At 70.2% G+C, this 56412-nt stretch carries 52 protein-coding genes (2 of these 52 running past the window's edge); 16 read left to right on the forward strand and 36 right to left on the reverse strand.

Going from position 1 to position 56412, the window contains the following annotated elements; genetic code table 11:
* On the forward strand, positions 1 to 574 hold the 3' portion of the coding sequence (locus tag DEU37_RS11645) for a response regulator transcription factor (RefSeq protein ID WP_121190833.1). 74 nt of this gene lie to the left of the window's left edge; only the last 574 of its 648 coding nucleotides appear in the window; the start codon falls outside the window, past its left edge; the stop codon is at positions 572 to 574.
* Positions 575 to 629: 55 nt separating this feature from the next.
* Here the strand turns inward: DEU37_RS11645 and DEU37_RS11650 are convergent, their stop codons facing one another.
* Genes DEU37_RS11650 through DEU37_RS11675 form a run of 6 tightly spaced genes read right to left on the reverse strand, consistent with a single transcriptional unit; the run spans position 630 to position 6685 of the window.
* Positions 630 to 1070: a M23 family metallopeptidase gene (locus tag DEU37_RS11650; protein ID WP_121190834.1), complete on the reverse strand. Its 441-nt coding sequence runs from the start codon at positions 1068 to 1070 to the stop codon at positions 630 to 632.
* Positions 1067 to 2557, reverse strand: coding sequence for a sucrose phosphorylase (gene gtfA / locus DEU37_RS11655; RefSeq protein WP_121190835.1), 1491 nt, complete (start codon positions 2555 to 2557; stop codon positions 1067 to 1069). Before gtfA ends, DEU37_RS11650 begins: the two co-directional genes overlap by 4 nt.
* 35 nt (positions 2558 to 2592) lie before the next feature.
* Positions 2593 to 3552, reverse strand: a complete 960-nt coding sequence (locus DEU37_RS11660; RefSeq protein ID WP_121190836.1) for an alpha/beta hydrolase — start codon at positions 3550 to 3552, stop codon at positions 2593 to 2595.
* Complete coding sequence (locus DEU37_RS11665) at positions 3549 to 4373, reverse strand: carbohydrate ABC transporter permease (RefSeq protein WP_036318796.1); 825 nt, start codon at positions 4371 to 4373, stop codon at positions 3549 to 3551. Before DEU37_RS11665 ends, DEU37_RS11660 begins: the two co-directional genes overlap by 4 nt.
* Positions 4373 to 5332 (reverse strand): carbohydrate ABC transporter permease, encoded by a 960-nt coding sequence (locus DEU37_RS11670; protein ID WP_036318793.1) that lies wholly within the window; start codon positions 5330 to 5332, stop codon positions 4373 to 4375. Before DEU37_RS11670 ends, DEU37_RS11665 begins: the two co-directional genes overlap by 1 nt.
* Positions 5333 to 5335: 3 nt before the next feature.
* Positions 5336 to 6685 carry an ABC transporter substrate-binding protein gene (locus tag DEU37_RS11675; protein ID WP_036318790.1) on the reverse strand — a complete coding sequence of 450 codons (1350 nt, stop codon included), beginning with the start codon at positions 6683 to 6685 and terminating at the stop codon, positions 5336 to 5338.
* Positions 6686 to 6832: 147 nt separating this feature from the next.
* On the opposite strand from DEU37_RS11675, the gene DEU37_RS11680 reads away from it, so the two are divergent.
* The gene (locus tag DEU37_RS11680; RefSeq protein ID WP_121190837.1) at positions 6833 to 7891 is read left to right on the forward strand and encodes a LacI family DNA-binding transcriptional regulator; all 1059 of its coding nucleotides are present in this window, start codon (positions 6833 to 6835) and stop codon (positions 7889 to 7891) included.
* Positions 7892 to 8052: 161 nt separating this feature from the next.
* Here DEU37_RS11680 and soxR read toward each other — a convergent pair whose 3' ends face one another.
* Positions 8053 to 8517, reverse strand: coding sequence for a redox-sensitive transcriptional activator SoxR (soxR, locus tag DEU37_RS11685; protein WP_036318787.1), 465 nt, complete (start codon positions 8515 to 8517; stop codon positions 8053 to 8055).
* A gap of 37 nt (positions 8518 to 8554) precedes the next feature.
* Here soxR and DEU37_RS11690 point away from each other — a divergent pair, with 37 nt between their 5' ends.
* Positions 8555 to 9997: an MFS transporter gene (locus DEU37_RS11690; protein ID WP_259457267.1), complete on the forward strand. Its 1443-nt coding sequence runs from the start codon at positions 8555 to 8557 to the stop codon at positions 9995 to 9997.
* A gap of 235 nt (positions 9998 to 10232) precedes the next feature.
* Here the strand turns inward: DEU37_RS11690 and DEU37_RS11700 are convergent, their stop codons facing one another.
* Positions 10233 to 10751, reverse strand: a complete 519-nt coding sequence (locus DEU37_RS11700) for an adenine phosphoribosyltransferase (protein WP_036318781.1) — start codon at positions 10749 to 10751, stop codon at positions 10233 to 10235.
* Positions 10752 to 10835: 84 nt separating this feature from the next.
* On the opposite strand from DEU37_RS11700, the gene DEU37_RS11705 reads away from it, so the two are divergent.
* Both DEU37_RS11705 and DEU37_RS11710 read left to right on the forward strand, forming a co-directional pair.
* The gene (locus DEU37_RS11705) at positions 10836 to 12518 is read left to right on the forward strand and encodes an alpha-amylase family glycosyl hydrolase (protein ID WP_121190924.1); all 1683 of its coding nucleotides are present in this window, start codon (positions 10836 to 10838) and stop codon (positions 12516 to 12518) included.
* Position 12519: 1 nt separating this feature from the next.
* Positions 12520 to 13533 (forward strand): LacI family DNA-binding transcriptional regulator, encoded by a 1014-nt coding sequence (locus DEU37_RS11710; RefSeq protein ID WP_121190838.1) that lies wholly within the window; start codon positions 12520 to 12522, stop codon positions 13531 to 13533.
* Positions 13534 to 13553: 20 nt separating this feature from the next.
* On the opposite strand, the gene DEU37_RS11715 is transcribed toward DEU37_RS11710, so the two are convergent.
* The gene (locus tag DEU37_RS11715) at positions 13554 to 13934 is read right to left on the reverse strand and encodes a helix-turn-helix transcriptional regulator (RefSeq protein ID WP_220699843.1); all 381 of its coding nucleotides are present in this window, start codon (positions 13932 to 13934) and stop codon (positions 13554 to 13556) included.
* Between the two features lie 226 nt (positions 13935 to 14160).
* Between DEU37_RS11715 and DEU37_RS11720 the strand changes: the two genes are divergently transcribed.
* The 4 genes from DEU37_RS11720 to DEU37_RS14895 all read left to right on the forward strand — a co-directional run bounded on the left by DEU37_RS11720 (position 14161) and on the right by DEU37_RS14895 (position 19491).
* On the forward strand, positions 14161 to 15909 hold the full coding sequence (locus DEU37_RS11720) for an ABC transporter permease subunit (protein ID WP_121190840.1): 1749 nt from the start codon (positions 14161 to 14163) through the stop codon (positions 15907 to 15909).
* Positions 15910 to 15974: 65 nt separating this feature from the next.
* Positions 15975 to 17357, forward strand: a complete 1383-nt coding sequence (locus tag DEU37_RS11725) for a nitrate/sulfonate/bicarbonate ABC transporter ATP-binding protein (protein ID WP_121190841.1) — start codon at positions 15975 to 15977, stop codon at positions 17355 to 17357.
* Between the two features lie 20 nt (positions 17358 to 17377).
* Positions 17378 to 18601 carry an amidohydrolase gene (locus tag DEU37_RS11730; protein WP_121190842.1) on the forward strand — a complete coding sequence of 408 codons (1224 nt, stop codon included), beginning with the start codon at positions 17378 to 17380 and terminating at the stop codon, positions 18599 to 18601.
* Complete coding sequence (locus DEU37_RS14895) at positions 18598 to 19491, forward strand: hypothetical protein (protein ID WP_183043677.1); 894 nt, start codon at positions 18598 to 18600, stop codon at positions 19489 to 19491. Before DEU37_RS11730 ends, DEU37_RS14895 begins: the two co-directional genes overlap by 4 nt.
* 86 nt (positions 19492 to 19577) lie before the next feature.
* Here the strand turns inward: DEU37_RS14895 and DEU37_RS11740 are convergent, their stop codons facing one another.
* Positions 19578 to 20678, reverse strand: a complete 1101-nt coding sequence (locus DEU37_RS11740) for a VanZ family protein (RefSeq protein ID WP_121190843.1) — start codon at positions 20676 to 20678, stop codon at positions 19578 to 19580.
* A gap of 72 nt (positions 20679 to 20750) precedes the next feature.
* Here DEU37_RS11740 and DEU37_RS11745 point away from each other — a divergent pair, with 72 nt between their 5' ends.
* The 3 genes from DEU37_RS11745 to sufU all read left to right on the forward strand — a co-directional run bounded on the left by DEU37_RS11745 (position 20751) and on the right by sufU (position 24621).
* A complete protein-coding gene (locus tag DEU37_RS11745; RefSeq protein ID WP_121190844.1) occupies positions 20751 to 22805 on the forward strand; it encodes an APC family permease in 2055 nt (684 codons plus the stop codon).
* Positions 22806 to 22868: 63 nt separating this feature from the next.
* Entirely contained in the window at positions 22869 to 24158 is a 1290-nt protein-coding gene (locus tag DEU37_RS11750) for a SufS family cysteine desulfurase (protein WP_183043678.1), read from the forward strand.
* Between the two features lies 1 nt (position 24159).
* A complete protein-coding gene (gene sufU, locus DEU37_RS11755) occupies positions 24160 to 24621 on the forward strand; it encodes a Fe-S cluster assembly sulfur transfer protein SufU (RefSeq protein ID WP_121190846.1) in 462 nt (153 codons plus the stop codon).
* 50 nt (positions 24622 to 24671) lie between these two features.
* Here the strand turns inward: sufU and DEU37_RS11760 are convergent, their stop codons facing one another.
* From DEU37_RS11760 to DEU37_RS11770, 3 genes are read right to left on the reverse strand one after another with little or no spacing between them, the layout of a single operon-like run.
* Positions 24672 to 25469, reverse strand: coding sequence for an alpha/beta fold hydrolase (locus DEU37_RS11760; RefSeq protein WP_121190847.1), 798 nt, complete (start codon positions 25467 to 25469; stop codon positions 24672 to 24674).
* 47 nt (positions 25470 to 25516) lie between these two features.
* Positions 25517 to 25819 (reverse strand): DUF427 domain-containing protein, encoded by a 303-nt coding sequence (locus DEU37_RS11765; RefSeq protein ID WP_121190848.1) that lies wholly within the window; start codon positions 25817 to 25819, stop codon positions 25517 to 25519.
* A complete protein-coding gene (locus tag DEU37_RS11770) occupies positions 25816 to 27333 on the reverse strand; it encodes an MATE family efflux transporter (protein ID WP_121190849.1) in 1518 nt (505 codons plus the stop codon). The genes DEU37_RS11765 and DEU37_RS11770 overlap by 4 nt, the downstream gene beginning before the upstream one ends.
* Positions 27334 to 27475: 142 nt before the next feature.
* On the opposite strand from DEU37_RS11770, the gene DEU37_RS11775 reads away from it, so the two are divergent.
* Positions 27476 to 28396, forward strand: a complete 921-nt coding sequence (locus tag DEU37_RS11775; RefSeq protein WP_121190850.1) for a DUF808 domain-containing protein — start codon at positions 27476 to 27478, stop codon at positions 28394 to 28396.
* A gap of 107 nt (positions 28397 to 28503) precedes the next feature.
* On the opposite strand, the gene DEU37_RS11780 is transcribed toward DEU37_RS11775, so the two are convergent.
* The 22 genes from DEU37_RS11780 to DEU37_RS11885 form a co-directional block, all read right to left on the reverse strand.
* Positions 28504 to 29406 (reverse strand): SDR family oxidoreductase, encoded by a 903-nt coding sequence (locus tag DEU37_RS11780; RefSeq protein WP_121190851.1) that lies wholly within the window; start codon positions 29404 to 29406, stop codon positions 28504 to 28506.
* 126 nt (positions 29407 to 29532) lie between these two features.
* Positions 29533 to 30957, reverse strand: a complete 1425-nt coding sequence (locus DEU37_RS11785; protein WP_121190852.1) for an MFS transporter — start codon at positions 30955 to 30957, stop codon at positions 29533 to 29535.
* A gap of 107 nt (positions 30958 to 31064) precedes the next feature.
* Positions 31065 to 32354 carry an MFS transporter gene (locus DEU37_RS11790; RefSeq protein WP_121190853.1) on the reverse strand — a complete coding sequence of 430 codons (1290 nt, stop codon included), beginning with the start codon at positions 32352 to 32354 and terminating at the stop codon, positions 31065 to 31067.
* A 44-nt stretch (positions 32355 to 32398) separates the two neighbouring features.
* Positions 32399 to 33832, reverse strand: coding sequence for an aldehyde dehydrogenase family protein (locus DEU37_RS11795; RefSeq protein WP_121190854.1), 1434 nt, complete (start codon positions 33830 to 33832; stop codon positions 32399 to 32401).
* A gap of 11 nt (positions 33833 to 33843) precedes the next feature.
* A complete protein-coding gene (locus DEU37_RS11800) occupies positions 33844 to 35082 on the reverse strand; it encodes an NAD(P)/FAD-dependent oxidoreductase (RefSeq protein WP_121190855.1) in 1239 nt (412 codons plus the stop codon).
* Entirely contained in the window at positions 35079 to 35291 is a 213-nt protein-coding gene (locus DEU37_RS11805; protein WP_036318725.1) for a ferredoxin, read from the reverse strand. The genes DEU37_RS11800 and DEU37_RS11805 overlap by 4 nt, the downstream gene beginning before the upstream one ends.
* Complete coding sequence (locus tag DEU37_RS11810) at positions 35288 to 36553, reverse strand: cytochrome P450 (RefSeq protein ID WP_121190856.1); 1266 nt, start codon at positions 36551 to 36553, stop codon at positions 35288 to 35290. Before DEU37_RS11810 ends, DEU37_RS11805 begins: the two co-directional genes overlap by 4 nt.
* A 14-nt stretch (positions 36554 to 36567) precedes the next feature.
* Positions 36568 to 37362, reverse strand: coding sequence for a coniferyl-alcohol dehydrogenase (locus tag DEU37_RS11815; protein ID WP_121190857.1), 795 nt, complete (start codon positions 37360 to 37362; stop codon positions 36568 to 36570).
* Between the two features lie 145 nt (positions 37363 to 37507).
* Positions 37508 to 37966 carry an HtaA domain-containing protein gene (locus tag DEU37_RS11820; protein WP_121190858.1) on the reverse strand — a complete coding sequence of 153 codons (459 nt, stop codon included), beginning with the start codon at positions 37964 to 37966 and terminating at the stop codon, positions 37508 to 37510.
* Positions 37963 to 39048: an MBL fold metallo-hydrolase gene (locus DEU37_RS11825; RefSeq protein ID WP_121190859.1), complete on the reverse strand. Its 1086-nt coding sequence runs from the start codon at positions 39046 to 39048 to the stop codon at positions 37963 to 37965. Before DEU37_RS11825 ends, DEU37_RS11820 begins: the two co-directional genes overlap by 4 nt.
* Positions 39017 to 39691 carry a GntR family transcriptional regulator gene (locus DEU37_RS11830; RefSeq protein ID WP_121190860.1) on the reverse strand — a complete coding sequence of 225 codons (675 nt, stop codon included), beginning with the start codon at positions 39689 to 39691 and terminating at the stop codon, positions 39017 to 39019. Before DEU37_RS11830 ends, DEU37_RS11825 begins: the two co-directional genes overlap by 32 nt.
* Complete coding sequence (locus DEU37_RS11835) at positions 39645 to 40319, reverse strand: TetR/AcrR family transcriptional regulator (RefSeq protein WP_083867933.1); 675 nt, start codon at positions 40317 to 40319, stop codon at positions 39645 to 39647. Before DEU37_RS11835 ends, DEU37_RS11830 begins: the two co-directional genes overlap by 47 nt.
* Before the next feature lie 21 nt (positions 40320 to 40340).
* Complete coding sequence (locus tag DEU37_RS11840) at positions 40341 to 41504, reverse strand: thiolase C-terminal domain-containing protein (protein WP_121190861.1); 1164 nt, start codon at positions 41502 to 41504, stop codon at positions 40341 to 40343.
* The gene (locus DEU37_RS11845) at positions 41501 to 41941 is read right to left on the reverse strand and encodes a Zn-ribbon domain-containing OB-fold protein (protein WP_051039469.1); all 441 of its coding nucleotides are present in this window, start codon (positions 41939 to 41941) and stop codon (positions 41501 to 41503) included. The genes DEU37_RS11840 and DEU37_RS11845 overlap by 4 nt, the downstream gene beginning before the upstream one ends.
* Positions 41938 to 42783, reverse strand: coding sequence for a MaoC family dehydratase (locus tag DEU37_RS11850; protein WP_036316788.1), 846 nt, complete (start codon positions 42781 to 42783; stop codon positions 41938 to 41940). The genes DEU37_RS11845 and DEU37_RS11850 overlap by 4 nt, the downstream gene beginning before the upstream one ends.
* Positions 42780 to 43829, reverse strand: a complete 1050-nt coding sequence (locus tag DEU37_RS11855) for an enoyl-CoA hydratase/isomerase family protein (protein WP_183043679.1) — start codon at positions 43827 to 43829, stop codon at positions 42780 to 42782. The genes DEU37_RS11850 and DEU37_RS11855 overlap by 4 nt, the downstream gene beginning before the upstream one ends.
* Complete coding sequence (locus tag DEU37_RS11860) at positions 43826 to 44740, reverse strand: SDR family NAD(P)-dependent oxidoreductase (RefSeq protein WP_036316785.1); 915 nt, start codon at positions 44738 to 44740, stop codon at positions 43826 to 43828. The genes DEU37_RS11855 and DEU37_RS11860 overlap by 4 nt, the downstream gene beginning before the upstream one ends.
* Before the next feature lie 20 nt (positions 44741 to 44760).
* Complete coding sequence (locus tag DEU37_RS11865) at positions 44761 to 46368, reverse strand: AMP-binding protein (RefSeq protein ID WP_121190863.1); 1608 nt, start codon at positions 46366 to 46368, stop codon at positions 44761 to 44763.
* 174 nt (positions 46369 to 46542) lie between these two features.
* Positions 46543 to 48639, reverse strand: coding sequence for an HAD-IA family hydrolase (locus DEU37_RS11870; protein WP_121190864.1), 2097 nt, complete (start codon positions 48637 to 48639; stop codon positions 46543 to 46545).
* 243 nt (positions 48640 to 48882) lie between these two features.
* Complete coding sequence (locus DEU37_RS11875) at positions 48883 to 51768, reverse strand: aminotransferase class III-fold pyridoxal phosphate-dependent enzyme (RefSeq protein ID WP_121190865.1); 2886 nt, start codon at positions 51766 to 51768, stop codon at positions 48883 to 48885.
* 168 nt (positions 51769 to 51936) lie between these two features.
* Positions 51937 to 52353 (reverse strand): hypothetical protein, encoded by a 417-nt coding sequence (locus DEU37_RS11880; RefSeq protein ID WP_121190866.1) that lies wholly within the window; start codon positions 52351 to 52353, stop codon positions 51937 to 51939.
* 56 nt (positions 52354 to 52409) lie between these two features.
* Positions 52410 to 53288 (reverse strand): LysR family transcriptional regulator, encoded by an 879-nt coding sequence (locus tag DEU37_RS11885; RefSeq protein ID WP_121190867.1) that lies wholly within the window; start codon positions 53286 to 53288, stop codon positions 52410 to 52412.
* Between the two features lie 83 nt (positions 53289 to 53371).
* On the opposite strand from DEU37_RS11885, the gene DEU37_RS11890 reads away from it, so the two are divergent.
* The 3 genes from DEU37_RS11890 to DEU37_RS11900 all read left to right on the forward strand — a co-directional run bounded on the left by DEU37_RS11890 (position 53372) and on the right by DEU37_RS11900 (position 56117).
* Positions 53372 to 54604: an MFS transporter gene (locus DEU37_RS11890; RefSeq protein WP_259457271.1), complete on the forward strand. Its 1233-nt coding sequence runs from the start codon at positions 53372 to 53374 to the stop codon at positions 54602 to 54604.
* A gap of 22 nt (positions 54605 to 54626) precedes the next feature.
* Complete coding sequence (locus tag DEU37_RS11895; protein WP_121190869.1) at positions 54627 to 54923, forward strand: DUF4190 domain-containing protein; 297 nt, start codon at positions 54627 to 54629, stop codon at positions 54921 to 54923.
* Between the two features lie 144 nt (positions 54924 to 55067).
* Positions 55068 to 56117, forward strand: coding sequence for a zinc-binding dehydrogenase (locus tag DEU37_RS11900; protein ID WP_220699844.1), 1050 nt, complete (start codon positions 55068 to 55070; stop codon positions 56115 to 56117).
* Positions 56118 to 56142: 25 nt separating this feature from the next.
* Here DEU37_RS11900 and DEU37_RS11905 read toward each other — a convergent pair whose 3' ends face one another.
* A protein-coding gene (locus DEU37_RS11905) for a Type 1 glutamine amidotransferase-like domain-containing protein (protein ID WP_121190871.1) crosses the window boundary here: on the reverse strand, positions 56143 to 56412 show its 3' end. 405 nt of this gene lie beyond the right edge of the window; the window shows 270 of its 675 coding nt (coding positions 406-675); its start codon lies beyond the right edge, outside the window — the gene reads right to left on this strand; it ends in the stop codon at positions 56143 to 56145.

Here is a 56412-nt window from a genome sequence, read left to right on the forward strand (position 1 = left end):
AAATCAAGACTTGCAGGTTGTTGCGGAAGCGACGAATGGCGTCCAAGCCGTCGAAGAAGCTCGTCGCACCCAGCCCGACGTGGTGCTCATGGACGTACGAATGCCGTACCTCGACGGTATCACCGCCACAAAGATGATCACGGAGGATCTCTCGGAGACCCGGGTGCTGATACTCACCACGTTCGACCTCGATGAGTACGCTTTCGGGGGTCTGCGAGCGGGTGCCAGCGGCTTCATGCTCAAGGACTCAAGATCAGAACAGATAGTCGACGCCATCCGTGCGATAGCTGCAGGAGATGCCTCAATGTCCCCGCGAGTTACGAAACGTATGCTCGAGATGTTCGGGGCACGCCTCCCTGATGGGGCCCCCGACGCGACCGCAGCCCTTAGCCCTCGCGAGCGCCAGATCCTCGTGGCTATCGGCGAAGGCAAAAGCAACCCCGAGATCGCCAAGGCGTTTTTCCTCAGTGAGGCCACGGTCAAAACCCATGTAGGTCGAGTGCTCAGCAAGCTCGGTCTACGCGATCGCATCCAGGCGGTCATCTTCGCATATGAGCACCAGCTAGTCGGTTAACTCCAGCTTGTGCTACGTGGCCGATACGAAACTACTCATCATCGATGAGGCACGGTTAGAAACAGACCTCGTCACAATCAGTTCTGTTGAGGGGGCAGGGAGCGTCATGTAGTGCCATGAAGGGCTCGGGGTTGATCAAAGTTCCGTCCTTCTCGACCTGGAAGTGCAGATGAGAGCCCAGCGCGTGGCCGGTGTCTCTCATCTTCCCGAGCTGCGTCCTGGGGCTCACAATGTCGCCGGCCTTCACGAGCAAGCCGGCCCCCATGTGGAAGCACCCAGTGACGAGGCCCCCGCCATGGTCGATCCACACGACGTCTCCGCGGAAGGGCTGCACACTGGCAAAGGTGACTTTGCCGGTGCCCACCGAGGATTGATGCCTGGTCGATGGGGCACCCCGAAAGATGGGCGTAGTAGCGTCAATCGACTTTACGGGTCTTGGCGCTGACCGTTTCGGGATTCTTGCCTGTGCTGCGCGCCGCCGGGGGCGGCGCCTCACCCGGCGGCGAGCAGATCCTCGACCGTGCGGCGCAGCTCGCCGTCCTCGGCATCCACCCCGGTCGCCGTCAGCGTGAAGGCGCGCGACGCGACGTCGAAGGCGACCTCCACCCGATGGGCCGCATGCACCCAGCGCAGCACCCCGGTGGTGTCGCCGAGCTCGGCGGTGAACTCGCCGTCGAATGCCGGATGAGCGGCGCGCAGCCGCAGCAGCTCGCCCAGCGCGCGCACGACGGGGCGCTCAAGCTCGGCGTCGATCTCGTCGGGCGTGTAGTGGTGGCGGTTGACGTCGCGGCCCACGCCGGTGGCCTGCAGCAGCTCGACATCGTTGCGGCCGGCGAACAGGCCGACGTAGTACACCTGCGGGATGCCGGGCACCATCAGCTGGATCAGCCGCGCGAGCAGGTAGGCACGATCGTCGGCGCCGACCGCGTCGTAGTAGGTGCAGTTCACCTGGTAGAGGTCGAGGTTCGAGGCGGCCGCGCCGGTGGCGAGCCGGCTCGTCCCGCCGCTCGCGTCGTGGATCGCCTCGACGAGCGCGTCGATCTGCGCGGGGGCGAGGAGCCCCGGAACGCCGGGCTTCAGATCGCTCTCGCCAACGTCGACGATGCCGATGCCGTCGTGGGTGTCGAGCACCGTGATGGTGTTGGCGGGCCGCACGGTCAGCCACTGTGCGAGCGGGCGGAGGTCCTGCGCGTGGAGGGCGTGCAGCACGAGCGGGGGCAGCGCGAAGTCGTAGACGTAGTCGACGCTGCGGGCGATGTCGATCTGCTGCGTGAAGTGGCCGTGCACCTCCAGCAGCACCTGCATGCCGCGCTCGTGCGCGAGTGTGAGGATGCGCCGGGTGTACCGGTCGGTGGATGCCGTCATGAAGCAGTCGGTGCCGGCTTCCTTGCCTGTGTAGCCGACGGCATCCAGGCGCAGCATCGTCACACCGGCGGCGGCGAGGGCGTCGATGACCGAGACGAGGTAGTCCCACGCGACCTCCGTGCGCAGGTCGATGTCGACCTGATCGGCGGTGAAGGTGGTCCACACCAGCCGCTTGCGCCCGCCCAGCTCCATCACCGTGAAGGGCAGCCCGGGCCTCGGGCGGTAGATCCGGGCGAGGTCGTCCTCGCGCGCGCCGTCGGGGAAGACCGCGTCGAGGGTGAGGAACATCGGCGCGAAGGGTGAAGCGTCGCCGCGGCGGCGGACGTCCTGGAAGGCGTCCGACTCGGCCGAGACGTGGTTGACGATCACGTCGCTCATGACGACGGCCCCGCCGCTGAGGGCGCGGACGTCGTCCCACGTGCCCAGTCGCGGATCGATGCGGGTGTGGTCGCTCGGATCGAAGCCGGCGTCGGCGCCGTCGAACGGGGTGAAGTACGGCAGGAGGTGGATGCCGCCGAACATCCCGGACAGGCGCGTCTCGAGCATGTCGCGCACACCGGTGACGGTGCCGGCGAGGCGGTCGACATAGGTGATCAGCTGCGGGGGCGTGCTGTTCATGAGAGGTCCTTCCAGGAGATCAGGATGCCGCGCGGTCACGCCCGGCGGAGGATGCGGCGCAGCCACGCCCGGCGGGTGCGGCGGGCGTCGCGGGAGATCGGCAGCCACGGGGCCATCAGATCGAAGGCGTGGGTTCCGCCGGGCCACACGTGCAGCTCCGCATCTCCACCGGCGCGCCAGATGGCGTCGGCGAAGGCGACGCACTCGTCGCGGAACGTTTCCGCCGAGCCGACGTCGATGAATACGGGAGGCAGACCGCTCAGATCTGCCGCGAGTGCGGCGGAGGCGTACGGCGAGACGGGGCCGTCGCGATCGTCGTCGCCGAGGTAGGCGGCCCACGCCACCTCGTTCGCGGCGCGGTCCCATGATCCATGACCGGCCATCTGCCGCGCCGAGGGGGAGCTGGAACGGTGGTCGAGCATCGGCGCCTGCAGCAGCAGGCCGATGGGGCGCGGCCCGCCGTGATCGCGGGAGTAGAGCGCAAGGGCGGCCGCCAGTCCGGCCCCGGCGCTGACCCCGGTCACCACGATGCGCCCGCGATCGAGGGCGGCGGGGGCCTCCGGTCCGCTCGCCCAGAGCAGCGCCTGCATCGCGTCCTCGAGCGCCGCGGGGTACGGGTGCTCGGGGGCCAGGCGGTACTCCACCGACACGACGGCGCAGCCCACGCGCTCGGCCAGCGCGATGAGGGCGGGCATCTCGGAGTCGGCGTCGCCGGAGACGAGCCCGCCGCCGTGCAAGTGCAGCAGCACCGGCACGGGCCGGCACGCCTCGACCGGCACGCTGACGACGACCGGCACGGCCGAGGAGCCGACGCCCACCGTGTGCAGCGTGCGGACGAAGGCGCCGTGGGCGGTCAGCTCGGCCTCGGTCGCCGGCGCGGCGTTGCGTCGCAGACGGGGGACGTCGTCGGCGGTGATGGACACGACGATGTCGTCGAGTTCGTCGAACGCGCGCGCGACCCCCGGGTCGAGTGGCGGCCGGGCGGTGGAGCTCATCCCTTCACCGCGCCCTGGAGCAGCGCCGCGACGAACTGCCGCTGGAACACCAGGAACACGATCAGCGTGGGCAGCAGGATGAGGATCGAGCCCGCACACAGCAGCGGGATGTCGGTTCCCCACTGCCCCTGGAACGCGCCGAGAGCACCGGCCATCGTGCGCTTCGTGGGGTCGTCGACGAGAACGATCGCGAGCAGGAACTGGTTCCAGGTCCACAGGAACAGCAGGATCGCGAGCGACGAGATCGCCGGGCCCGACAGGGGCACGTGGATGCGCCAGAACAGCTGCCAGGTGGTGGCGCCGTCGGTCCGCGCGGCCTCGGTGAGCTCGTGCGGCATGTTGACGAAGTGCGCGCGCATCCACATGACGGCGAACGGCATGAACAGACCGATCAGCGGGAGGACGATCGCCCACTGGGTGTTGAGCAGGCCGTAGCTGCGGATCTGGTAGTAGATCGGCACGATGATGCCCTCGATGGGCAGCGTCAGACCGAGCACGAAGACGACGAAGAGGGTACGCGAGAAGGGCACCTTCAAGTGACCGAGGGCGAAGCCCGCGAGGGTCGCCACTAGAAGGCTCACGGGAACGACGCCGAGCTCGATGAGCATGCTCGAGCCGAGCATCTTGAGCATGTCGGCGGACTGGAACGCGAGTGCGAAGTTGTCCCAGTGCGGCTCGTCGGGCCACGACAGACCGGCGGGATAGGTGCCCGGGGCGTGCAGCGCTGTGACGAACAGCGAGATGAACGGGATGATCGTCAGCGCCATGACGACGATGAGCAGGAGGCGGCCGGACCACACCTCGACGGCGGAGGTCTTCATCAGCTCTCGTCCTTTCCGCGGGTGAGCTTGTTCAGCGGCAGCACGACGGCGAGCACGAGCACGGTCAGCACGACCGCGAGTGCGGAGGCCTGTCCGACCTGGCGCTCGAAGAAGGCGAGGTAGTAGATCTCGAGCCCGGGCACCATGGTGCTGCGGCCGGGCCCGCCCTGCGTCGAGATGTAGATGATGTCGAAGCTGCGCAGGGCCCCGATCACGGTGATCAGTACCGCGACGCCGAGTTCCTGACGGATGGCGGGCAGCGTGACCGTGAAGAACTCACGGATGGGCCCCGCACCGTCGATACGAGCGGCCTCGTACAGGGCGGGATCGATCTTGGTCATGCCGGCGAGCAGCAGCAGCATGCAGAGGCCCAGCGACACCCACGCACCGATGACGCCGACGGCCGGCAGCGCCGTGTCGAAGTCGCCGAGCCACGCGCGGGTGATGCCGCCGAGGCCGATCGCCGTGAGGAACTGGTTGATCGCGCCGTCGGCGGCCAGCAGCCAGGTCCACATGATGCCCGCCGCGACCAGCGGGATGACCTGCGGGAGGAACAGGACGGTGCGCGACACCGATGCGAGGCGGCTGCCTCCGAGCTTGCGGATGAGGGCCGCGGCGATGAGGCCGACCGTCACCGGGATGATCGAGAAGTAGAGGATGAGGGTCAGCGCGTTGACGATGGGACCGAGCAGCTGCGCGTCGGTGAAGATACGCACGTAGTTGTCGATGCCGGCCCAGGTCGCGGTGGTGACGCCGTTCCAGTTGTAGAAGGAGTACTGCACGGTCGAGCCGAGCGGCACGAGGACGAACAGCGCGTAGAAGGCCAGCGCGGGGGCGACGAGCGCGAGACCGACGACAGCCTCCCGCGACCATCGCGCGCGGCGCGGGCGATGGTCGCGGGTCGCTGTCGCACGGTCCCGCGCGGCCCGGGTCTCCCCGGGCCGCGTGGACGTGCTCATGGATCAGCCCTTCTTGCTGCTCAGGTAGTCGGTCTGCACCTGGGTGAGCAGGCCGGCGGGGGTCTGCTTGCCGGCGAACAGCTCCTGCAGGTTGGGCGTGAGGCTCTTCGCGTAGATCGAGCCGGTGGCGTTGGCGATGAAGTCCATCGACCCGTTGTTCTGCGACAGCTGCGCGCCGGCGGCGAGCGTCTCCGCCGTCACCGTGCCGTCCTTGACGGCGGGCATGAAGGCGTCGGCCGGTCCCATGGGGTGCGAGCCGCCCTTCTCGACGGCGATCGTGCGGGCCGTCTCGTTGGTGGCGACCCAGTTGAAGAAGAACGCCGCGCAGTCGGGGTGAGCGGCCTTCGCCGACACACCGTACGTCAGCGGGGCCGACATGGCACCGTTCTGACCGCCGGCCTCCAGCGGCGGAGCGAGGAAGAAGCCCACGTCGCCCGGCATCTGGGTGTCGAAGTTGCCCGACTCCCAGTCGCCGTCGAAGATGAACAGGCTCTGTCCGCTGGTGAACCGGCTGATCATCTGCGAGTAGTCCATCGAGTTCGCGTCGTCGGCGAAGTACCCCGCCTTGATCCAGGAGTCGAGGTGCTCGGCGGCCTTGACGTTCTCCGGGGTGTCGATCGTGGCGCCGTCCTTGAGGAAGATCCAGTCGTTGATCGTGCTCGGCTTGCCGTAGCTGGCCATCAGCGCCTGCAGCGGGAAGGCGAGGCCACCGGTCGCGCCGCCGTTGAACTGCGCGATCGGGGTGATGCCGGCATCCTTCGCCTTCTGCAGGTCGGCGTCGAGCTCGGCCAGCGTCGTGGGCGCGGAGGTCATGCCGATCTGTGCGGCGAGCTTCTTGTTGTAGAAGACACCGGTGACGGAGTAGTTGACCCCCATCGCGTACAGCGAACCGTCGCCGCGCTGACCCTGGTCGTTGACCCGCAGCTGCTCGAGCTGCGACGACGGCCACTTGTCCCAGCCGTAGCCGGTCGCGTAGGCGTCGAGGTTGTACAGCAGCTTGTCGTTCACCAGGTCGACGATGGTGGGCAGGCGCATGATGTCCGGCGGAGAGTCGACGAGCACGCGGGGCGCGTTCTGCGTGATGACCGCGAACTGGTCTTCGCGGGTGTTGAAGGTCACGTTCGGGAACTGCTTCGTGAACTCCGCGGTGAGGTCGTTGAACAGCGGGAAGCCGGTCTCGACGTAGGCGCTGAGGGTGACCGGGTCGGTACCGCAGCTGAGGGTCACGGCGCCGGTCGGCGCCTGGGTGCCGGAGGTGTCGGCTCCGGGAGGGGCACAGGCGGTGAGGGCAAGGCCCGCGGTCACGGTCGTGGCGAGAACCGCCCAGCCGCGCATGCGCTTCGTGTTCGACATCGTTGTCTGCCTTTCCATGCAGTTTTCTCGGTGCGAGGAGGATACTTGCTGCTATACCGATTCAGCTCGCGTGCTAAAACGTACTAGCAGATATCGGTCGGCGCAACCCCTCATCGCGGAGGAACGTCCGACCGGAAGGGGGATCCGATGGCACGCACGCGCGTGACTCTGTCGCAGGTGGCCAAGGAGGCCGGAGTGGCGGCATCCACGGCATCGCTCGTGCTCGCGGGGCGAGCCGACGAGCTGCGGATCTCGGCGACGGCGCAGGAACGCGTGCGCGACGCGGCACGCCGTCTCGGCTACCGCCCCAACGCGCTGTCGACGGGGCTGCGCACCGGGACGACGCGCACGCTGGGGTTCGTCTCCGACTCGGTGGCCTCGTCGCAACTGGCCGGAGAGATGATCCGCGGCGCGATCGAGGCGGCACGTGCCCGCGGCTATATGGTCTTCGTCGGCGAGACGGCCGGTGACGCGCATCTGGAGCGCGACCTGCTCGACGCGATGTTCGACCGGCAGGTCGACGGGGTGGTGCTGGCCACGATGATGACCCACGCGCGCGCTATCCCGGTGGAGGCGACCCGCATGCCGACCGTGCTGCTGAACATCGAGCCGACCGACGACGCCGCCTACGTGCGCGTGCTGCCGGACGAGGTCGCGGCCGGTGCCGACGCCGCGCGCCTGCTCGTGGACAGCGGGCACCGGCGCATCCATCTGATCGGCGTCGGTGACGACCCGGCAACCGCGCACCCCTTCGGCCTCGCCGCCGCCCAACGCCTGCGCGGCGCCCTCGCCGTGTTCGCCGAGACGGGGCAGCAGATCGTGTCGGCTCGTCCGACGGTGCAGTGGCTGCCGCCGGAGGGCTTCCGTCTCGTGTCGGAGGTGCTCGACAGTGGCGCCGAGGTCGATGCGCTCCTGTGCTTCAACGACCGCCTGGCGATGGGCGCCTACCAGGCGCTCCAGGAGCGCGGGGTGCGTGTGCCCGACGACGTCTCGGTGCTCTCGTTCGACGACACGTCGTTCGCCCGCTGGCTGCGGCCGGGACTGACGACCTTCGCCTTCCCGCAGCGCGCGCTCGGCCGCGCCGCCGCGGACGAACTCATCGACCTGATCGAGCGCGATGCCGCGACGGACGGATCATCCGCTCCCCCGGCGCACCTGGTTCCGCTGCCGTTGCGGATGCGCGCCTCGGTCGCCCGCCGAGCCTAGAGTGTGAGGCTCCTCGACAGGACCACGGAGGCTGGCATCGTCCCGCATCGCGTTCGCCGCCGCCGGCAGGGAAGAGGGTGAGAGCGGGGGTGGGACCGTCACGGCGAAAGAGCGGGGCGGGCAGAAATCCAGCGGCACACCGACAGCGCGCGCAGAGGGTTCTAGCTTCGGTCGCGCTGGGCGTCCCGCCAGCGGCGGGGGCCTGCACCGTCGTTTCCGAGCACGTCGTCTGGATTTCTTAGGACGCAGGTTTTGAGGCTGAGGCAGCCGCAGCCCATGCAACCGGTGAGGTCGTCGCGCAGGTGTTGCAACGAGCGGATGCGGGCATCGAGCTCCTCGCGCCACAGCTGGGACAGGCGCGCCCAGTCCTTCTTGGTCGGGGTGCGACCTTCCGGTAGGGACTCAAGCGCGGTGCGGATGTCTGCGAGGGGTACTCCGACGCGCTGGGATACCCGGATGAAGGCGATGCGGCGAAGAACGTCCCGGCGATATCGACGCTGGTTGCCAGCGCTGCGCTCACTCGAGAGCAGGCCTTGACGTTCGTAGAAGTGTAGGGCTGAGACCGCCACGCCGCTTCGTTTGGCAACGTCACCGACACTCAGGAGCGGGGCGGGCGGGGCGGTCATTTGACCTCAACTATAGTCGAGGTTTTACGGTGACGATGTGACCTCCCCCCACCGCGAAAACGCCCTGCCCGACGCCGTCCCGACAGCCGCGAGCGAGCGGCTACCTGGGGGATCAGTGCGGGAAGCGGGGGTGCTCAGCTCGCGGTATCGATGGGTGAGCGTCGGCCTGTTCCTCTTGGTGATGCTCGACGCATTCGTGGCCCTTGGGGTGACCACGATCATGCCAACGGTCAGTCGGGAACTGGACGGCGCCGGGCTATACGCCTTCGCGTTCGCCGGCCCCGTGGCGGTGAGTGTGGTGGGGATGGTGGCGGCAGGCATCTGGTGCGACCGGTGGAACCCACGTAGCGCTCTGGTCATTTCGGTGGCCATCTTCACGGCAGGGCTCACCGTAATAGCACTGGCTCCGAACATGGTGGCTTTTGTCGGCGGTCGGTTAATCCACGGGCTCTCTGGCGGAGCGGTGACGGTCGCTCTGTACGTTGTCGTCGCCCGGATCTACCCGCACACGCTACACGCGAAGGTTTTCGCCGCTTTCGCTACCGCCTGGGTCATCCCCTCCCTGATCGGTCCGGTTGCGGCTGGTGTGCTTGCCGAGACGATCGGGTGGCGCTGGATTTTCCTAGGAGTGGTGACGCTTGTGATTCTCGCGATGCTGATCGTCGTCCCGGCAATGCGCGCCGTTCGCGGAACCGCGAATCATTCCCCGATCGGACGCGCAGAAGTCGTGCGCATCGGTCTGGCCGTGGTCGTTGCGGCGGCCGCTCTCGTCATTGCCGTTGCGGCTGAGATGCGCGGGCCCATCCAATCGATCGGGCCGATCGTCGCAGCAGCCATCGTGCTTATCGCGCTTCGCCCGCTCATGCCCGCCGGAACATTACGCGCCCGCCGCGGTCTCCCCAGCGTCGTCCTTCTCCGCGCCCTCTTGACTGCCACCTTCTTGGCAGCGGAGGTCTATGTGCCGCTGCTCCTCATCACTCATTACGGCGCATCTGCCGCTCTTGCAGGCCTCGCCCTCACGGCTGGGGGACTCAGCTGGTCAGCAGCCTCGTGGATGCAGGGCCGATTCCCACAGATCGGTCATGTCCTGGCGGCGCGAATCGGAGCAACAGGGCTCACCGTTGGCGTTGGGTCCCTAGTGATTGCATCGCTCATGAGCGCGACGCCGGTCGTCGTCGTCATCGGATGGACTTTCGCCGGTGCTGGAATCGGACTCATCTATCCGCGGCTAGGCGCGCTCGCGCTCGGGTACTCGACCGCAGACAACCAAGGCTTCAACAGCTCCGCACTCACGATCGGCGAAGCGACCGCGTCTGCACTCGCGCTCGCCTCGATGGCAGTCGTGTTCTCTGCGTTCGGTGGCACAGATACCTCAACCTCATTCGCGGCTGTCTTCGCCCTCGCGGGGGCGCTCTGCGCGCTTGGGTGGCTCTGCAGCCCTCGCATCGCCGCACGTCCAGAACTAACGCCCCCCCTCTAGCCCCCCAACAGTGCATCCAAAACCGATCGTCCTCGGCCCTCTCCGTTCCACGCCTGCCTGGTTGGCCTTCTGCCAGCGCCCTGGCTAGGGGCTGCCGTCAGCTCCCCGCCTGCGGGCGCGACAGATAGGGCGGTACCCGCTTCACCTGTCACCACACCGGCTTCAGCGGTGTCGGCGGCTTCGGCATGTCCAAGCTCCTCGCCGGCGTCCGCAAGATGCTCACCGATGCCGCGACCTAGACCCGAAAGACGGAATGGACCGGGCCGCACACCGCGCGCCCCTGAAGCTCGACGAGCTCCATCAGCACCGCCGTCCCCGCCAACTGCAGGCCGAGCTCGTCGAGCAGGTGCTGGCCCGCGCGCAGGGTGCCGCCCGTGGCGAGGATGTCGTCGACCAGCAGCACGCGCGTTCCGGCTGCGAGGTCGTCGCTCATCTCGATCTCGGCCGTGCCGTACTCGAGGGCATACGACACGGATGCCGCGGGCCGCGGCAGCTTGCCCGCCTTGCGGATCGGGGCCATGCCCACACCCGCCGCGATCGCGACGGCGCCGGCCAGCATGAACCCACGCGCCTCGACGCCTGCGACGACATCGAACTGCCCGACGAACGGTTCGATCACGGCATCCACGACGGTGCGCAGCGCCCGCGCGTCGGCGAGCAGCGGGGAGATGTCGCGGAACAGCACGCCCGGCTGCGGGAAGTCGGGGATGCCGGCGATGAGCGATTCGGCGTGGGCAAGGGCCTCGGAAGTCACCGGTCAAGGCTAGTCGCCGCCGGACGCGACCCGATCCGGATGCTCGCCCGCCATGTGCGCAAGCGCTTGCGCTACGCTGATGCCATGACGTCGCAGTTGACCTTCTCCCTCCCCGACATCGGCGAGAGCCGCCCCGGCGCCGAATGGTGGCGCACCGCGGTGATCTACCAGATCTACCCGCGCTCCTTCGCCGACGCCTCCGGCGATGGCATCGGTGACCTCCCCGGCGTGACGGCGCATCTCGACGACCTGCGCGCCCTGGGCGTTGACGCCGTGTGGCTGAGCCCCTTCTACCGCTCTCCGCAGAAGGATGCCGGGTATGACGTCGCCGACTACTGCGACGTCGACCCCCTGTTCGGCACGCTCGCCGACTTCGACGAGATGCTCGCCGGCGCGCACGATCGCGGCATCCGCGTGATCGTCGACCTCGTGCCCAATCACAGCTCCGACCGCCACGTCTGGTTCCAGGAGGCGCTGGCCGCAGCCCCCGGCAGTGCCGCGCGCGCCCGCTACCTCTTCCGCGATGGCAAGGGCGAGAACGGCGAACTGCCGCCGAACAACTGGGAGTCGGTCTTCGGCGGTCCGGCGTGGACCCGCGTCACCGAGGCCGACGGCACGCCGGGGCAGTGGTACCTGCACCTGTTCGACACGAGCCAGCCCGACTTCGACTGGTCGAACCCCGAGGTGCAGGAGGAGTTCCGCGGCATCCTGCGGTTCTGGCTCGACCGCGGCGTCGACGGCTTCCGCGTCGATGTCGCGCACGGCCTCGTCAAGACCGACGGTCTGCCCGACCACCTTCCCGCGGTGGATGCCGACAGCATGGGCGGCTCCGACGACGACGTGCCGTACTGGGGTCAGGAGGGCGTGCACGAGATCTACCGCGACTGGCACCGCGTGCTCGCCGCATACGACGGCGACCGTGCGCTCTGCGCCGAAGCGTGGCTTCCCACCGTCGACCGCACCGCCGAGTGGGTGCGCTCCGACGAGATGCACCAGGCGTTCAACTTCCCGTACCTCATGACGGAGTGGGATGCCGCGGCCATCCGCGAGGTCATCTCCGAGTCCCTGCGGGCGTTTCCCGCCGTCGGCGCCCCGGCCACCTGGGTGCTGTCGAACCACGACGTCGTGCGCCACGCATCGCGGCTCGCGCTGACCGCCGAGAACCCGCAGGGCCACGGCATCGGTCCCGACTCCCCCGGCCAGCCGATTCCCGAGGTGGGGCTGCGTCGCGCCCGCGCCGCGACGACCGTGATGCTCGCCCTTCCCGGCTCCGCATACCTCTACCAGGGCGAGGAGCTCGGCCTTCCCGAGGTCATCACGCTGCCGCCCGCGTCTCGGCAGGATCCGACCTGGTTCCGTACCGACGGCGAGCGCTACGGCCGCGACGGGTGCCGGGTGCCGATCCCGTGGACCGCGGATGCCGCCGCCTACGGCTTCAGCCCGACGGGCCAGTCGTGGCTGCCGCAGCCGGCCGAATGGGCCACGCTCGCCCGCGACGCGCAGGAGTCCGACCCCGACTCCACGCTGTGGCTGTACCGCACGCTGCTGGCGACCCGCCGCGCCGAGGGGCTCGGAGCGGCGACGCTGGAGTGGCTCGACGGCTACGGCGACGACGCGATCGCGTTCCGGTCCGGTCGCGTCACCGTGCTCGCCAACGCGGGCTCGACGCCGGTGACGCTGCCCTCGGGCACCGTGCTGGTGGCGAGCGCACCGTTCGACGGCACGGAACTGCCCATCGACGTCGCGGTATGGATGGTCGCGGACTGACGTGACCGGCATCGAGGAGGTCGCGCGCGCCGCCGGCGTCTCGACGGCGACGGTGTCGCGCGCCCTCAGCGGACGGGGGCGCCTGTCGGAGGCGACGCGCGAGCGTGTGCGCGCGGCGGCCGCCGAGCTCGGCTACGTCGTCTCGGCCGCGGCATCCACCCTCGCCTCCGGGCGCGCCGAGAACATCGGGGTGATCGTTCCGCTTCTGGATCGGTGGTTCTTCGCGACGGTGCTCGACGGCATCGCCGCGCAGCTCGCGCCGCGCGGCTACGACATGACGCTGTACAACTTGACCGACGACCCGGAGCAGCGCCGGAACCTGTTCGAGACCTCGCTGCGCCGACGGCGCGTCGACGGCCTCATCGTGCTGTCGGTCGAGCTCAGCGCCGACGAGCGACGTCAGCTCGGGGCGCTGCCCGTTCCCGTCGTCGGGCTCGGCGTCCCGCACGCCGACGTCGCCGGGCTGCGCGTCGACGACACGGCCGTGGGGCGCCTCGCGACCGCGCACCTGCTCGGACTCGGCCACCGCGACATCGTGCACCTCGGGTGGAGCCTCGCCGACGACGCGGGCGAGACCCTCGACATCCCCACCCGGCGGCGCCGCGGATTCGCCCAGGCGATGCGGGATGCCGGTGTCGCCGAGCCCCGTTTCGTCGCGGCCGACTTCACCGTCGAGGGCGCGCGCCGCGTGTCCCGCGAGCTGCTGTCCGGCCCCGACGCGCCCACCGCGATCTTCGCCGCATCCGACGAGATGGCGTTCGGCGTGCTGGCGGCGGCGCGCGAACTCGGCGTCGAGGTGCCCGGCCGGCTGTCGGTCATCGGCGTCGACGGGCACGAGCTGGCGGAACTGTTCGCGCTGACGACGATCGAGCAGTTCCCGCACGCGCAGGGCGAGCGCGCCGGACAGGCGGTGCTCGCGGCCTTGGGCGTCGAGGATGCGCCAGCCGGCCCGGCATCCCTGCCCTTCGAGCTCGTGGTCCGCGGCTCGACGGCGCCGCCGCGCGTGACCCGGTAGCGGCGAGGCCGTTCCCGCGGTCAGGCGGGAACGAAGCGCGGACGCCGCGGCGGCCGGCGCGGGTCGGGGGCTTGGGCGAGCGTGCCGTCGGGGGCGATATGGGCGAGCATCTGATCCACGATCGCGATGATGTGCACGTCATCGACGCGATAGAGCTGACGCCGGCCCTCGCGACGGGCCGACACGACACCAGCCGCACGGAGTTTCGCGAGCTGCTGACTGGTCGCCGCAATCTGCGCGCCCGTCCGCGCAGCGAGGGTGGTGACGTCGGTCTCGTCACGGGACAGCAACCACACCAGGTGCAGCCGCCCGGGCACCGACAGCAGGTCGAAGGTGGCGGATGCCGCCGCCAGCTGGTCTTCGCTGGGTCCGTTCTCGGGCGTCGATGACGACGGGAGCATCGGAAACCTTTCGTTCATTTGCGCAAGTGATTGAATGAGACATATGCTACCCGAGGCCTTCCGGCAGGGGGCCGCCGTCCCGAGTCGAGGAGGTGAGACGGCCATGAGTTCTGATTCCGACCATCGCCATCGTCGTCACCCCGCGCTCGCGGCATCCGCGTGATCTCCGACTGACCCGTTCCGGTCCTCGACAGGCACCGCCGCGCGCCCGACCCGGAGAACCCCCATGTCGATCCTGCGTCCCTTCGCCGGTGCGGCCTCCGCCGTCACCGCCCCTGCCCGCACCCGCCTCGCCGCCGACGCGGTGGTGCTCGTCGCCTTCGCCGCCCTGCTGTGGGCCGTCGTCGACCTGTCACACGGCGTCCTGGTGCCGTTCGACCCAAACCGCGACGTCGCCGGTGTGTCGACCGACCTCACGAACCTTCCCTACGACGCGGCACGCTCGCTGCTGCGCATGTTCGTGGGCCTGGCGCTGTCGCTCGTCTTCACCTTCGTCTACGCGACGGCCGCGGCACGTTCGCGTCGGGCCGAGAAGGTGCTCATCCCGATCCTCGACATCCTGCAGTCCGTGCCGGTGCTCGCGTTCCTCTCGGTCACGCTCTCGGTGTGGCTCGTGCTGTTCCCGAACTCCGAACTGGGCGTCGAGTGCGCGTCGGTGTTCGCGATCTTCACGAGCCAGGCCTGGAACATGACCTTCGCGTTCTACGGCGCGCTCACGAGCCAGCCGCGTGAGCTCGACGAAGCCGCCCGCCTCCTGCGGCTGAGCCGCTGGCAACGGTTCTGGAAGCTCGACGTGCCGAGCGGCATGATCCCGCTCGTCTGGAACGGCATGATGAGCTTCGGCGGAGCGTGGTTCTTCCTCGTGGCGAGCGAAGTCATCTCGGTCAACAACCACACCTACGCGCTGCCGGGCATCGGATCCTTCGTGGCGTCGGCGACCGCGGACGAGAACATCCCGGCGCTGCTCGCGGCGATCGTCACGATGGTCATCATGGTCATGGGCGTGAACACGCTGTTCTGGAGCCCGCTGACCGCGTGGGCCGAGCGTTTCCGCATGGGCGACACGGCCCCGGCATCCGCCCCGCGCTCGGTCGTGCTCGATGTCCTGCGTCACTCGGGGCTTCCCGGACTGCTCGGTCGCGCCCTGCGGCCGCTAGGCGAGGGGATCGACCGCGCGATGCGCGTGTTCGGCGTCGCCGACGTGCCGTTGAGCGTCGACCGGGGGCGGCGCCGGATCGGCGACGTGGTCTTCGGCGTCGCGGTCACGGTGCTCGTCGTCTGGGGCGGCGTGGTGATGCTGCGCTCGATCTCGTCCTCGATCGGGCTCGACGAGTTCGCCGTCGCCGCGGGCCTCGGACTCATCACGTTCGCACGCGTGCTCGTGCTCGTCATCGTCGGAACCCTCGTCTGGGTGCCCGTCGGCGTCTGGATCGGGATGAACCCCCGCGTCACGCGGTTCGCGCAGCCCATCGTGCAGGTGCTCGCGAGCTTCCCGGCAAACTTCCTGTTCCCGTTCGTCACGCTCCTGCTGATCCAGACGGGCATCTCGCTGGACGTCGGCGGCATCTTCCTCATGGCGCTGGGCGCGCAGTGGTACATCCTGTTCAACGTCATCGCCGGCGCCTCAGCGATTCCGGGCGATCTGCGTGAGGCCTCCACCCACCTCGGGCTCAGCCGGTGGCTGCGCTGGCGCACCGTGCTCCTCCCGGCGGTGTTCTCCGCGTGGGTCACCGGCGGGATCGCGGCGGCCGGCGGGGCCTGGAACGCCTCGATCGTCGCCGAAGTCGTGACCTACGGCAGCACGACGCTGACGGCGACGGGCCTCGGCTCGTACATCGCCCAGGCGACCGCCACCGGCGACACGGCCCGTACCTACGTCGGCGTCATCGTCATGAGCGTCTTCGTCGTCGCCCTCAACCGCGCGCTGTGGCGTCCGCTGTACCGCCTCGCCCAGACCCGCTTCCAGCTCGCCTGACCCGCGGCATCCGCCGCCGCACCCACACCCGAACGAAACCACGATCCTTTCAAGGAGGTGCCGCCATGGCACGCACGCTCACCCGGACCACCGCCGCACAGACCGGCACCGGTCCGATCATCGAACTGGACCGCGTCACCAAGACCTACCCCGTCGGACGCGGCGCCGCCGACTTCACCGTGCTCGACGAGATCACCCTCACCCTCCACGAGGGCGAGGTCGTCGCACTCCTCGGCAAGTCGGGCTCGGGCAAGTCGACCCTGCTGCGCATGATCGCCGGGCTCATCGCGCCCACCGCCGGCGAGGTCCGCTGCCGCGGCGAGCGCCTGCGCGGTGCGAACCCCGCCGTCGGCATGGTGTTCCAGTCGTTCGCGCTCATGCCGTGGCTGACCGTGCTCGACAACGTCGAGCTGGGCCTGCAGGCCCGCGGCGTCGGCCGCGACGAGCGCCGCGCCCGCGCGCTCGAGGCGATCGACGTGATCGGTCTCGACGGCTTCGAGTCGGCGTATCCGCGAGAGCTCTCCGGCGGCATGCGCCAGCGCGTCGGCTTCGCACGGGCGCTCGTGCTGCGCCCGGACGTGCTGCTGATGGACGAGCCATTCTCGGCGCTGGACGTGCTGACGGCGGAGAACCTGCGCAGCGAGGTCATCTCGCTCTGGTCGCAGCCCGACTTCCCGACGCGGACGGTGTGCATCGTCACCCACAACATCGAGGAGGCCGTGCTCATGGCCGACCGCGTCATCGTGCTCGGCTCGAACCCCGGTCACCTCGTCGGCGAGGTCGCCGTGTCGATGCCGCGTCCTCGCGATCGACGCAGCCCCGCATTCGACGAGACGGTCGCACGCCTGTACGCCCTGCTCACCGGCGACGGCGGCGGGGATGCCGCGGCGACGAACGCGGTGGCGGCGCGCACGCCCGCGACCTGGCCGCTGCCGGCCGCGTCGGTCGGCGGGCTCGCGGGTCTGATCGAGATCGTCCACGCCCACAACGGGCAGACCGACCTGCCCGACCTCGCCGACGAGCTGTCGTTCGAGGTCGACGATCTGCTGCCGCTCGTGGATGCCGCGAGCATGCTGCGGCTGCTCGATGTGGAGGGCGCTCAGGCGTTTCTGACCGATGAGGGCCGTGCGTGGGTCACCGCCGACATCGACGCCTCCAAGGAACTGTTCGCGCGCCTGTGCCTGCAGCACGCCCCGCTCGTGCACACCGTGGTCGCGGCACTGGAGAACAGCGACGACGGGGCGCTGCGCGACGACTTCTTCCTCGATCTGCTGCGACGGGGTTTCACGGATGCCGAGGCCCGCCGTCAGCTGGACATCGCCATCCAGTGGGGGCGCTACGGCGAACTGTTCGACTACGACGCGGACTCGGGCGAGCTCGTGCTGGGAGAGCTGGCGCGCGCGGCATCCGCCCACCTTCGCGGCGCCTCCCCGCAACCGCCGGCGTAGTCCCGCGTACTCTCGATGGCATGAGCATCGACCTCGAAGCCCTCTACATCGACCTGCACCGCCACCCGGAACTGTCGTTCCAGGAGACCCGCACCGCGGGTGTCATCACCCGCGAACTCGCCGCTCTCGGGCTCGACTACATCGAGGGGCTCGGCACCACCGGCGTCGCCACGAGCGTCACCGGCACCGCCGCCGGCGACGGCCCGGTGGTGTGGCTGCGGGCCGACATGGACGGGCTCCCGGTCGGCGAGCAGACCGGCCTCGCCTACGCCAGCACCGCCCGCGGCATCGACCCGGCCGGCACCGACGTCCCCGTCATGCACGCGTGCGGCCACGACATGCACGTGACCGCCCTGCTCGGCGCGCTGGAGCGGCTCGTCGCCACCCGTGACGAGTGGGCGGGCACGGTCGTCGCCGTCTTCCAGCCCGCGGAGGAGTACGGCGCGGGCGCGCAGGCGATGATCGCCGACGGCGTGCTCGACCGGTTCCCGAAGCCCGACATCGTGCTCGGCCAGCACCTGACGCCGCTTCCTGCCGGCACGATCGGCGTGCGCCCCGGAACGCAGATGGCGGCCTCGGACGGACTCACCGTGCGCCTGCTCGGCCGCGGCGGCCACGGTTCGCGCCCGCACGCCACGATCGACCCCGTCGTCATGGCCGCGGCCACAGTCATGCGCCTGCAGACCGTCGTGTCCCGCGAGATCGACCCTCGGGAGATGGCCGTCGTCACGGTCGGCTCGATCCACGCGGGACTGAAGAACAACATCATCCCCGCCGAGGCGAAGCTCGAGCTGAGCCTGCGCTACCCCGACGACGAGGCGCGGGCCGACGTCCTGGCCCGCGTGGAGCGCATCGTGCGAGCGGAGGCCGCGGCATCCGGAGCGGAGCAGGAGCCGGTCATCACGACCGACCACTCCCTGCCGCCGACGATCAACGACCACGACGCCACCGCGCGCCTCAGCGCCGCATGGGACCGCGCCTTCGGCGAGGGGACGGTCGTCGACCCCGGCATGTTCACCGGCAGCGAGGACGTCTCGTGGTTCGCGCGCGAAGCCGGCGTACCGCTCGTCTACTGGTTCTGGGGCGGCCTCGACCCGCAGCAGTTCGCGGATGCCGTTGCGCGAGGCACCGTCAACGAGGACATCCCCACCAACCACTCGCCGTTCTTCGCTCCGATCCTGCACCCCACGATCGAGCGGGGTGTGGACGCGCTCGTCGTCGCGGCGCGGGAGTTCCTGGGATGAGCCTCGAGGATCTGTTCGGCCCGCAGCCCGACGAGCCGGAACGCCCGGCGGGGCGCGAGGCGCGCGAGCCGCGGCCTCCGCGCGAGCAGAAGCCGCCGCGCGAGCCCCGGCCTCCGCGCGAACCCCGGCCTCCGCGCGAGCCGCGCACCCCGGGAGGCGGTGGCGGTTCACGCACGACGCTGGTTCTCGGCATCGTCGCCGGTGTGCTGGCGGTGGCCGTCATCGCCGTGGTCGGCTTCGCTCTGACGCGGCCGTCCGATTCGGCGCAGCCGGCCACATCGGCGCCGGCGGTGTCGACGGACGATGCGTCGGTCCCGGCATCCACCCCGGCCCCGACACCGAGCCCGACGTCGACCGCCGCAGCCACGGGTGTGGCGTTCTCCGCCACCGGCTTCACACTCACGGCCGGTACCGGTCAGCCCTTCACCTACCGGTGGGCCGACGAGCCGACCGCCGCCGTCGCGGCGCTCACCGCGGCCTTCGGGGCGCCGCCGACGCAGCGCACGCAGGCCGGCAACGGCTCGACGCTGCCGGATTACACCGTGTACGCGTGGAACGGATTCTCGTTGTTCGAGATGGTCCCCACCGCGACGCTGACCCGGGCCGACTTCTCGCAGCCCGCGTACGCGCTGTTCACCGCGAACGAGGTGGGCGGAGTTCCGGTCACGGCGGAGTTCGGCCTGAAGATCGGGATGAGCGCGGCCGAGGTGCGGGCCCTCACACCCGCTCCCGCGAGCGAGACGCCGCGCCCCTCGGGCAGCATCCGCTTCGCCTTCGACCCGCAGCGTTCGTCGTTCAAGAACGGCACGCCCTCCTACAGCGTGTTCGCCGACACCGACGGGGCCGACGGGCCGGTCGGGACGATCCTGTACTTCTACGCTCCGCAGTAAGTCGCAGCCGCGGATCGGACGGGCGCCCTTCCGCTCGGTTCACAACTCCGGAGATTCGACGCCGCCAGCAGCCGGCGCCCGGCCGTTCACCCGTTTCGGGACGACTTCTCCGGAGTTGTGAACACCGTCCCGCCGTCACCCACCGCGGCAGCCGGCTCCCGCGCGTCGACGAGCCGCTGCCCGCTCAGCAGTCCGGGCAGCCCGCGGCCGTCGCGCGTCGTGAACACGAGCACGACGGATGCCGCGGCGAACACGAACTGCACGAACGTCCAGGGCGCCGGCACGAGCCCCAACAGCAGATAGCCGCCGATGCCGGCGACGAACCGCAGCGGCCGCGCCACCGCGGCCGGCAGCGGCCCGCCGCGGTAGCGCAGTTCGACGGCCAGGTCACCGGGCGTGCGGCCGGTGGCGAGCACGACGACGGCCCAGATCGCGATCGGCGTCACCGTCAGGGCGAATCGGCCGGCGGCACCGTCCAGGACCGCGGCGTGGTCGCGGACGACGTACTCGAGGAACACCTGCACGGCGACGGCCGTGCCGTATCCGACGAGCACGACGCCGAGCAGGTCGCAGAACATGGCGAGAAGGCGGCGTCCGCGGGTGACCGGATGCGGGCGGGCCCCGGCATCCGTCGATCGACGCGCCCACCACCGTCGGGGGACGATCAGCGCGACGAGCGAGCCGAGCACCGCGCCGAGCGTGTTGGTGAGCATGTCATCGACGTCGAACACCCGGTACGCGCACGGGTACAGTCCCCATGCGCCCGTGAGCTGGGTGGTCTCGATGGTGAGCGACACCAGCAGACCCGTCACGAACGCGACGAGGATGCCGCGACCGCCCAGCACACGGAGGAAGAAGCCGAGCGGCAGGAACAGCAGCACGTTCAGCGCCAGTTGCAGCACGGCGAAATCGGTGAGGCTGCGGGCGCCGCGGAGGTCGTCGACGAAGGCCCAGATGTTCAGGTTCACCCCCGCGCAGGTGTAATTCTCGGCGTCGGGCAGGGGAAGCAGCGTGTACGTCCAGATGGCCCAGAAGTAGACCAGCGCGGCGGCCCACAGCAGAAACCGTCCGACGGTGAGCCGTCCGCGGCGACGGTAGCTGACCGCGACGAAAGGCACAAACAGCACGATTCCGACGACGAACCCGATGCCCAGCGCCATGACGGCGGAGTAGACCTCATTCCCCATGGGTCGATCCTTGCAGTCTCGCGGCGTCATTCTCACGCTCGCCGGGATTGCGCGGCGACACGCGACCGCGTAATGTCGCCCGCCGTGACAGACGACAGTCGCGGCCCCGGCGAAGAGACGCCGATCGCCAAGCGCATCCTCATCGGCGAGCCCCTCACGAGCGAAGAACTCGAAGGACAGCTGCTGCCCAAGAAGATGGCGCTGCCGATCTTCGCCTCCGACGCGCTCTCCTCTGTGGCCTATGCGCCGCAGGAGCTGCTGATGATCCTCCTGATCGGCGGGACGGCCTTCCTCGCGCTCAGCCCCTGGGTGGCCGCGGCGGTCGTGGCGCTGCTGATCGTGGTAGTGCTGAGCTACCGGCAGCTCATCAAGGCGTACCCCTCGGGCGGCGGCGACTACGAGGTCGCCCGCACGAACCTCGGCGAGAAGGCCGGCGTCGTGGTCGCGGCGGCGCTGCTGGTCGACTACATCCTGACCGTGGCCGTGTCGGTCGCCTCGGGTGTCGACAACATCATCTCCGCGCTGCCGAACCTCGACCCCTGGCGCGTCGAGCTCGCGGTCGGCTTCGTCATCCTCATCATCCTCGTGAACCTCCGCGGTGTGCGCGAAGCGTCGACAGCCTTCGCGATCCCGACCTACCTGTTCATCGGCTCGGTCATGCTCATGATCGGCACGGGTCTCGTCCGGTGGATGCTGGGCGACGCACCGATCGCGGAGAGCGCCCAGTTCGCGGTGCAGGCCGAGGATCTCAGCCAGGCCGCGCTCATCCTGCTCGTGCTGCGCGCATTCTCCAGCGGCTGTTCCGCACTCACCGGTGTCGAGGCCGTGTCCAACGGCGTTCCGGCGTTCCGTCAGCCGAAGATCCGCAACGCGCAGACGACGCTCGTTCTCATGGGTTCGATCGCCATCACGATGTTCGCGGGCCTCACGGTCCTCGCTCTCGTCGCCGGCGTGCACTACTCGGAGGATCCGTGCCGGCTGATCGGCTTCAACTGCGAGGCGCTCGTGCAGCCGAGCCTCATGGCGCAGGTGGCGGCCGCGACGTTCGGCAACGGCAGCATCCTGTTCTTCGTGGTTCAGGCCGCGACCGCCGCGGTCCTCCTCCTGGCCGCCAACACGGCCTTCAACGGCTTCCCGCTGCTGGGCTCGGTCCTCGCGCGCGACGGCTACGCGCCGAAGGCGCTGAACACGCGCGGCGACCGGCTCGTGTACTCCAACGGCATGATCATCCTGGGTCTGGCCGCGGTGCTCGTGCTCGTGATCTTCCAGGCCAAGCTGACGACGCTGATCCAGCTGTACATCATCGGCGTCTTCGTCTCCTTCTCGCTCGGCCAGCTCGGCATGGTCAAGCACTGGCGCCGCGAGCTGCGCCTGCTCTCTCCGAAGGCGGCGAAGGCGCGGCGTGAGGCGATCTCCGGTCTGTTCATCAATGCGCTCGGAGCGACCTTCACGATCGTGGTGCTCGTGATCGTCACGATCACGAAGTTCACCCACGGCGCCTACCTCGTCTTCATCGCGATCCCGCTGCTGTCGTTCCTCATGGTCGGTGTGCACCGCTACTACCGCGACGTCTCGCACGAGATCGCCATGGACGACGACGTGCACTACGGCTCGACCGGAGATGTGGCGCTCGTGCTGGTGGGCACGCTGCAGAAGCCCACGGCGAAGGCGATCGACTATGCCCTCTCAGGCAGGCACGACAAGACGTTGGCGGTGCACGTCGCGGTCACGGCGGAAGAAGCCCGCGACGTGCAGGAGGACTGGAAGTTCCACAACATGCCGGTCCCGCTCGTCGTGATCGAGTCGCCCTACCGCCATTACGCGGCCCCGATCGCCCAGTTCATCACGAAGTATCGCGAAAAGCACGGCAGCGCCGTCGTCACGGTCTACATGCCGCAGTACATCGTCGGTCACTGGTGGGAGACCTTCCTGCACAACCGCCGGGCGCGCCGCATCGCACAGCAGCTCATGCTCGTGCACGGCGTGCAGATCACGCTGGTGCCGTGGCTGCTCGACTCGTCGGAGCTGATCTACGGCCGCCGCTCCCGCCCGCTCCTCGGCGATGACCGTCGTGACGGCCGACTGCCGAGCTACGGACTGGTCGCGCACACCGAAGACGAGGGCTGACGGCATCCGAGGCGGCTCCGTCGCGCCGGAGCCGGGTGGGATGCCGGGGCGTAGCCTAGATGGGTGACTTCCGCGACCGCGTCCCCCGTTTCCGCCGTGTCTGCGGCGACCCCGGCGCCCGCCGCGCCCCTCGACGCCGCCGCACTCAAAGCGGACTTCCCGATCCTCGGCGAGCAGGTCAACGGGCACCCCCTCGCCTATCTCGACTCCGCGGCCACCAGTCAGAAGCCTCTGGCGGTACTCGATGCCGAGCGCGACTTCCTCACGCACGCGAACGCCGCCGTGCACCGCGGCGCGCACACGCTGGCCGCCGAGGCGACGGAGCTGTTCGAAGACGCGCGAGCCACCGTCGCCGGGTTCGTCGGCGCGCAGCCCGAGCAGCTCGTCTGGACGAGCGGCGCCACGATGGGCCTCAACCTCGTCGCATACTCCATCGGGAATGCGCGCCTCGTGGGACCGGGTGACGAAATCGTCACGACCGCGATCGAGCACCACGCGAACCTCATTCCGTGGCAGGAGCTCGCGGCCCGCACCGGCGCCGTACTGCGCCATATTCCGGCGCACGACGACGGCACGCTCGACATGGATGCCGCGGCATCCCTCATCACCGAGCGCACCCGGGTCGTCGCCTTCACGCATGTCTCGAACGTTCTCGGCATCGTGAACCCCGTCGCCGAGCTCATCGCCCTCGCGCAGGGCGTCGGCGCGATCACGGTGATGGACGCGTGCCAATCCGCGCCGCACCTGCCTCTCGACCTGCCCGCTCTCGGCGTCGATCTGGCGGTGTTCAGCAGTCACAAGATGCTCGGCCCGTACGGCGTCGGCGGCCTGTATGGGCGCACGCCGGTGCTCGAGTCGCTGCCGCCGTTCCTCACGGGCGGATCGATGATCACCACCGTGACGCTCGACCGCGCCGAGTACCTGCCGCCGCCACAGCGCTTCGAGGCGGGCACCCAGCCGGTCGGCCCCGCGATCGGCCTGGCTGCGGCTGTGCGCTACCTCGACGCCGTCGGGCTGGATCGCATTCATGCCCACGAGGGCATGCTTGCCGATCGCATGCGCGCGGGACTCGCAGAGATTCCCGGCATCCGTCTGCTCGGCGACGCCGCCGGCGTCGAGCGCGTGGGGCTGTGGTCGTTCGACGTCGACGGCGTGCACGCCCATGACGCGGGCCAGTTCCTCGACGCGCGGGGCATCGCCGTCCGCGTCGGCCACCACTGCGCCGCGCCCCTGCACACGCGCTACGGCGTCACGGCCAGCGTTCGCGCGAGCACCGCCCTGTACAACACCACCGACGACGTCGACCGTCTCATCGAGGCCGTCGCCGGCATCCGCCCCTACTTCGGAGTCTGACATGAGCGATCTCGACGCCCTCTACCGTGAGCTGATCCTCGATCACTCCAAGCATCCGCAGCACTTCGGTCTCACCGACGAGGGCGACGCGCCCGCAAAGGTCGGCACGATCGGCACCTCGCACCAGAAGAACCCCGTCTGCGGCGACGAGATCACGCTGCGCGCCCGCGTCGACGGCGAGACGATCGCCGACGTGCGATGGGAGGGCCGCGGCTGCTCGATCTCGCAGGCCTCGGCATCCATGCTCGCCGACCTCGTCGCCGAAGAGGGGCTCAGCCGGGCCGAGGCCCTGCAGCTGATCGAGGGGTTCCGTGAGGCGCTGCGCTCGCGCGGCACGATCGAGCTCGACGAGGAGGTCTACGGCGACGCCGCGGCCCTGTCGGGCGTCTCGAAGTTCTCGGCGCGCGTGAAGTGCGCGATGCTCGCCTGGGTCGCCCTCGAAGACGCCATCGCCAAGGCCTGACCCCCCTCCCCTCCCCGGGGCGGATGCCGAGCCGCTAAGGGGTGGGGGGCTTACGAACCCAGGAACTCGAGGGCGGCGCTGCGGAAGACCCGCGAACCCGGCGCGTTGAAGTGGTGGCGGTCGGGGATCTCGACGAAACGGCCCTGGGGGCAGACGGCGGCGAGCGCCTTCGAACCCTCGATGATGCCGTCGAGCGATCCCGTCGCGAACATCACCGGCTGCTGCGGCGCGTGAGCCGGGTCGGGATCGACGGTCTTCGACGACCGCATGCCCTCGGCGATGGCGAGGAGCGCCCGCAGGTCGTTGCCCGGCACCCGCTCGGTGAGCGCGATGTAGTTCTGCGTGACGCGGTCGGTCACGGGGGTGCCGTCGGCAATGAGCGCGCGCACCTGATCGAGGTCGAGGCGCGCGAGCGGGATGCCGTCGGGAACTCCGCCGAGCACGGCCCGCGGGATGCAGGGCGCGATGTCCTGCACGACCTCCCACCCCACGCGGGCGCCGAGCGAATAGCCGACGTAGAACGCCTCGTCGACGAGGTAGGTGTCGAGCATCGTCTCGACGTCACCGGCGAGCTGGCGGATGTCGTAGGCGCGAGGCTCGTGCGGCTTGTCGCTGGCTCCGTGGCCGCGCTGGTCGAGCGCGAGCACCCGATAGCCGGCGGCGGTGAGATCGCGCACCCATCCCGTCGCGACCCAGTTGTCCTTCGTGCTCGAGGCGAACCCGTGCACGACGACGACGGTCGGCGCGTCCTCGTCACCCCACGAGTACGTCGCGATGCGGTAGCCGTCGCCGACCATGAGGTACTGCGGGTCGGGCATCTGCGTGAGGTTCTGAAGCGGCGCGGTCACGGCTTCTATCCTGCCGTCGATTCGGCGCGTGCGGTCGCCGCCGCGAGTCAGTCCTCGACGCGGACTTCCTTCCAGAACGCGACGTAGCCCGAGAAGTCCTTGCCGACGCGCGCGATGCCGCTCTCGTAGGGCTCAGGATACGACCAGGCACGGTCGGCCAGCACCTCGTCGCCGGAGCGCACGGAGTAGTACTGGCACTCGCCCTTCCACGGGCAGGTGTAGGGCGTGGGGCTCTCCTGCAGGAGGTCCCAGTTCACGCTCGACGGCGGGAAGTACCAGTTTCCTTCGATGGAGATCAGGTCATCGCGGTCGGCTTCGGCCACCGTGACATCACCCAGAACAGCTTTCATCGCGTCCTCCGCTTCGCTCGCATCCCACCCTTCCACCGACGCACGCGGCCCGCAACGAGGTCGGCGGCCGGCTGCTGCGGAAGCGGGATGGGCTGGGTGACCACGGCATCCACGACCATCGACCCGTCGGTGGGGCCGATGACGGCGATCGGGGTGGTGAGGGTCGGTTCGGCGGGGTCGACCGGCATGCGCTCCAGTGCGCGGTGGGCGCGCAGGTACGCGGGGATGAGGATGACGCTGGCGCCGACCCAGGCCAGCGGGTTGCTCCAGACGACGCCGACGAACCCGAAGATGTGGCCGAGCACGACCGCCGCGCCCACGCGCATCGCCAGCTCGACGAGCCCGGTCACCGTCGGGATGACGGTGCTGCCGAGACCCTGCAGCGTGCCGCGCAGGATGAACAGCACGCCCAGCGCCGTGTAGCTCGCGCCGTTGATGAGCAGCATGAGCGCGGCCAACCGCACGACGGTGTCGCTGCCGTCGCCGACGAACAGGCGCACGAGCGGCGCGCCGAACGTGATGAGCAGTGCGCCGAGCACGACAGCGGCGATCAGCGCCATCCAGATCGCCTGCCCGACGCCGCGACGGATGCGATCCGGGCGGCGCGCCCCCAGGTTCTGGGCGGCGTACATGGATGCCGCGAGCCCGAGAGACTGCAGGAGCGCCACGGCCAGGCCGTCCACGCGGGAAGCCGTCGTGTAGGCGGCGACCGCATCGGCGCCCAGGGTGTTCAGCGCGACCTGCACCGTCAGGGTGCCGATGGCGATGATCGACGCCTGGAACCCCATGGGCAGGCCGAGTCGCAGGTGCTCGACGAGATCGGCTCGCGTGATGCGCCAGTCGGCGCGCTGCACGTGGAGGACGGGCAGCCGACGGCGGACGTAGACGAGGCAGAGGATCACCGACAGCGCCTGCGAGACGACGGTCGCCAGTGCCGCTCCGGCCACGCCCAGTCCGAACGGCCCGACCATGAGGATGACGAGCACCACGTTGAGTCCGCAGGCGATCGTGAGGAACACCAGCGGCGTGCGCGAGTCGCCGATCGCCCGGATGATCGCGGAGAGGTAGTTGAAGCCCATGATGGCACCGGCACCGAGGAAGCTGACCTGGGCGAACACCGTCGCCTCGTCCATCAGCTCCGGAGGCGTCTGCAGCAGGTGCAGGGCGGGTCCGGCCAGCAGCGGCGCGCCCACGGTGAGCACGATCGTCGTGATCGCGGTGAGAATCGTGCCCGCCGCCACCGAGCGGCGCACCGCCGTGACGTCGCGGGCGCCGAAGGCCTGCGCCGTGGGGATCGCGAATCCGCTCGTCAGGCCCCAGGCGAACCCGAGCAGCAGGAACAGCAGGCTTCCGGTCGCGCCGACGGCCGCGAGTGCATCGACACCGAGATGGCGCCCGACGACGATCGCGTCGACGAACTGATACAGCTGCTGCACGACGTTGCCGATGAGCAGGGGCACCGCGAACGCGAGGATGACGCGCCAGGGGCTACCGGTGGTGAGAGAACGTGACATACGACCGGGTTCGAGACGGGGGCGGAAACGGCGAAAGGCGCTCCTCACGGGAGCGCCGGATTCCAGGCTATCGAATCGATTCGAGGAGCGCAAGGATCGGCATCCGTCGGTCGGGCGCGACGCGCCCGGTACTGTTGCTGGCATGTCCGTAGGTCTGCTTGCCGTCGTCGATGACATCCTCAGCGCGGCGCTGAAGGCATCGGCCAAGTCCGCCGGAGTGGTGATCGACGATGCCGCCGTCACCCCGCAGTACGTGCAGGGGCTCTCTCCCGCACGGGAGCTTCCGGTCGTGGGTCGCATCGCCCTCGGGTCGCTCGCGAACAAGTTCCTGATCATCATCCCGATCGCGATGCTGCTCACCGCCTTCGCGCCCGAGGTGCTGCCGTGGCTGCTCATCGTCGGCGGCGGATACCTGTGCTTCGAGGGCGCCGAGAAGGTGCTCGAGTGGTTCGGCTTCCACCACGGCGGCCACGACGACGAGGGCGGGCGCGACGAGAAGCGACTGGTCATGGGCGCGATCCGCACCGACCTGATCCTGTCGACCGAGATCATGCTGATTGGCCTGTCGAACGTCGATCCCGACCTGGACTTCTGGCTGCGCCTGGCCGTGCTCGCGGTCATCGCACTCTCGATGACCGCGCTGGTCTACGGCGCCGTCGCCCTGCTCGTGAAGATCGATGACATCGGCCTGAAGATGGCCAAGAGCGGTTCGGTGCGCGTGCGTCACACCGGCACGCGCATCGTGCGGTCGATGCCCGCCGTCTTCCGCGTCATCTCGATCGTCGGCACCGTGGCGATGCTGTGGGTGGGCGGTCATCTCGTGCTCGCGAACCTCGGCGAGGTCGGCTGGCACGCCCCGGTCGAACTCCTGCACGCCGTCGAGCACGCGCTCGAGCCGCTCGGCCCGGTCATCGTGTGGATCGGCGACACGGCCGTGTCCGCGGTCGCGGGACTGTGCGTCGGGCTCGTGATCGTCGGCATCGCGCTCGTGATCGGCAAGGCGTTCGGTCGCAACCTGAGCTTCAGCGAGGGGCACCGCGCGCGCCACGGCGAGACCGACTGACGGCGACGGCCCCGCGGTCGAGAAACCACTTTCGCCCCGAGAAATCCTCGGCGCCGTGGTTTCTCGCGCCGGATATGGTTTCTCGCGTGTGGGCGCGGCGGCGCGGCCTAGGGCTGGTCGCGGTGGGTGCGGTGGGTGCGGTCGTACGCGCGCACGCTCTCGCGCTCCGCGCGCCACTGCTCGTCCGACCACGAGGCACGCTCGCTCAGTCCCGGCATCCGCACGAGGTGATCACCCCCGTCGATCGCGATGGTCTGGCCGGTGAGGTAGTCGACCCCAGGACTCACGAGGAACGCGGCAAGGTTCGCCAGCTCGGTCATACGCCCGTTGCGCCCCATCGGGTTGCCGGAGTTCGCGCCGCCTTCCTCGAGGGCCGGCTCGCCCGATCGCAGATGCGCCTGCACGCCCTCGGTCGGAAACGCGCCCGGCGCGATGGCGTTGAGCCGGATGCCGCGCGGCGCCCATTCGACGGCGAGCGAGCGCGTCATCATCTCGATCCCGGCCTTCGACATCGCCGACGGCACGGTGTAGGGCGCCGCTCCGTCGATCCACGATGCCAAGATCGACACGACCGAGGCGGCGAGACCGTCGCGCAGCCACCGTCGCCCGCACGCCGCAGTGACGAGGAAGCCGCCGCGCAAGACGATGCGCGAGATCGCATCGAACCCGCCGGGGGTGAGGTCCTCCGTCCGGCTGAGGAAGTTGCCGGCCGCGTTGTTGACGAGAGCCGACAGCGGTCCGTCGGCCCAGATCGTGTCGAGCATCGCGTCGATCTCCTCAGGCGAGCGGATGTCGCACGCCACCGCGGTGATGGCGCCGCCGTGGCGATCGCGGAGGTCGTCCGCGGCGTCCTCGAGCACCGCGCGGCGGCGTCCGCAGATGACCACGTCGGCGCCGAGCAGGAGGAAGGCCTCGGCCATGACGAGCCCGAGCCCGATTCCGCCGCCGGTCACCAGAATGCGCTGGTCCGCCAAGAGGCCCGGTCGGTACAGCAGGTCGTTCTCGTTCACGGGTCGTGCTCCTTCGTCTGGCGGGGTTTCGTGTTCCGGGATGGTGCGATCGATGTGGTGGGTGGAACCGCGCGCGGGCCCGGATCGGGTCTCGAGCCCGCGCGCGGAGGGGATGCCGAGAAGAGATCACTCCGCCCGGACGGGTGTGAGGGCCCCGACGGGAGCCGCCGCGGCTTCGTCCGCCCGCTCGCGCAGGAGGGCGCGGCGCGCCTCGCGAATGCCCATCCGCGGCCCGAAGACCGCGCCGATCGACATCGCGATGCAGTTCGCGGCGAGGTAGACGAACAGGCCCTCCGTGGCGAAGGCGGCGATGATGACGCCGATGAGCAGCGAGTTCACGATGCCGCCGAGACGGCCGATGCCGTTCGCGAAGCCCGTGCCCTGACCGCGGATCGCGACGGGGAAGATCTCCGGCATGTAGGCGAAGACCGTCGTCGTGATGCCGTTGTGGATGAAGCTCGCCGCGAACCCGACCGTCAACAGCACCGGGACGCTGTCGACGAAACCGATGACCAGGTAGCAGACCGCCAGCACCACGGCGGCGATCGTGATCACCCACTTCCGCTCGAACCGGTCGATGATCGTGCTCGATAGCAGCGCACCGAGCACCGTCGCGAACGACATCACGAAGAGGAATGAGTACGCCTCCTGCGTGGGATAGCCCCGCTCGATCAGAACGACCGGGAACCAGGCGATGAGTCCGTAGTTGAGCACCGTCGCCATGAGGAACAGGAAGCTCGCGACGATGGTCCTGCCGACGACCGAACGCCGGAACAGGTCCGAGAACGCACCGCGGGCGGCAGGCTGCGCATCCATCACCACCGGCTCCGGAAGCGCGCCGTGCCGGCTCTCGTACTCGGCCTCGAATACGCGCATCTGCGCGTCGGCCCGCTCGCCCTGACCGCGTGTGGCGAGCCACCGCGGCGACTCGGGCAGGAACTTCAGCGCGAGCAGGGCGAACACGAAACCGCCCGATCCCACCAGGAAGATGATGTGCCAGTTGCCCGTCGGCATCACCAGCAGGGCGAGGAACGACATCGCCGGGCCGCTGAGCCCCGCGATGCCGTAGGTCATCGCCATCATCCGTCCGCGCAGGGGCTTGGGAAACATCTCGGAGATCATCACGAAGATGCCGCCGCTGGTCGCGCCGATCCCGACGCCGGTGACCATCCGCGCGATGCCGAGGAATTCGGGCCCGGTGGCGAGCGCCGAGAGGAGCGAGCCGACGGAGAAGATGAACACCGCCGTGATGAGAGTGGGACGCCGACCGATGCGGTCAGCGACCCGGCCTCCGACCATCGCGCCGATCGCCATGCCGACGAACGTCGTCGACGTCAGAACCCCGAGGGCCTCGATCGACAGCCCCCACTGGGCGCGGATGGCGGGCGCGACGGTGGCGAGGGTGCCGATGTCGATGAGGTCGAAGATGAACAGGGCGATGAGGATGACGAGCGCCCGGATGTGGCTGCGCGTCAGGCGCGGGATGCGATCCATCCGCGCGCTGATGAGATCCGAGGTGTTGGTCTGAGCAGGTGTCCGCGATGAACTCATGTGAATGACTCCTTTGTCTGTGCGGTGTCCGCCTCCGCGACGGGCGGGGTGCGCGGACGGCCGCGGTTCACGTGGTGCGCGCGGTGCTGCGCGCGGGATTGCGTACCTCAGCCGAGCTCCGGTCGCCCCGGCGCTCCCGGCTCGAGCCCTCCTCTCCTTCGACTCCACCCGTCGGCGCGTCGGGCGCGCGCGACGACGGCAAGGGCAAACAGGACGATCGCGATGGCGACCGCGTACGCGGCGCCGAAGCCCGCGTGTTCCGCGACGAGACCGCTGACGAGCGGCCCGAAGATCGCCGCGATGTCGCTGGCGACCCAGAAGATGCCGACGCCCCGTCCCGACCGCCCGAAGCGAGAGTCGCCGAGCAACGCGGTCCCGACGGAGGCGACCGCGCCGCCGGCCAGACCCAGGAGGACGAAGGCAACGAGCACGACGGTCACGTCACCCGTCGCCCCGAGGAGCGCGAGCCCCACCGCGGCGAGCGCGAGGGCGGCGACGAGCGGCCGCACGCGACCGCTGTGGTCGGAGAGCACCCCGGCCGCGCCGGAGCCGATCAGCTGCGCCACCGCCCCGGCCGACAGCAGCAGCCCGATGAGACCCACGGCATAGCCGATGCCGGCGAGCTGCAGAGGCACGGTGGTCGTCCGCATCCCGTAGAACACCCATCCGCCCACGACCTGGCACATCACCGCGGCGACGAAGAGCCGGTCCGCGGCGAGCGCCCCGAGCAGTCGCGACCCCGCAGCCGCGCTCGCCCGCTCGGCCGCGCCGCCCGCCAACGCCGACTCGGGCGCCACGACGGCCCGCGCCGCCGTGATGTGACGCGCGCTTCGGAGCAGGACGAGCGCGGCGAGGGATGCCACGGCCAGCGCGCCCCCGTAGACGAGCAGCGGCAGGCGGGGATCGACGACCGCGAACAGACCTCCGACGGCGGGTCCGGACACCGTGCCCAGGGCGGTGGCGCCGGCGAACACGCTCATCGCCCGGCCGCGTGCGTGCGACGGGGCGAGGGCGAGCAGCAGCGCGGACGAGGCGATCGTGAACGCCGCGCTGCCCGCCCCGCTCAGCGACCGGAAGACGATGAACCCGGTGTAGTCGGTCGCCGCCGCGGCGACGACGCTGCAGCCCGCCTGGAAGATCAGCCCCACCCAGAGGACGGTGCGCAGTCGCACGCCGCCGAGGAACACCGTGAAGCCGAGGTTCGTTACGAGGCGCGCGACCGCGAACCCGCTGATCGCAAGGCTCATCAGTGTCGTGCCGGCACCGAACTCGATGCCGAGCGCGGGGAGCGACGGGCCGATCACTCCGAAGCCGAGGGTGACGACGAAGCCGATGAACGACACGGTCAGGATCTCTCGTGGCATCCGACGCTCGCCGCCGCCCTCACCGCCGGGCACCGGTCAGTCCTTCGGATTTCGATGCACGGTCACGGGTGTCGCGGTCAGCCGCGCGGCGGCGACTGGATGACCTGGAGTTCGGTGAAGCCGTACAGACCCCAGGGCCCGTTCTCGACGCCGATGCCGCTCCACTTGTGACCACCGAAGGGCAGGTGCGGCAGGACCGCGCCGCCGTGGCTGTTGATGGACACCTGACCGCTGTCGATGCTCCCGGCGACCGCGTACGCCTCGTCGAGGTCGCTCCCCCAGACCGACGCGGTCAGGGCGTACATGCTGGCGTTGGCCCGACCGACGGCATCCTCGACCGACGAATACGACACCACCGGCAGCGCGGGACCGAACTGCTCCTCGTCGACGATGCGGATGCCGTCGTCGATGCGGTCGAGGATCGTCGGCTCGAAGAAGTAGCCCGGGCGGTCGATACGTCGACCGCCCGCCGCCGCACGTGCGCCGTTGCTCAGCGCGTCCGCGACCAGCTCGGAGACACGGTTGTACTGCGGCAGGTTGTTGATGGGCCCGAGCTGCGCGCCCTCGACCGTGCCCTCGTCGACGCGCACACCGCGTGCGATCTCGGCGAGTGCCTCGACGAGCTCCGCGTGCACGCTCTCGTGGGCGTAGACCCGCTTGGCCGCGAGGCAGATCTGTCCGTTGTTGCCGAAGGCCCCCCAGAACAGCGACGGCGCGATGGCGGCGACATCCGTTCCCGGCAGCACGATGGCCGGATCGTTCCCGCCGAGCTCCAGCGTCAGCCTCTTCAGATCGTCGGCCGCGGCGGCCGCGACCCTCTTGCCGGTCGCGGTCGAGCCCGTGAAGGAGATCTTGCGCGGAACGGGATGCGCCGACATCGACGCTCCGAGCGGATCGACGCCGCTGACCACGTTCAGCACGCCCGCCGGAAGCACGTCCCGCAGGACGGCGCCCAGCGCGAGGGTGGTGAGCGGCGTGAACGGTGACGGCTTGATCACCATCGTGTTCCCCGCGAGCAGTGCCGGCGCGATCTTCCACATCGCCAGCACGATGGGGAAGTTCCAGGGGGTGATCGCTGCCACGACACCGAGCGGACGACGCAGCACCTCGGCGTAGCCGTTGTCGTCGTCCTGGACGATCTCCTTCGGGATCTCCAGTTCGGCGTAGTAGCGCAGCCAGTAGGTCGCCGTGCCGATCTCGCTGAGAGCGTCGCTGAGCGGCTTGCCCTGCTCGGCCGTGAGGATGCCGGCCAAGGTCGGCGCCGCCGCGTCGATCGCGTCGGCCGCGGCGCGCAGAGCGACGCGCCGTCCCTGCTCGTCCTTGCGCCAGGTCAGCTGGGCGGTGTTCGCCGCGGCGAACGCGTCGTCGAGTTGCGCGGCGGTGATGTTCGGCGCGACGGCGAACGGCTCACCCGTCGCGGGGTTGATGACCTCGAAGCTGTCGGCCGTAGTCACCTCGCGTCCGCCGATGGTGACGGAGGCGAGCTCGAGCTGCGGAAGGAGGAGTGACATGGTTGTTCCTTTCAAGAGGCGGGGCTGGAGGAGACGGCGGGATCCGAGATCAGGGCGAGCGCGTCGATCCACGACCCGCCGAGCGCGATGTGACGGCGATACTTCATGACCTTGCGCGGCTCGTTGAGCGTCGCGGCACCGACGAGTCGGTCACCGGAGCGGAAGAGGGCGGCGAAGCGATCGCTGTCGTGGTCGCCGAACACGAACGAGACCTCCTCGGCGTCGGCGGTGCCGACGAACTGGATGCGCGATCCGTACCAGTCGCTCCAGAAGTAGGGCACCGTGACGAACGGCTCGGCATCCTCGGGGAAGAGCGCGTTGACGGCCGCCCGGCGACCCTGGTCCGACGCGCTCGTCCAGTTCTCCAGCCGCGTGGTCGGCGTCACGCCGCCCGCGAGCAGGGCGTTCGGCCACGACACGACATCGCCGGCCGCGTAGACGTCCGGAAGGGAAGTCGCGAGGCGCTCATCGCACAGCACGCCCCCGTCGGGAGCCAACGCGATGCCACTGCCCTTCAGCCAGTCCGTCGCCGGGACGGCTCCGATGCCGACGACCACGACGTCGGCCGGCAGGGAGCGGCCATCGGCGAGGTCGACGGCGCACACGCGACCCGCGACGCCGCGCACCCCCGCCACGGCGGCATCGCACAGCAGGGGAACGCCGTTGCGGGCGTGCAGATCGGAGAACACGCGTCCGAGCTCGGCGCCGACGGCGCGCACGAGGGGAACGGGAGCGCCCTCGACGATCGTGACGTCGACCGCCCGCTCGCGGGCCGACGATGCCAGCTCCGACCCGATGAAGCCGCCTCCGATCACCACGAGCCGGCTTCCCGGCACGAGCGCGGAGCGCAGCAGGTCGGCGTCGGCGCGGGTACGCAGGGTGTGCACGCCCGCCAGATCGTGGCCGAAGGGCAACCGACGCGGGGACGCTCCGGTGGCGACGATCAGGGTGTCGTACCCGACGTCGCCCTGATCGGTGCGGACCACCGACTCCCCGGCATCCAACCCGGTGGCCCTCCGTCCGAGGAGCAGGCGCACCCCGAGATCTTCTCGAATCTGCGCGAGAGACCGGTACTCGACCGGATCCTCCCCCGACGTGAGGAACGCCTTCGAGAGGGTCGGACGGTCGTACGGGGCGTGCATCTCGTCCCCGATGAGAACGATCTCGCCGTCGAAGCCGTGCTCCCGCGCACTCTCCACGGCACGCAACCCGGCGAGTGAGGCGCCGACGACGGTGAGGCGGCGGGTCATGTCTCGCTGTCCTCGATGAGGGTGAGCGCGGCGGCGGGGCACGAGCGGACGGCCTCGCGGACGTCGCGCTCGTCCTCCGGCGACACCTCCTCGCGGTGCAGGATCAGCTGCGCGTCGTCGCCGATCTCGAAATAGTCGGGCGCGACCGACTCGCACAGGCCGATGCTGCTGCACCGCGAACGATCGACGATCACCCGCAGCCCGGTCATGACACCCTCGCCGGCAGGTGCTTGACGCCGTTGATGAAGTTGCCGACGAGGAAATCGGGTTCGCCGACCTCGATGCCGTCGGTGTTGTTCAGCAGCTCGTTGAAGATCGCCCGCAGCTGCGTCTTGGCGACACCGTTGCCGAGGCAGTAGTGCACGCCGCCTCCGCCGAAGCCGACGTGCGGCGAGCGGCCGCGGCGGAGGTCGAACCTCGCGGGGTCGTCGAAGACCGTCTCGTCGCGGTTGCCCGAGCAGTACAGCAGGCCGACCTTGTCTCCCTCGGCGATGGGGACGCCTCGGATCTCGGTGTCACGGGTGGCCGTCCGGGCGAAGGTCATGACGGGCGACGCGTGCCGCACGAACTCCTCGATCGATCCGTTGATGCGCCCGTCGAAGTCCTCCATCAGCCAGTCCCGCTGGTCCGGGTTGGCATCCAGCGACATCACCGTCCGCGTTGTCGTCTGCTTCGTGGTGTCGTTGCCCGCGACGCTCATCAGCACCATGAACGCGCCGATCTCCTCGTCGGTGAGGCGCTTGCCGTCGACCTCGCCCTGCACCAGATCGGTCATGAGGTCGTCCGACGGGTGGCGACGTCGATGGGCCGCCAGTTCCGCCCCGACCTGGTGGAGGAAGAACGCCTGCGATAGGCGGTACGTCACGCTCGTCATCCCTTCCGGAAGCTCGACGGGATCGGAGTCGGACACGAACGCGTCGGCCGCGTGACGCACGGCCTGCTGCTGTTCCTCGGGGATGCCGATGAGATCGCAGACGGTCATCATGGGCAGGAGCGCGGCGACGTCCTCGACGAAGTCGATGTCTCCGGCCCCGCGGACGCGGGCGACGATGTCGCGGGCGCGTTCGGCGATCTTGTCGGTCAGCCGAGCGATCGCCTTCGGCGTGAACGATGCGCCGACCAGCCGACGGTAGATGGAGTGCTGCGGCGGGTCCATCGCGAGGAAGAACGAGGCGAGCTGCTGGATCTCGAGAGGCGAGGGGGCGATGCTCACCCCGAAGCGCGAGACGAAGGTCTCGTTGTCCAGGCTCACGGCCGTGATGTCCTCGGCGCGGGCGAGGGCCCAGAATCCCTGTTCGCCGTGGGTGTCGTAGCCGGGGACCTCGAAGGGCTCGTGCCACGAGACGGGGGCTTCGTGACGAAGCCGCCGGAAGGATTCCTCCCGGACGTCGAAGGGCTTGCTCCAGAAGGCGAGCGAAGAGATGTCGATGTCGGTGGACACCGGGTGCGCGGTGGCGAAGGGTGTGATCATCGTCCGATCTCCGTTCAGTTCGGCGGGGTGAGCTGGAGACGGCCGGCGAGAACGCCGCCGGTCAGTCCGCCGTCGACGGCCAGGGCATGCCCGTTGACCCACCGGGACTCGTCGGATGCCAGGAAGATCACGGGGCCGGCGATGTCCTGAGCGGTCGCGTGCCGACCGACGATCGAGCGGACGCCGTCGAGCAGGTCTTTGCCCATCGACTCCTCGAAGTCACCGAGGATGGGGGTCTCGACGGGACCGGGAAGCACGGCGTTGATGCGGATGCCGCGCTCCAGCAGCGCGATGCCCTGCCCCTGCGTGTAGACCGTGGCCGCCTCCTTCGAGAAGTTGTAGGCGTTGCCCTCCTGCGGGTGGGAGGCGAACCAGGCCGCCCCCTCCTCGAAGGACGTGGTCTCCATGAGTTCGGTCAGCGCGGCGATGCGCGCGGGCCAGCCGTTGCCCGCCGTCGACGACACGATCACGACGGCACCACCGCGCGGCAGCAGCGGGACGACCGCTTCGGTGAGTGCCCGCATGCCGAGGAAATTGACCGCGAACACGACGTCGCCGGGGAGCGTTCCCGGCACGCCTGCGACGTTCAGCAGTGCGTCGTACGAGCCGGAGAGCTGCGCGACAGCGTTGTCGATGCTGGCGGGATCGGCGAGGTCGACGGGGATGTAGCGGGCGACGGCGACGGTGGGCTCGTTCCGATCGAGCGCGGTGACCTCGGCCCCCGCGTCGATGAGCTGTTGCGCGACGGCCGCGCCGATGCCCGACGACGCACCGGTGACGATGACGCGTCTTCCACGAAGAGACGACATGACATTCTCCTGACTGGAGCCGCCTTTGGCTCCGTCTGGGCGGTCCACCGTTGGACCGCATATATGGACGATGTTCGTCTGATATTACTCATGGCGCGTCGAAGCGCAAGAGGTATCTGAGGCCTCGACGGATTCGTCGACCCGATCAGACGAGGCGCACGGGGGCGAGTTCCGTGCCGGGCGCGTACCGGAAGTCGAAGAGCATCGCTCCCTCGAGCCGGAGCGTCGCCGAGAGGGTGCGCGGATCGATGTCGGCGAGCGCGACGCGCTCGACGTCGTGGATGCCGAGGCGTGCCGTCAGGGTCGTACCGGTGGAGCTCTCCTCCAGAGCCGGGTCGAAGACCGCGGCCCGCAGAGCTCCGTGATGAGCGTCGAAGATCACGCCGCCGACGAAGGAACGCCGATTCGTCGCCCCTCCGGCCGCAGGTGGGGCGACGGTCGGGAAGCGCACCTCGGCGCCCACGATCTCTGCGGACCCCACCGCCGTGATCGATCCACCGGCGTCCAGTACATAGCTCCAGAAGCTCGGCTTCACCGCCCAAGCGAGAGACGCACGGGCAGCGGAGTCCGACACCGGGACGGACTGGTCGGCACGCGGGGTCATGAAACGAGGCCGTATCGCGTCGGATCGGTCGAGACAACGGCGACGAGGCCACGCGCCTCCAGGCGCCGCACGTGCGCGAACACCGTTGCCAGAGCCAGGTGCCGGTCAGCCACCGACATCGCTTCCCACGACCGTGACCATGTGAGCGCGGCGGCGGCCTGGCTGACCGAACAGGGACCCCGCTGCCGCAGCACCGACGTCAGAGCCTCGCTGCGGACGGTCTGGTGACCACGCAATGCGTCGATGCGGTCGCCCAGGCCGGTGAACGCGTATTCGTGCCCGGGGAGCACGACATGATCGGCGAAGGCGCGGAGGCGCTCCAGCGCCACGAGGTAGTCGCCGAGCGGGTCGCCGTCGTCCGACGCGCGGTGCAACCCGACGTTGGGGTTGATCGTCGGCAGGATGTGGTCGCCCGTGAACAGGAGCTTCGCCTCGGGGTCGACGAAGCACAGGTGACCGGAGGTGTGGCCGGGGGTATGGACAGCGACGAGCCGGCGAGATCCGACCGCGACGATGTCGCCGTCGCGGAGGTGGTCGTCGGGCAGACACAGCTGCACGCGCAGCAGCGCGCCGACGGCGTGCGACTGCTCCCGCAGCGCGCGGACGAGGTCCGGCCCGGCATCCACGGCAACGAGCCACCGCATCTCGGACTCCGCCGCGACTTCGGGAGGCCGATCGATCATGTCGGCGAGGAACGCCCCCTCGCTCGCGTGGACGGACACCCGGGCACCGGAGAGGTCCCGCAGTCGCGCGGCCATGCCCAGATGGTCGGGGTGGTAGTGCGTGACGAGGATGCGGGTGAGATTGCCGAGGTCCAGGCCGGCATCGGCAGCGCCCGCGCGGAGGGCGTCCATGCCCGCCGGCGTATCGAGACCCGGATCGATCACGACGGCGTCCGAGCCGTCGACGACGAGGTAGGCGTAGGTGAACCGCACGGGGAACATCTCGCACGGCACGGGCACCGCCCACACTCCGGGGGAGAGCTCCACGGTCGGGGGACGGTCGCCGCGGAGCCACGCGTCCGGTTGCGCAGCGTCGACCGCGACGACGTCAGCCACCCGTGCGGTGCTGCGACCAGGCATCCGTCACCCCCATCCGTCCCAGAAGACTCGTCAGGCTCGCCCGCAGGTGCACGGCGGTCGTCTGCATGGCCAGCACCTCGTCGCGGTCGAGAATCGCGTCGACGATGCCGATCTGCTCCGCGAGGGCCTGCAGGAAGCGGGACGCCGACGGGTTCACGCGGCGCACCCGCAGCAGGTGGGCACGAATCGGCGCCAGCGCTCCGATGAGGAAGGGGTTGGCGACCGCGTCGTCCATCGCTTCGTCGAACCGGTCGACGACGGTATAGAAGACGTCGAAGCCGCCGTCGGCGGCCGAGGCGCAGGCCTCCCGCGCGGCCGACAGCTCCCGGCGCAGGCGGGCGAACACCTGCGGATCGTGCCGACGCGCGACGAGCCGCGCGACCTGCACCTCGAGCGCCTCGCGCAGCTCGAACAGCTCCACCACGTTCTCGCTGTCGAACCCCGCCACGACGCCCTGCCCGTCGCGGGACTCGACCAGTCCCGCCGCCGCGAGGCGTCCCAGGGCTTCGGTCACCTCGGCCTCGGACGACTCGAGCCGGAGGGCCAGTACGACGGGGTCGAGCACCTCGCCGGGGCTCAGCTCCCAGGCCTGGATCTCACGGACGAGCTGCTGGAACGCCGGCTCGCTCCCACGACGGATCATCCGACTCCTCCGCCGAGTATGCCCGAAGGCCGGCGATCACCGTGTCCACCAAGCGCTCCGCGTAGCGGGTGCGTTCCCCGACGAACCTCTCGATCGATCGGCCCGGGATCATCAGGTAGTGATTGATGATCGTCCCGCGGACGCTGTCGAACACCAGCGCCGGCGACGCGGTCGGGGGCAGCTCGCCGCGCGCGGCGGCAGCCGCCACGACCGACCGCGCCACGGCCTGCCACTCCATCTGGAACGACGACATCGCCGCCCCCAGGACGTCGGGGAAAATCTTCGCCTCCAGCTGCGCACGCAGCATCACCAGCCCGAGATGCCCCGACAGCGCACCGATCAGGCGCTCGGCGTACGCGATGAGCGTCGCGCGCAGCGGGGTCGACGTGTCGATCTCCATCGGCTCGGCCTCCGGCGCGGCCGCGCGGATCGCCTCGACGAGCAGCTCCTCCTTGCTCGACCATCGGCTGTAGATCGCCGCCTTGCCGACCCGCCCCTTCGAGGCGACCGCGTCGATCGTGAAGCCCGCCCAGCCCGAGTCGGCATACACTTCGAGCGCGGCGAGGAGCACCTTCTCCTTCATCCGCGGGTCGGGGGGTCGACCACGCATCGGCGCGGGCTGGGACATGGACCGAGTATGTCACGGCGGTCAGCCGAGCTCGCGTTCCGAGGAGAGCACCAGGGCGCCGGCGGCCGCGAAGAAGAGGCCGACACCCTGCACGAACCCGACACGGACGCCGTCGATCTGCGCCGCGGCTTCGCCGCGCAGCTGCCGCACCGATTCGAGGATCGCGAACATCCCGTACATGCCGGTGTGCGTGTACGACAGCCCCCCGCCGTTCGTGTTCATCGGCAGGCGTCCGCCCGGACTGGTATGGCCGTCGCGCATGAAGTCCGCCGACTCGCCGTGACCGACGAATCCGAGGTCTTCGAGCCCGTACAGGGGCAGGTGCGCGAACGCGTCGTACACCATCAGGTGGTCGATGTCGTCGTGCCGGATGCCCGCCGTGCGGAAGGCCTCCTGCGACGACAGACGGAAGGAGCGGAACGAGGAGGCGCCGTCCATCTGCGAGATCAGGGGTGACTCCGCCGATTCGCCCGAGCCCTGCAGGTACACCGCGCGCGAGGCCGAGGGCAGATCCGCGGCGCGCTCCGCGGACACGACGACGAGGGCGCCACCGCCGTCGGTCACGACGCAGCACATGTCCTTCGTGAAGGGGTAGGCGACCGGGGATGCCGCCATGACCTCGTCGACCGTGATGGGCTCTTTCTTCAAGGCCCGCGGGTTGCGCTGCGCCCATTCCCGCTGCGCGACGACCGGCTCGGCGAGATCGCGGATATCCATTCCGCGGTCGTGCAGGAAGCGCAGCGCGGGGAGGGTGAACGTCGAGTACGGCGCCAGGGCGCCATACGGCATCTCGAACTGGCCGGGAAGCGATGACGGCGTGCGATTCCAGGGCGGCATCCCGACGCGAGAACGCCCCGACTCGCCGTGGGTAATGAGCACGACATCGGCGGCTCCGCTCGCGATCGCAGCAGCGGCGTGGCGCACGTGGAGCATGAAGCTGCCGCCGCCGACCATCGTGCCGTCGAGATATCGGGGGACGATGCCGAGATAGTCGGACACCTCCATCGCCATCGGGCCCGCCGTGATGATGCCGTCGACGTCGGCGACGGTCAGGCCCGCGTCGCGCAGCGCGTTGAGCGCCGCGTTGGCGTGCAGGTCGAGCATGGACATCCCGGGGAGGCTGCCGAGCTCGTCGGTCTCGGCGGCGCCGACGATGGCGACGGCGCCGCGGTGGATGCCGCTCATGCGCGCACCTCCCCGGCGGAAGCGCCGGACGTGGTCGGCGTGAAGGCAGGGGTGAAGACCGGCAGGACGGCGTCCCCGGCCGCGCGGAAGACCACCTGGAGCGGCATGTCGAGCGCCAGGTGGGCGGGATCGGGCTCGACGTCGACGATGTTGGTCATGAGCGTGGGACCCTCCTCCAGGCGGACGAGCGCGATGATCGGCGAGAGCACGTCGACGTCGGGCAGCGGGCGGTGATTGATGATGTACGACACGAGGGTCGCCCGTCCGCTGGCGTCGAACCACTCGACCTCCTCGTCGGGGTCGAAGGGGCTGTGCGGTCGGGGGTAGAAGAAGCACCGCCCCGTCGTTCGACCGCGCTGCAGACGCAGCACACCCTCACGCACGCCCTCCCAGAACGGCGCGGTGGCCGGCGTCGGCTCGGGTTCGAGGAAGCTCATCGTGCACGCTCCGTGAAGACTCCGCGGCTCAGCACGGCACGACCGTCGACGAGCACCTGGAAGCTGTGCGCGGCGGCATCCGTCCGCCACATCTGCACCTCGAGCTCCGCGCCCGGCAGCACCGGAGCGGCGAAGCGCGCACTCATGGAGCCGAATCGGGACGGGTCGTCGTCGACGAGGCTCAGCAGCGCCCGCCCCGTGAAGCCGTATCCGCACAGACCGTGGAGGATCGGCGTGGAGAACCCGGCCTTCGCCGCGAACGCCGGATCGGAGTGCAGGGGATTGCGGTCACCGCTGAGGCGGTACAGGAGCGCTTGATCGGGGCGCGTGCGCAGGAGCACCACGGCATCCGGCTCCCGCTCGGGCACCGACCATGCTGTCGACGCGCCGCGCGGTCCGCCGAAGCCGCCCTCTCCGCGCACGAAGATCGTCGACGTGGTCTCCGCGACCGCCGCGCCCGTCTCCGGGTCGGTAAAGGATGCGCCGACCACGATCAGCGCATCGTCACCCTTGTCGAGCATCTCGATGACGCGATTCGTGCGGCGCAGCCGCCCCTCCGGGGCAAGGTCGGCATGGAGGGTGACGCTCTGCTCCGCGTGCAGCACCTGGGTCATCGAGAAGTCGCCCAGGTCGGTCCCGCCCCCACCGCCCAGCACCACGGCGAACGTGGGCAGTACCCGCTGCGCGACGCCCGCCGAGTTCTCGGTCGTGTACTCGAGCTCCCGTCGTGGATCGGCGGCTCCGGCACCGACGCCGAGCGCGTAGAGGATCGCATCGGTGCTCGTCCATTCGGCGAAGCCGCCGTCGGTCTGCGTGCCTACGGCATCGAGGTTCAGGGTCATCGTGCGGTCTCCTTCGGCGGGGTGAGCGTGTGAAAGTCCAAGGGGCGACGGGAGCTGTCGAGGAGGGCATCGACATCGGCGGGCACGACGTCCTCCAGGCGCGCCGGCAGCCACCGCGGAACATCGCGGTCGACCAGTCGCGCGCGGATGCCTTCGGCCGTGTCGGCGCGCGCGGAGAGCCCGCTCAGGACCGCGTACTCCCGCTGCAGCGTCTCCCGCAGTGTGAGGGTCGCGGCGCGGCGGACCAACGGCACGGTGACGGCGACGGCGAAGGGGGACATCTCGCGGATGCGCGCGGCCAGCTCCTGAGCATCCGGCGTACCGGCCTCCATCCGGCGGACGATCTCCACGGCGTCACCGCCACCGCAGGCGTCCTCCACCCACGGCGGCGAGGAGACCGGATCCGGTTCGCGCACCAGCCCGCTGTCACGGATGACCGTCCATGGGTCGCGACCCTCGCGCACCCCCGCACCGAGCGCGACGAGGAGGGCGTCGAGGTCGGCGACGAAGACGTCGGCGAACCCGAACGCGATCGCCTCGGATGCCGACATCGTGGCCGAGGCCATCGCCTTCATCACCCCGACTGCGCCCGGTGCCCTCCCGAGCAGACGCGATCCGCCGGCATCGGGGCAGAGACCGATGCGCGTTTCCGGCATCCCGAGTCGCGTGCTGTCGGTCACGACCCGCACGGCGGCGTGCCCGGAAAGGCCCACCCCGCCGCCGAGCACGAGGCCGTGCATGAGAGCGATGACGGGCTTGGGGTACTCCGCGATGAGCGCGTCCAGGGCGTACTCCGTGCGGAGGAAGTCGTCCGCATCGACGTCACCCGCCTGCAGATCGCCCCCGGCGCAGAACCCGCGCCCCCGTCCACGCAGCACGACGCACGCCACGCGGGGATCGCGCATCCACGCGAGGAGGGCGTCGGTGATGATCCGCACCATCTCCGCACTCAGGGCGTTGATGACCTGCGGCCGGTTGAGGGTCACGGTCGCCACGCCGTCCTCGACCTGAGTGAGGACGACGTGGCCGCCGGGGATGCCGGTCACGATGTGAGCTGGGCGGCGAAGATGCTCTTCGGCAGTCCGTCGGCGAGCGGGCGGACGTCGCTTTCGAGCGCCGCGCCGAGCTCGTCGAACGACCACGGGGTGGCGTTGGACACCGTCGCGATCTCTTCCGGATTGGAGTAGAGACCGACCGACCGGCCCTGCGCCGAGAGCACGCGCCCGCTGAGCCACCGCGACCGGTCGCTGGCCAGATACACCGCGAGAGGGGCGATGTTCTCGGGCGACATGTCGGCGTTCGTCGCCATGTCGCCGAGAGACTTCTCGTCGGGCACGGTGGCGGTGAGGCGCGTCGCCGCTCCGGGTGCGATGGCGTTCGCCGTCACCCCGTACCGCGCAAGCCCCTGTGCGAGCGAGTAGGTCAGTCCCACGATGCCCATCTTGGCGGCCGCGTAGTTGGGCTGACCGGGAGAGCCTTGCAGACCCGACACCGATGTGAAGTTGATGATCCGGTAGTCCGCGTCGGGATTGCGCTGTTCCCGGAAGTACGCCGCGGCCGGGCGCACCGTGCTGTAGTGACCGCGCAGGTGCACGCGGATGACGGCATCCCAATCCTCCTCGGAGAGGTTGAAGATCATGCGATCGCGCAGGATGCCGGCGACGTTCACGACGATGTCGAGCTTGCCGAACGTCTCGACCGCCGTCGACACGAGGCGCTCGCCCGTGGCGGTGTCGGCGATATCGCCTCCGTCGGCGACCGCCCGGCCGCCGTTCTGCAGGATCTCGGCCACGATGTCGTGCGCGGGACCGGCGTCACCGCCCACACCATCGGGACTGGTGCCGAGATCGTTGACCACGACCGCGGCGCCCTCCCGCGCGAAGGCTCGTGTGACCGCGGCACCGATGCCGCGCCCGCCGCCCGTGATGACCGCGACTTTTCCGTCCAGAACTCCCATTGTTTCCTCTTCTCTCTGAGTCATCGGATGCCGACGACGACCGTGGTCGGCGGGCGATCCGGGTCGTAGATGTCGCGCAGTTCGCGGCGCTTGACCTTGCCCGCGTCGGTGCGCGGGAAGTCGTCGAGGAACTCATAGCGCCGCGGACGCTTGTACGACGGAAGGTGCCGGCGAGCGTGTTCGTCGAGTTCTTCCCGCAGCGCCTCATCGGGCTCGACGCCCTCGATGACCTGGACGACGGCGACGACACGCTTGCCCCACTCCTCGTCGCGGACACCGATGACGCCGACGTCCTGCACGGACGGGTGCATCAGGAGCGCGGCCTCGACCTCGGCCGGGTAGATGTTGACGCCACCGCTCACGATGAGGTCGCTTCGGCGGTCGAGGAGGTACACGTAGCCGTCGTGGTCCATCATCCCGAGATCGCCGACCGTGACGAGGTCGCCCAGTCGACTCGCCGCCGTCTTCTCCGGGTCGTTGTGGTACTCGAACGGCAGGGTCGCCCGGAAGTAGATCATTCCTTCTTCGCCGGGCGCGGAATCCGTACCGTCCTCACGCTTGATCGCCACGGCGTCCGGCGCAAAGGGCCGTCCCACCGTGCCGGGGCGTTCCTGCCACGTCTCCGGGCTCGCGATGCTGACCAGCCCCTCGGTCGCGCCGAGGTACTCCCACACGATCGGACCGAACCAGTCGAGCATCGCCTTCTTGATCTCGGGTGGGCAGGGCGCTCCCGCGTGGACGATGCGGTGCAGTCCCGACAGGTCGGCCGACGCGCGGCGCTCCGCGGGCAACTGGAGCAGGCGGTGGAAGTGCGTCGGCACCATGTGCGAGTTGGTGACGCCGCTCTCGAACGCATCGAGCACCGCGTCGGCGACGAAGCGCTCGTGGATGAGAACGGTCTGACCGAAGTGCAGGGCCGCGAGGGCGAACCCGCTGGGCGCCGCGTGATAGGCGGGAGAGCAGAGGAGATGCTTCCCGTCGCGCCGGTTGAGGCCGAAGGCGGAGAGCAGGATGCCGTTGAACGCGAGCCCTTCCTCGGGGCTCACATCGGGCAGGACCCGTCGCACGCCCTTCGGGCGCCCGGTGGTGCCGGACGTGTAGCCCATCACCGCGCCGTTGCGACGGTTCTCGGGCGCCTCGGTGCGCTGGTCGGCGCCGAACGCGGCGTAGTCCCCCCAACCGACGAGCTGCTCGCCGATCGAGTAGCGGTGGGCGGGGAGCTGGTCGTCGACATCGAGGAGAGCGGCACCGAGCTCGGCATCCGCGAACAGCACCGCCGCGCCGCTGTCACGGAGGATGTAGAGGATCTCCTCGGGTGTGAGGTGCCAGTTGATCACGAGCGCGTAGGCGCCGATCTGGCCGGTCGCGAGGATGAGCTCGAAGTACTCCCGCTCGTTGTGAACGAGGGCCGCTGCGACGCCGCCCTCGGTCACGCCGATCTTCCGGAGCGCGCGCGACAGCTGGTTGACGCGTGCGCCGAGTTCGCCGAAGGTCGTGGTGCGGCCGCGCTCATCCTCGAGCGCGATCCGGCCGGGCTCGCGGCGAGCCCACTCCCACGCGCCGAGCGGCACCCGCTCGTCGGCGGCGGGCGCGTGCTCCTCGACCGGCTCGACTACCGATGACGTCATGTCTTGATCCCATCCTCTTCGACGGTCTGACTGTCGCATTTATTAACGGACGTTTATCGTCTGTTAGGCACGACCGTAGACCCGAGGGCGCGATGATGTCAATGGTGAACTGTCGGGCGAGTGGGTAGCGCGATCGGGCACCTCAGCCCGCAGGATGCCGCAGATCGCGACCCGTCAGTCGAGCGCGATGATCGGTGCCCCCGCGCCATCGCGGGTGACGTGGATGCCGCTGGCATCGACGACCGTCCACGTCGGCCCCGCCTCGGCGGCGTGGGGGCCGACGCCGATGACGCGCATGCCGGCGGCGAGTCCGGCGGCGATGCCGTTGGCGGAGTCCTCGACCACGATGCAGCGCGCGGCGTCCACCCCGAGCGCCGCGGCGCCGGCGAGGAAGCCCTCGGGATCGGGCTTGCTGCGGCTCACGTCGGCCGCCGCGATCACGACGGGAGGCATCGGCAGCCCGGCAGCCCGCATGCGCGCAGTGGCCAGCTCGGTGGTCGCCGACGTGACCAGTGCGTACGGCACGCCCTCGTGAGCCAGCGCGGCGAGAAGGTCGGCCGCGCCGGGGATCGCCACGACGCCCTCGGTCTGCGCCGTCTCGGCAGCGAGCATCTCGGCGTTCTCGGCGAGGTTGACCTCGTGCGGACGGTCGGGCAGCAGCAGCGCCATCGAGTCCTGGCCCTGCCGACCGTGGATGATCGCGAGCGTCTGCGCCGGATCGACGCCGTGATCGAGCGACCACTGGGTCCAGAGGCGTTCCACCACGGCATGCGAGTCGACGAGAGTGCCGTCCATGTCCAGCAGCACGGCCGACGCAGAGGTCGCGATACGGGGGACGGATGCCGGGACGCGCAGCGCCTCCCACCCGCCGCCGAGCGGCGGCAGGTGCCAGCCGGCGTGGACCGCACCGGACGCGTCACGGCGCACGATCGCGCGATGCGGAGAGGTGGTGTCGACCACGTGCACGAGCACACTGCCGTCGTCGCGGCGCTCCCCGCGTGTGGCAAGGCGCAGGTGGGTGGCATCGGGTGCACCGTCCACGGCCGGGCCCTCGACGGTGATCTCGTGCCAGAACGGGCCGACCGGCAGAGAGCCGACACCGGGCAGGGCGAGGCACCATCCGTCCGCCGCGTCGTCGAGGGCGAGTCCCGCGACGTCGAACGGGTCGGGACTGATCGTGAGCCGGTCACGCTCGGCCCAGCCGTCGCGCGCCGCGTCGAGTGCCGCGGTCGGCGCCGTCGGGGCGGTGTCGGCGCCCGTGGCGGCGGGGGTCGCGGCATCCGCTCCGCCTGCCGCGTCCGCGACCTCGACAGCCGCGACGAACGCCCAGAACGCGCGCAGCGTCGCCTGGGTGTCGAGGGTGGCTCCCTGGTAGGCGATGACCAGGTCGTGGTCGGGCAGCACGAGCGCGAACTGGCCGAACGCGCCGTCGAGCCGGAACCCGTGGCGGCCGCGCCAGACCTGGTAGCCGTAGCCGAGGGCCCAGTCGTTGACCTCGCCGTCGGCGGCGATCGGCCCCTCGAACACCGAGGTATCCGACCAGGGACGCGACATCTCCTCGACATACCAGGCCGGCGCGACCTGCACACCGTCGACCACGCCGCCGGCGTTCAGCATGATGGCCGTGCGAGCGAGATCGTCCACGGTCAGGTGGAAGCCCGAGGCGCCGTGCTCGATGCCGCCGTACGGTGACATCCACCGCTCCCCGATACCGAGCGGGTCGAGCAGCCGCGGGCGCAGGTAGGCGGTGAGCGGCTCCCCGGTGAGGGCGGTGACGATCGCGGACAGCGTGTGCGTGGCCGGGGAGTTGTACGCGAAGTGTGTGCCGGGAGCGAACGCGGGCTCTTCGCGCAGCAGGACGAGCGGATCGGTGCCGATGCGCTCGATCTGCTCGGCCGAGTGGCCCGTGTTCATCGTGAGCAGATGACGCACCGTGATACCGTGCGGGTTCTCCTCCCCCACGTGCAGACCCGCAGAATCGTCGAGGCCCAGCAGCCGCTCGTCGGCGAGGAAGCCGATCGCCAGCGCCGTGTACGTCTTGGATGCCGAGTACACGAGCGCCGGCCGCTCCAGCCGGTACGGCGCCCACGCGGTCTCGAAGGCCACCTCGCCGTGGCGGGCGACCAGCAGCGCGTGCGGGTCGAGACCCTCCGCGGCGAGGCGCTCGGCGAGCGCCAGCACGGCGGCTTCGGGGATGCCGAGGTGCTCCGGGGCCCGACGGGCGAGGGGGCGGAACGACGGGGAACGACGGGACTGCGGCGAGGAAGTCATCTCCTCCACTCTACGAGCGCCGCTGTGACACGCGGACGAGAAGCGCCATCGACTCCGGCACGCCACGGATGCCGGGCCGCAAGCCCGCCAACCCCGGAATCGGTGTCGCAATCCGCGGCTTCGCGCCGAGTCGGTGTCGCAATCCGCGGCTACCGCTTGATCGATGCCGCAGAACGCGACCCCGATTCGGCGGCGGGCGGCGGGCGGGGCGGGCGGCGGGCGAGGCGGCGGGCGGCGGGGCGCTCAGCGGCGCAGCGAGCTGAGCACGGCGTCGAGGGCGGCGACGAACCGGCGCGCATCGACCTCGGTGAGCACGAGGGGCGGTTTCACCTTCAACACGTTCTGCCGTTCTGAGGCGGCCTGCACGATGAACCCGTGTCCGAGCAGCAGATCGCACACGCGCGCCGCCTCGTCGCGCGCGGGCTCGAGCGTCTCGCGGTCACGCACCAGCTCGATACCGAGATACAGACCCGCCCCGTGGACGGTGCCGATGAGCGGATGCCGAGGCATCAGCGCCCGCACCCCCTCGGCGATGATGGCGCCGACCCGCGCTGCGTTCTGCGACAGGTTCTCCGCGTCGATGATGTCGAGGATCGCCGAGCCCGCGACCGCACTGACGGGGGTGCCACCGGCCGAGGAGAAGAACGTTCCTTCGCGGGCGAGGGCATCGACGATCTCGCGGCGCGTGATGACGGCGCCGAGGGGGTAGGCGTTACCCGCCGCCTTCGCCACCGAGACGACGTCGGGCACGAGCCCCTGCATCGTGCTCCCCCAGAACGAGGATCCCAGGCGTCCGTAGCCGACCTGCACCTCGTCGGCGATCACCAGGCCGCCGTACGCGCGCACCGCGTCGGCGACGGCGGTGAGATACCCGGCCGGCGGGATGACGCCGCCGGCGTTGCCGAGCACGGGTTCGCAAATGAAGGCGCCCGCGGGGCGGCCCTCGTCGGCCAGGGAGCGCGCGAGGTCGGCGACCTCGCGCGCGTAGGCGGCCCCGGCATCCGGTCCGCGGTGACGGCCGCGATAGGCGTTCGGCGCGTCGACGAGGTGCACCCAGTCGGGACGCGAGTCGGCGGCGTGCGGGTTGTCGAACGCCGAGGTGCTGACCGCGTCGGCGGCGCTCGTCCAGCCGTGATAGCTCTCGCGCACGGCGATCACGTCGCGCCGGCCGGTGGCGACGCGGGCGAGCGTGAGGGCGAGGTCCACCGCTTCCGACCCGCTGTTGACGGGGATGACGGTGTCGAGCGACGGGTCGGGGCTGTGCGCGAGCAGTCGCGCGGTGAACTCGGCGAAGGCGTCGTAGAGGAAGCGCGAGTTGGTGTTCAGCAGGTGCAGTTGCCGGGCGATGCGGTCGGCGAAGACGGGATGAGCGTGTCCGATCGCCGTCACGTTGTTGACGAGGTCGACGTAGGCGCGCCCCTGCGTGTCGATGAGGAGGGCGCCCCAGCCGCGCTCGATCTGCGGCGGCTCGGCGTAGAAGCGTTCGGCGGCGGCGCCGATCGCCTCCTCGCGCACCCGTCGGGCGTGCCGCGTCGCCCGCACCGGATCGGCCACGCGATCGGTGCCCAGGATCGCCGACGGGTCTGCCGCGCCCGGGGTCTCGGCTTCGCCCTCGGCATCCGTGAATGCCGCGTCGGCGGCGGCCTCACGCAGACGACGGGTGATGCGCAGGCGGCCGAGTCCCGGTTCGAGCTCGGCGACGCGACCGAGCGGGGCGCCGGGGTGCACGGTGCGCTCCGGCGCCGTCTCGACGACCAGACCCTCGATCCGCAGCACCACGCCGGCATCGCGCAGCTCGACCGCGGTGGTGTCGACGGTCAGGATGCCGCCGAACGGCGCGACCGCCTCGGCACCCGGACGGGTCCACAGCTCGACGCACCGCGCACGGGTGGCAGCCGGCCGCGTCGTGTCGCTCGACACGCGGCTCAGTCGGCTCTCGCCGTAGCGCAGCACCGCGACGGGGGCGGCGGCGAGCGCGTCGCGGACGAGCTCCTGCTCGATCCCGGGAACCGTCCAGCGGCCGCGATCGAGGTGCGCGCTGCGGATGCCGAGGTCCACGGCGGCCGCGGCATCCAGCTGCGCCAGGACGGGACGGTAGGCGAGGCCCGCGCGGTGCGGACGGCCCGTGGCCAGGCGCAGCTGCGCCGTCACCTCGGCGGACGGTACCCGGGCCGTCCGCGCGAAGACCTGCCACTCGTGCTCGACCCGCTCGCGCGCGTAATCGTTGCCCGGGTCGATGCGCAACTGGCTCCAGCCGCTGACGGCGAGCACGGCGCCGCGGAGCACGACCAGCGGCCAGAGCGCCTCGATCTCGGCATCCGCGAGGCGCGCGCGCTGATCGAAGCCCGTGACGGCGCGGCCGACGATCGCGAGGTCGTCGGTGCGGCCCATGAGGTCGGCGAGCAGCATCGCCAGCTCGGCGGCACGCCACGACGTCGCGACATCGCCGAGGTCGATCACCCAGTGCCGCCCGCGCCGGTCGCGCATGACGTTGTCGGCGGTGAGGTCGCCGTGGATCACCTGGCGCGGAAGATGGGCCGCGACGGCGTCGAGCTCGGCGGCGGCGCGACGGGCGGCGCCCAGGCACTGCTCGCGACGGTCGTCGGGGAGGTCGTCGATGAGCTGCTCGACGACGGCAAGGGCGTTGCCGAGCTCCCACTGCAGGTTGCGGTCGGTGTCCTCGGCATCCATTCCGGCGAGAACGTCGGCGACCTCGGCGACCAGCTCGCCCAGCTCCTCGGCCTGGGCGCCGTCGGCGTCGGTGATGTCGGACAGCGGCTCGCCGTCGACGATCTGGAAGCCGGCCACCCGAGAGACCTGCCCGTCGCCGCAAACGATCTGCGTCGTGCGGGCGCCGGATGCCGTCGTCAGCACCTCCGGGGTGAGCAGTCCCTCGGCGCGCAGGCGATCGGAGGCCGCGATGTGCAGGTCGACGGCGAACGCGTCGACCGTCGGGTGGAAGATCTTGACGAGAATGCCCGTTCCGTCGGCGCCGCGCACGAGGACGTTGCGGTCCTGCTGACTGCCCAGCTCGGTGAGCTCGCCGTCGACACCGTAGTCGCGCCGCGCGAGCGCGCGGACCTCGTCGAGGTCGACCTCGGGTCGGGCGAGCAGCCAGTTGTCGGTCATCGGGTCACGTCCTTCGGGAGAGGGCGGTCGAGCGGAGGTTCCGCCGGTGCGCGCCGCGCGGGCACCACGATTCTGGCGGATGCCGCGGCATCCGTGTGTCCGAATCAGCCCCGTCGACCGGTCATCCCGTCCGCCCGTCGATTCCGAGGCCGTGGGGCCTGGCCGCGACTACTGCACCGTCCACCAGGCGATGTCGACGAGACAGAGCTCGCCGCCGACCTCCCGGTAGAAGACGTCGCCCGGATACTGCGCACCCGCGATGACGCTCGACGTCGGCAGTGAGAGGTTGATGCTCCACGTCGGATCATGAGGGGCCATCTCTGGCCAATGAGCGGCGACGAACCGCTCGGGTTCTTGAGCGGTGAGCCCCTCCCAGTCCGCCGGGTCACGGAGGTCGGGGCCGGACCCTGCACAGACGAGCCCCTCAGCCTCTCCCGCCGCCGCAGCCACGATCAGCCTCTGCGTGGTGTCGATGACATGCGCGCCGTCGGCTCCCCAGATGAGCTCGTTCATCGTGCAGCCGCTGAGCCCCACCGCGAGCGATGCACTCAAGCCGACGACGACAATCCTCCGCACCGGCGTCATGCCGCCAACTGTATCGACGACGGATGCGCACCACCATGCCCTGTCCCGCGACCCCCTCACCGCTCCCGCAGCGCGGCGACCAGCTCCTTCGCGTAGCGGGCACCCTGGGCGGTGGTGCTCCAGGCGATGCCGATCGCACGCACGCGCTGCGGCTCCAGGGGGAGATAGACCACTCCCGGGTCGTCGCGGCCCGGTGTGCGCGGCAGGATCGAGACCCCGAGTCCGCCGGCCACGAGGCTGCGCATCGTGTCGATCTCGCTGCTCTCGAAGGTCACGTTCACGGCGACGTCGGCCTCATCCAAGATCCCGGTGACCGCCGTCCGCAGCTCCGCGATGCGCGAGAAGCCGATGAAGTCGCGCCCTGCCAGTACACGCACATCGACCGGGCCGGATGCCGCCGCGAGCGGATGGCCCGCGGGGACGGCGATGCACAGCGGCTCTTCGGCGAGCGGCTGCCATCCGATGTCGTCGGAGGTCGCGGAGGTTGCGAGCGGTGCCGTGCTCAAGGCGACGTCGATCGTGTCAAGGGTGAGCCAGCCGTAGAGGTCGCGGGCGAAGCCCTGACGCAGCGAGACCCGCACGTCGGGTCGCAGTGCGCGGAAGCGCTGGATGACGTCGGGGACCATCCACCGCGCCACCGAGTGCAGGAACCCGACGCGCAGCAGGCGCCCCTCGTCGGCGATCAGTTCCGCGTGACGGCGGGCCGACTCGACCGCGTCGAGGATGCCTGCCGCGTCGGCGCGGAAGGCGAGGCCATTGGCGTTCAGCTCGAGCCGTTTGCCGTGTCGGGCGAACAGCGCCATCCCGACCTCGTCTTCGAGTCGCGCGAGCGCGCGTGACACGTTCGACTGGTTGACGCGCAGTTCCGCGGCGGTGTCGCGCGTGTTCTGCGTCTCGGCCAACGACAGGAAGATGCGGAGGGTCTGCTCGTCCATGACACCAATTATGCGCTGAACGCATCAAAAGCGGCTTTCGTTTCATTTCCGGCCCGACTGTGCGCGGGACGACGATGGTCCGCATGGCCGTCACCCTGCTCGATCGCACCCCCACCGGGTCGATCGCGCGCATCGCCGCAGGCACCCCCTCCTACCGACGCGTCGTGGGCCTGCTCGCCGCCGGCGGTCTCGCGAACTTCGCGATCATCTACTTCCCGCAACCGTTGCTGCCGTCGATCGCTGCGTCGTTCGGGGTGGATGCCGGCGCCAGCGGACTCGCGATCTCGGCGACGACCGCGGCCATGCTCCTCGGCCTGCTGCTGTCGGCCCCGCTGTCCGATCGCATCGGGCGGGTGTCAGCGATGAGCGGATCGCTCGTGATCGCCGGCATCCTCTCGGTGGCGTGCGCGTTCGCACCCACGTGGGAGGCCTTCCTCGCCCTCCGCGCCGCGGGGGGCCTGGCACTGGCGGTGCTGCCGGCCGTCGCGCTCGCGTACCTGCGGGACGCCGTCCGCGACGACGCCCACGGGCGCGCAAACGCGCTCTACATCTCCGGCACGGCGCTCGGCGGCGCCGTGGGCCGCCTCGCGCCGCTGCCGCTGGCCGCCCTCGGCGGCTGGCAGCTCGTGAGCACCGTGCTCGGTGCGCTGAGCGTCATCGTCGGCGTGCTGGTCTGGTTCGCGCTCCCCCGCGACGGCGCGGCACCGCTGCCCCTGCGGATCGGCGACCTGCTCGGCGGCACGGTCGCCTCCCTCCGCGACCCCGTCATCCTCGCCGTGTGTGTGGCCGGCGCGCTCGCGATGGCCACCTTCGTCGGGCTGTACAACGCGGTTCCGTTCCGCCTCGATGGCCCGCCGTTCTCGCTCGGCGCGGCAGAGGTGTTCGTCTACTTCGCCTACCCCCTCGGCATCCTCGCGCCGGGCCTGTTCCACCGGATCTCGAGACGCCTCGGCCGCGCGGTCACCTCGCTGCTGGGCGCGCTCGCGATGCTCGCCGCGACCGGCCTGGTGTTCTGGCCGAACGTCATCGCGGTGTTCGCGGGTCTCGGACTTCTGACGGCGGCCTTTCTCGGAACACACTCGATCCTCAGCGGGTGGGTCGTCGCGCGCGCTCAGGCGGTGGGGCGCAGCACCTCGCGGGCATCGAGCGCCTACCTGCTGACCTATTACCTCGGCAGCACGGTGTCGGGCGCGGCATCCACGCACCTGTTCGCGAGCGCCGGCTGGACGGCCGTCGTCCTCCTCGCGGCGGGGCTCACGACGCTGTGCGCGGCGCTCTTCCTCGCGCTGCGGCTGCGAGGTTCAGCCGGAACATAGTGCCGCGTGCGAAAACGGCCCTATGGATGAACCCGAACACACGTCTCATCACCCCTCCGGCGCCGAGGCGTCAACCCCTGCGCCGGCTCCGCGGCTGCCCTTCAGTCAGCTCGCCATCTGGGGTTTCGTGATCTCCTGCGTGAGTCTGTTCGTGTTCGGGTTTCTCGGAACCGTAGGCGCGATCATCTCAGCGCAGGGCGCCCGGGCGGCGATACGCGGACGTGCGAGAGGCAAGGGCTTGGGACTGGCCGGCTTCGCCATCGGCGCGGTGGCGTTCCTCTACTGGGCGATCGCGTTCATCGTCACCCGCTCCCACTGAGTTTTTCGACCAGCATCCCCCTTATCTGCTCACGACGAGAAAGAACGGCTGACCAGCGGTTCTGCACGGGAGCGCGACCCTGCGGCACCCACTCCTGGGCGCGGGGTGTGAGAGAGGGCCGGGCGGATGGCGTGAAATGGACTCATGCGAGCAACCGTCATGTTCGGCGCCGGAGACGTCCGCGTCGAGAACGTCCCCGATCCCGTCATCCAGCAGCCGACCGATGCGGTCGTGCGGATCGTCCGCGCGTGCGTCTGCGGTTCGGACCTGCATCCCTATCACTCGATGGGCGACAGTGCGACGGGCCGCCGCATGGGGCACGAGCTCATCGCCGTCGTCGAGGAGACCGGCGCCGACGTCACCACGGTGCACCCCGGTGACTTCGTCGTCGTACCCTTCGTCTACTCCGACAACACGTGCGTCTTCTGCCGCGAGGGCTTCCAGACTTCCTGCCAGCACGGCGGCTTCTACGGCACCGGGCGGGTCGGGGGTCTGCAGGCCGAGCGCGCCCTCATCCCCCAGGCCGACGGCACGCTCGTGGTGGTTCCGGGCGTCGACCCCGACACGGCATCCGACTCCCTGCTGGCGTCACTGCTGACGCTGTCGGACGTCTACCTGACGGGCTATCACGCCGCACACCTGGCCCGCGTGCGGCCCGGTCAGACGGTCACCGTCGTCGGCGACGGCGCCGTGGGCCTGTCGGCGGTGCTCGCCGCGCGCACTCTCGGGGCGGAGCGCATCATCCTCATGGGCCGCCACACCGACCGCACCGACCTGGGCGTCGAGTTCGGCGCCACCGATGTCGTCGCCGAGCGCGGCGCGGAGGGCATCGCGCGGGTGATGGATCTCACCGACGGTGAGGGCAGCCACGTGGTGATCGAGGCGGTGGGCCACATGCCGGCGTACGAGCAGTCGTACGGTGTCGTGCGCCCCGGTGGGGTCATCTCGCGCGTCGGCGTTCCGCAGTACGAGAGCGCGCCCGTGGGCTTCGCGTCGCTGTTCGGCAAGAACATCACCCTGACCGGCGGCGTCGCCCCCGTGCGCGCGTACCTCGAGGACGCCATTCCGCTGGTGCTGGACGGCACGATCGAGCCCGGTCGCGTGTTCGACCGGATCATGCCGCTCGACGACGCCCCGGCCGCCTACGCCGCGATGGACTCCCGCGAGGCGCTGAAGGTGATGCTGACGGTCTGAGCAGTAGGAGCGCCCGGCGGCAGGCTCACCCGTTGAGCAGCTCCCAGTTGCCCTCGGAGATCACGTCGACCACGCCGTCGACGACACGGATCGCCGTCTGGTCGTCGATCGCGTAGGCACGGCCGCGGATGCCCTCCGCCCACCGGTGGGCCGCGGCGGTCGTGTTCCCCGTCCAGCCCGGGTAGTCCAGGTGCGGGAAGATCGAGAAGTCGACCAGCCCCAGCGTCTGGTCGGTGCCACCCGGATGCCGGTCCACGAACTCCGGCCCCACGCGCGGCGTCAGGGCCATGCTGCC

It is taken from the genome of Microbacterium sp. AG790, assembly GCF_003634765.1.
Taxonomy (GTDB): domain Bacteria; phylum Actinomycetota; class Actinomycetes; order Actinomycetales; family Microbacteriaceae; genus Microbacterium.

Excerpts from the sequence above, each read along its gene's own strand:
- gtfA (WP_121190835.1), bottom strand. The coding sequence starts at position 2,557 with ATGAACAGCACGCCCCCGCAGCTGATCACCTATGTCGACCGCCTCGCC.
- DEU37_RS11660 (WP_121190836.1), bottom strand. The coding sequence starts at position 3,552 with ATGAGCTCCACCGCCCGGCCGCCACTCGACCCGGGGGTCGCGCGCGCG.
- DEU37_RS11665 (WP_036318796.1), bottom strand. The coding sequence starts at position 4,373 with ATGAAGACCTCCGCCGTCGAGGTGTGGTCCGGCCGCCTCCTGCTCATC.
- DEU37_RS11670 (WP_036318793.1), bottom strand. The coding sequence starts at position 5,332 with ATGAGCACGTCCACGCGGCCCGGGGAGACCCGGGCCGCGCGGGACCGT.
- DEU37_RS11675 (WP_036318790.1), bottom strand. The coding sequence starts at position 6,685 with ATGTCGAACACGAAGCGCATGCGCGGCTGGGCGGTTCTCGCCACGACC.
- DEU37_RS11680 (WP_121190837.1), top strand. The coding sequence starts at position 6,833 with ATGGCACGCACGCGCGTGACTCTGTCGCAGGTGGCCAAGGAGGCCGGA.
- soxR (WP_036318787.1), bottom strand. The coding sequence starts at position 8,517 with ATGACCGCCCCGCCCGCCCCGCTCCTGAGTGTCGGTGACGTTGCCAAA.
- DEU37_RS11705 (WP_121190924.1), top strand. The coding sequence starts at position 10,836 with ATGACGTCGCAGTTGACCTTCTCCCTCCCCGACATCGGCGAGAGCCGC.
- DEU37_RS11715 (WP_220699843.1), bottom strand. The coding sequence starts at position 13,934 with ATGCTCCCGTCGTCATCGACGCCCGAGAACGGACCCAGCGAAGACCAG.
- DEU37_RS11720 (WP_121190840.1), top strand. The coding sequence starts at position 14,161 with ATGTCGATCCTGCGTCCCTTCGCCGGTGCGGCCTCCGCCGTCACCGCC.
- DEU37_RS11725 (WP_121190841.1), top strand. The coding sequence starts at position 15,975 with ATGGCACGCACGCTCACCCGGACCACCGCCGCACAGACCGGCACCGGT.
- DEU37_RS11730 (WP_121190842.1), top strand. The coding sequence starts at position 17,378 with ATGAGCATCGACCTCGAAGCCCTCTACATCGACCTGCACCGCCACCCG.
- DEU37_RS14895 (WP_183043677.1), top strand. The coding sequence starts at position 18,598 with ATGAGCCTCGAGGATCTGTTCGGCCCGCAGCCCGACGAGCCGGAACGC.
- DEU37_RS11740 (WP_121190843.1), bottom strand. The coding sequence starts at position 20,678 with ATGGGGAATGAGGTCTACTCCGCCGTCATGGCGCTGGGCATCGGGTTC.
- DEU37_RS11745 (WP_121190844.1), top strand. The coding sequence starts at position 20,751 with ATGTCGCCCGCCGTGACAGACGACAGTCGCGGCCCCGGCGAAGAGACG.
- sufU (WP_121190846.1), top strand. The coding sequence starts at position 24,160 with ATGAGCGATCTCGACGCCCTCTACCGTGAGCTGATCCTCGATCACTCC.
- DEU37_RS11765 (WP_121190848.1), bottom strand. The coding sequence starts at position 25,819 with ATGAAAGCTGTTCTGGGTGATGTCACGGTGGCCGAAGCCGACCGCGAT.
- DEU37_RS11770 (WP_121190849.1), bottom strand. The coding sequence starts at position 27,333 with ATGTCACGTTCTCTCACCACCGGTAGCCCCTGGCGCGTCATCCTCGCG.
- DEU37_RS11775 (WP_121190850.1), top strand. The coding sequence starts at position 27,476 with ATGTCCGTAGGTCTGCTTGCCGTCGTCGATGACATCCTCAGCGCGGCG.
- DEU37_RS11785 (WP_121190852.1), bottom strand. The coding sequence starts at position 30,957 with ATGAGTTCATCGCGGACACCTGCTCAGACCAACACCTCGGATCTCATC.
- DEU37_RS11795 (WP_121190854.1), bottom strand. The coding sequence starts at position 33,832 with ATGTCACTCCTCCTTCCGCAGCTCGAGCTCGCCTCCGTCACCATCGGC.
- DEU37_RS11800 (WP_121190855.1), bottom strand. The coding sequence starts at position 35,082 with ATGACCCGCCGCCTCACCGTCGTCGGCGCCTCACTCGCCGGGTTGCGT.
- DEU37_RS11805 (WP_036318725.1), bottom strand. The coding sequence starts at position 35,291 with ATGACCGGGCTGCGGGTGATCGTCGATCGTTCGCGGTGCAGCAGCATC.
- DEU37_RS11810 (WP_121190856.1), bottom strand. The coding sequence starts at position 36,553 with ATGATCACACCCTTCGCCACCGCGCACCCGGTGTCCACCGACATCGAC.
- DEU37_RS11815 (WP_121190857.1), bottom strand. The coding sequence starts at position 37,362 with ATGTCGTCTCTTCGTGGAAGACGCGTCATCGTCACCGGTGCGTCGTCG.
- DEU37_RS11820 (WP_121190858.1), bottom strand. The coding sequence starts at position 37,966 with ATGACCCCGCGTGCCGACCAGTCCGTCCCGGTGTCGGACTCCGCTGCC.
- DEU37_RS11825 (WP_121190859.1), bottom strand. The coding sequence starts at position 39,048 with ATGCCTGGTCGCAGCACCGCACGGGTGGCTGACGTCGTCGCGGTCGAC.
- DEU37_RS11830 (WP_121190860.1), bottom strand. The coding sequence starts at position 39,691 with ATGATCCGTCGTGGGAGCGAGCCGGCGTTCCAGCAGCTCGTCCGTGAG.
- DEU37_RS11835 (WP_083867933.1), bottom strand. The coding sequence starts at position 40,319 with ATGTCCCAGCCCGCGCCGATGCGTGGTCGACCCCCCGACCCGCGGATG.
- DEU37_RS11840 (WP_121190861.1), bottom strand. The coding sequence starts at position 41,504 with ATGAGCGGCATCCACCGCGGCGCCGTCGCCATCGTCGGCGCCGCCGAG.
- DEU37_RS11845 (WP_051039469.1), bottom strand. The coding sequence starts at position 41,941 with ATGAGCTTCCTCGAACCCGAGCCGACGCCGGCCACCGCGCCGTTCTGG.
- DEU37_RS11850 (WP_036316788.1), bottom strand. The coding sequence starts at position 42,783 with ATGACCCTGAACCTCGATGCCGTAGGCACGCAGACCGACGGCGGCTTC.
- DEU37_RS11860 (WP_036316785.1), bottom strand. The coding sequence starts at position 44,740 with ATGGGAGTTCTGGACGGAAAAGTCGCGGTCATCACGGGCGGCGGGCGC.
- DEU37_RS11865 (WP_121190863.1), bottom strand. The coding sequence starts at position 46,368 with ATGACGTCATCGGTAGTCGAGCCGGTCGAGGAGCACGCGCCCGCCGCC.
- DEU37_RS11870 (WP_121190864.1), bottom strand. The coding sequence starts at position 48,639 with ATGACTTCCTCGCCGCAGTCCCGTCGTTCCCCGTCGTTCCGCCCCCTC.
- DEU37_RS11875 (WP_121190865.1), bottom strand. The coding sequence starts at position 51,768 with ATGACCGACAACTGGCTGCTCGCCCGACCCGAGGTCGACCTCGACGAG.
- DEU37_RS11880 (WP_121190866.1), bottom strand. The coding sequence starts at position 52,353 with ATGACGCCGGTGCGGAGGATTGTCGTCGTCGGCTTGAGTGCATCGCTC.
- DEU37_RS11885 (WP_121190867.1), bottom strand. The coding sequence starts at position 53,288 with ATGGACGAGCAGACCCTCCGCATCTTCCTGTCGTTGGCCGAGACGCAG.
- DEU37_RS11890 (WP_259457271.1), top strand. The coding sequence starts at position 53,372 with ATGGCCGTCACCCTGCTCGATCGCACCCCCACCGGGTCGATCGCGCGC.
- DEU37_RS11895 (WP_121190869.1), top strand. The coding sequence starts at position 54,627 with ATGGATGAACCCGAACACACGTCTCATCACCCCTCCGGCGCCGAGGCG.
- DEU37_RS11900 (WP_220699844.1), top strand. The coding sequence starts at position 55,068 with ATGCGAGCAACCGTCATGTTCGGCGCCGGAGACGTCCGCGTCGAGAAC.